At 58.4% G+C, this 57,671-nt stretch carries 43 protein-coding genes, 2 tRNA genes, 3 rRNA genes, 1 other RNA gene and 1 pseudogene (1 of these 50 running past the window's edge); 26 read left to right on the top strand and 24 right to left on the bottom strand.

Going from position 1 to position 57,671, the window contains the following annotated elements:
* The first annotated feature begins 370 nt into the window (after positions 1-370).
* From ACMXYJ_RS29775 to istB, 5 genes are all read left to right on the top strand, one after another.
* A complete protein-coding gene (locus tag ACMXYJ_RS29775; RefSeq protein ID WP_415758009.1) occupies positions 371-649 on the top strand; it encodes a hypothetical protein in 279 nt (92 codons plus the stop codon).
* A 95-nt stretch (positions 650-744) separates the two neighbouring features.
* Positions 745-1,138: a transfer-messenger RNA gene (ssrA, locus tag ACMXYJ_RS29780) on the top strand.
* A 184-nt stretch (positions 1,139-1,322) separates the two neighbouring features.
* Positions 1,323-2,579 (top strand): integrase domain-containing protein, encoded by a 1,257-nt coding sequence (locus ACMXYJ_RS29785; protein WP_415758010.1) that lies wholly within the window; start codon positions 1,323-1,325, stop codon positions 2,577-2,579.
* 166 nt (positions 2,580-2,745) lie between these two features.
* On the top strand, positions 2,746-4,245 hold the full coding sequence (gene istA, locus ACMXYJ_RS29790; RefSeq protein ID WP_415756686.1) for an IS21 family transposase: 1,500 nt from the start codon (positions 2,746-2,748) through the stop codon (positions 4,243-4,245).
* Positions 4,238-5,041: an IS21-like element helper ATPase IstB gene (istB, locus tag ACMXYJ_RS29795; protein WP_415756579.1), complete on the top strand. Its 804-nt coding sequence runs from the start codon at positions 4,238-4,240 to the stop codon at positions 5,039-5,041. Before istA ends, istB begins: the two co-directional genes overlap by 8 nt.
* A 157-nt stretch (positions 5,042-5,198) precedes the next feature.
* On the opposite strand, the gene ACMXYJ_RS29800 is transcribed toward istB, so the two are convergent.
* Positions 5,199-5,825 carry a hypothetical protein gene (locus ACMXYJ_RS29800; protein WP_415758011.1) on the bottom strand — a complete coding sequence of 209 codons (627 nt, stop codon included), beginning with the start codon at positions 5,823-5,825 and terminating at the stop codon, positions 5,199-5,201.
* Between the two features lie 151 nt (positions 5,826-5,976).
* On the opposite strand from ACMXYJ_RS29800, the gene ACMXYJ_RS29805 reads away from it, so the two are divergent.
* The 7 genes from ACMXYJ_RS29805 to rimJ all read left to right on the top strand — a co-directional run bounded on the left by ACMXYJ_RS29805 (position 5,977) and on the right by rimJ (position 13,353).
* The gene (locus ACMXYJ_RS29805) at positions 5,977-6,645 is read left to right on the top strand and encodes a hypothetical protein (RefSeq protein ID WP_415758012.1); all 669 of its coding nucleotides are present in this window, start codon (positions 5,977-5,979) and stop codon (positions 6,643-6,645) included.
* A 420-nt stretch (positions 6,646-7,065) separates the two neighbouring features.
* Entirely contained in the window at positions 7,066-7,986 is a 921-nt protein-coding gene (locus tag ACMXYJ_RS29810; RefSeq protein ID WP_415758013.1) for a hypothetical protein, read from the top strand.
* A 126-nt stretch (positions 7,987-8,112) separates the two neighbouring features.
* Entirely contained in the window at positions 8,113-9,519 is a 1,407-nt protein-coding gene (locus ACMXYJ_RS29815) for a DUF2252 domain-containing protein (protein ID WP_415758014.1), read from the top strand.
* A gap of 268 nt (positions 9,520-9,787) precedes the next feature.
* Positions 9,788-10,222, top strand: coding sequence for a hypothetical protein (locus tag ACMXYJ_RS29820; RefSeq protein ID WP_415758015.1), 435 nt, complete (start codon positions 9,788-9,790; stop codon positions 10,220-10,222).
* Positions 10,219-11,676, top strand: a complete 1,458-nt coding sequence (locus ACMXYJ_RS29825) for an RAD55 family ATPase (protein WP_415758016.1) — start codon at positions 10,219-10,221, stop codon at positions 11,674-11,676. Before ACMXYJ_RS29820 ends, ACMXYJ_RS29825 begins: the two co-directional genes overlap by 4 nt.
* 9 nt (positions 11,677-11,685) lie before the next feature.
* Positions 11,686-12,708 carry a sensor histidine kinase gene (locus tag ACMXYJ_RS29830; RefSeq protein ID WP_415758017.1) on the top strand — a complete coding sequence of 341 codons (1,023 nt, stop codon included), beginning with the start codon at positions 11,686-11,688 and terminating at the stop codon, positions 12,706-12,708.
* 57 nt (positions 12,709-12,765) lie between these two features.
* A complete protein-coding gene (rimJ, locus tag ACMXYJ_RS29835) occupies positions 12,766-13,353 on the top strand; it encodes a ribosomal protein S5-alanine N-acetyltransferase (protein ID WP_415758018.1) in 588 nt (195 codons plus the stop codon).
* 40 nt (positions 13,354-13,393) lie between these two features.
* Here the strand turns inward: rimJ and ACMXYJ_RS29840 are convergent, their stop codons facing one another.
* Both ACMXYJ_RS29840 and ACMXYJ_RS29845 read right to left on the bottom strand, forming a co-directional pair.
* Positions 13,394-14,251 (bottom strand): phosphatase PAP2 family protein, encoded by an 858-nt coding sequence (locus tag ACMXYJ_RS29840; RefSeq protein WP_415758019.1) that lies wholly within the window; start codon positions 14,249-14,251, stop codon positions 13,394-13,396.
* 26 nt (positions 14,252-14,277) lie between these two features.
* Positions 14,278-14,949, bottom strand: coding sequence for a histidine phosphatase family protein (locus ACMXYJ_RS29845; protein ID WP_415758020.1), 672 nt, complete (start codon positions 14,947-14,949; stop codon positions 14,278-14,280).
* A gap of 396 nt (positions 14,950-15,345) precedes the next feature.
* On the opposite strand from ACMXYJ_RS29845, the pseudogene ACMXYJ_RS29850 reads away from it, so the two are divergent.
* Together ACMXYJ_RS29850 and ACMXYJ_RS29855 are read left to right on the top strand one after the other, a co-directional pair.
* A pseudogene (locus ACMXYJ_RS29850) lies at positions 15,346-16,224 on the top strand (methyl-accepting chemotaxis protein); the annotation flags it as partial.
* Between the two features lie 201 nt (positions 16,225-16,425).
* On the top strand, positions 16,426-17,130 hold the full coding sequence (locus ACMXYJ_RS29855; protein WP_415760824.1) for a methyl-accepting chemotaxis protein: 705 nt from the start codon (positions 16,426-16,428) through the stop codon (positions 17,128-17,130).
* A 179-nt stretch (positions 17,131-17,309) separates the two neighbouring features.
* Here the strand turns inward: ACMXYJ_RS29855 and ACMXYJ_RS29860 are convergent, their stop codons facing one another.
* The 8 genes from ACMXYJ_RS29860 to ACMXYJ_RS29895 all read right to left on the bottom strand — a co-directional run bounded on the left by ACMXYJ_RS29860 (position 17,310) and on the right by ACMXYJ_RS29895 (position 25,912).
* On the bottom strand, positions 17,310-17,678 hold the full coding sequence (locus ACMXYJ_RS29860) for a glyoxalase superfamily protein (RefSeq protein WP_415758021.1): 369 nt from the start codon (positions 17,676-17,678) through the stop codon (positions 17,310-17,312).
* A gap of 120 nt (positions 17,679-17,798) precedes the next feature.
* Positions 17,799-19,256: an N-acyl-D-amino-acid deacylase family protein gene (locus ACMXYJ_RS29865; protein ID WP_415758022.1), complete on the bottom strand. Its 1,458-nt coding sequence runs from the start codon at positions 19,254-19,256 to the stop codon at positions 17,799-17,801.
* Position 19,257: 1 nt separating this feature from the next.
* A complete protein-coding gene (locus tag ACMXYJ_RS29870) occupies positions 19,258-20,118 on the bottom strand; it encodes a MurR/RpiR family transcriptional regulator (RefSeq protein WP_415758023.1) in 861 nt (286 codons plus the stop codon).
* A 15-nt stretch (positions 20,119-20,133) separates the two neighbouring features.
* Positions 20,134-21,483: a GntP family permease gene (locus ACMXYJ_RS29875; protein WP_111450494.1), complete on the bottom strand. Its 1,350-nt coding sequence runs from the start codon at positions 21,481-21,483 to the stop codon at positions 20,134-20,136.
* 206 nt (positions 21,484-21,689) lie between these two features.
* Positions 21,690-23,135 (bottom strand): SulP family inorganic anion transporter, encoded by a 1,446-nt coding sequence (locus ACMXYJ_RS29880; RefSeq protein ID WP_415758024.1) that lies wholly within the window; start codon positions 23,133-23,135, stop codon positions 21,690-21,692.
* Between the two features lie 220 nt (positions 23,136-23,355).
* Positions 23,356-24,249: an NAD-dependent epimerase/dehydratase family protein gene (locus ACMXYJ_RS29885; protein ID WP_415758025.1), complete on the bottom strand. Its 894-nt coding sequence runs from the start codon at positions 24,247-24,249 to the stop codon at positions 23,356-23,358.
* Positions 24,250-24,352: 103 nt separating this feature from the next.
* A complete protein-coding gene (locus tag ACMXYJ_RS29890) occupies positions 24,353-25,264 on the bottom strand; it encodes a LysR family transcriptional regulator (RefSeq protein WP_095129547.1) in 912 nt (303 codons plus the stop codon).
* Positions 25,265-25,321: 57 nt separating this feature from the next.
* Positions 25,322-25,912, bottom strand: coding sequence for an NAD(P)H-dependent oxidoreductase (locus tag ACMXYJ_RS29895; RefSeq protein WP_415758026.1), 591 nt, complete (start codon positions 25,910-25,912; stop codon positions 25,322-25,324).
* Between the two features lie 160 nt (positions 25,913-26,072).
* Here ACMXYJ_RS29895 and ACMXYJ_RS29900 point away from each other — a divergent pair, with 160 nt between their 5' ends.
* Positions 26,073-26,387, top strand: coding sequence for a putative quinol monooxygenase (locus ACMXYJ_RS29900; protein ID WP_415758027.1), 315 nt, complete (start codon positions 26,073-26,075; stop codon positions 26,385-26,387).
* Here ACMXYJ_RS29900 and ACMXYJ_RS29905 read toward each other — a convergent pair.
* Entirely contained in the window at positions 26,377-27,141 is a 765-nt protein-coding gene (locus ACMXYJ_RS29905; protein WP_415758028.1) for a sulfite exporter TauE/SafE family protein, read from the bottom strand. The genes ACMXYJ_RS29900 and ACMXYJ_RS29905 overlap by 11 nt on opposite strands.
* 94 nt (positions 27,142-27,235) lie before the next feature.
* On the opposite strand from ACMXYJ_RS29905, the gene ACMXYJ_RS29910 reads away from it, so the two are divergent.
* From ACMXYJ_RS29910 to ACMXYJ_RS29925, 4 genes are all read left to right on the top strand, one after another.
* Complete coding sequence (locus tag ACMXYJ_RS29910; protein WP_415758029.1) at positions 27,236-28,120, top strand: LysR substrate-binding domain-containing protein; 885 nt, start codon at positions 27,236-27,238, stop codon at positions 28,118-28,120.
* Positions 28,121-28,165: 45 nt separating this feature from the next.
* Entirely contained in the window at positions 28,166-28,741 is a 576-nt protein-coding gene (locus tag ACMXYJ_RS29915) for an NAD(P)H-dependent oxidoreductase (RefSeq protein ID WP_415758030.1), read from the top strand.
* Positions 28,742-28,787: 46 nt separating this feature from the next.
* A complete protein-coding gene (locus ACMXYJ_RS29920) occupies positions 28,788-29,159 on the top strand; it encodes a MerR family transcriptional regulator (protein WP_415758031.1) in 372 nt (123 codons plus the stop codon).
* Positions 29,160-29,268: 109 nt separating this feature from the next.
* Positions 29,269-29,613, top strand: a complete 345-nt coding sequence (locus tag ACMXYJ_RS29925; RefSeq protein WP_007946320.1) for a cupin domain-containing protein — start codon at positions 29,269-29,271, stop codon at positions 29,611-29,613.
* 94 nt (positions 29,614-29,707) lie between these two features.
* On the opposite strand, the gene mmsB is transcribed toward ACMXYJ_RS29925, so the two are convergent.
* Positions 29,708-30,595, bottom strand: a complete 888-nt coding sequence (mmsB, locus tag ACMXYJ_RS29930; RefSeq protein ID WP_415758032.1) for a 3-hydroxyisobutyrate dehydrogenase — start codon at positions 30,593-30,595, stop codon at positions 29,708-29,710.
* Positions 30,596-30,605: 10 nt separating this feature from the next.
* Positions 30,606-32,132: a CoA-acylating methylmalonate-semialdehyde dehydrogenase gene (locus tag ACMXYJ_RS29935; RefSeq protein ID WP_046055588.1), complete on the bottom strand. Its 1,527-nt coding sequence runs from the start codon at positions 32,130-32,132 to the stop codon at positions 30,606-30,608.
* A 163-nt stretch (positions 32,133-32,295) separates the two neighbouring features.
* Here ACMXYJ_RS29935 and ACMXYJ_RS29940 point away from each other — a divergent pair, with 163 nt between their 5' ends.
* Entirely contained in the window at positions 32,296-33,243 is a 948-nt protein-coding gene (locus ACMXYJ_RS29940; RefSeq protein WP_415758033.1) for a LysR family transcriptional regulator, read from the top strand.
* Here ACMXYJ_RS29940 and recD read toward each other — a convergent pair.
* From recD to ACMXYJ_RS29990, 10 genes are all read right to left on the bottom strand, one after another.
* Complete coding sequence (gene recD / locus ACMXYJ_RS29945; protein WP_415758034.1) at positions 33,240-35,333, bottom strand: exodeoxyribonuclease V subunit alpha; 2,094 nt, start codon at positions 35,331-35,333, stop codon at positions 33,240-33,242. The genes ACMXYJ_RS29940 and recD overlap by 4 nt on opposite strands.
* Complete coding sequence (gene recB, locus ACMXYJ_RS29950) at positions 35,330-39,016, bottom strand: exodeoxyribonuclease V subunit beta (protein WP_415758035.1); 3,687 nt, start codon at positions 39,014-39,016, stop codon at positions 35,330-35,332. Before recB ends, recD begins: the two co-directional genes overlap by 4 nt.
* On the bottom strand, positions 39,016-42,465 hold the full coding sequence (recC, locus tag ACMXYJ_RS29955) for an exodeoxyribonuclease V subunit gamma (RefSeq protein ID WP_415758036.1): 3,450 nt from the start codon (positions 42,463-42,465) through the stop codon (positions 39,016-39,018). The genes recB and recC overlap by 1 nt, the downstream gene beginning before the upstream one ends.
* Positions 42,466-42,621: 156 nt before the next feature.
* A 5S ribosomal RNA gene (gene rrf, locus ACMXYJ_RS29960) occupies positions 42,622-42,737 on the bottom strand.
* A gap of 152 nt (positions 42,738-42,889) precedes the next feature.
* A 23S ribosomal RNA gene (locus ACMXYJ_RS29965) occupies positions 42,890-45,781 on the bottom strand.
* A 250-nt stretch (positions 45,782-46,031) separates the two neighbouring features.
* Positions 46,032-46,107, bottom strand: a tRNA-Ala gene (locus tag ACMXYJ_RS29970).
* A 27-nt stretch (positions 46,108-46,134) separates the two neighbouring features.
* A tRNA-Ile gene (locus tag ACMXYJ_RS29975) sits at positions 46,135-46,211 on the bottom strand.
* An 83-nt stretch (positions 46,212-46,294) separates the two neighbouring features.
* Positions 46,295-47,833, bottom strand: a 16S ribosomal RNA gene (locus ACMXYJ_RS29980).
* The 16S, 23S and 5S rRNA genes sit together here with 2 tRNA genes alongside, the layout of an rRNA operon.
* Positions 47,834-48,400: 567 nt before the next feature.
* The gene (locus ACMXYJ_RS29985) at positions 48,401-49,894 is read right to left on the bottom strand and encodes a CoA-acylating methylmalonate-semialdehyde dehydrogenase (RefSeq protein WP_415758037.1); all 1,494 of its coding nucleotides are present in this window, start codon (positions 49,892-49,894) and stop codon (positions 48,401-48,403) included.
* 64 nt (positions 49,895-49,958) lie between these two features.
* Positions 49,959-51,308 carry an aspartate aminotransferase family protein gene (locus ACMXYJ_RS29990; RefSeq protein WP_415758038.1) on the bottom strand — a complete coding sequence of 450 codons (1,350 nt, stop codon included), beginning with the start codon at positions 51,306-51,308 and terminating at the stop codon, positions 49,959-49,961.
* 124 nt (positions 51,309-51,432) lie between these two features.
* On the opposite strand from ACMXYJ_RS29990, the gene ACMXYJ_RS29995 reads away from it, so the two are divergent.
* From ACMXYJ_RS29995 to ACMXYJ_RS30020, 6 genes are all read left to right on the top strand, one after another.
* Positions 51,433-52,353: a LysR family transcriptional regulator gene (locus ACMXYJ_RS29995; RefSeq protein ID WP_056746118.1), complete on the top strand. Its 921-nt coding sequence runs from the start codon at positions 51,433-51,435 to the stop codon at positions 52,351-52,353.
* An 85-nt stretch (positions 52,354-52,438) separates the two neighbouring features.
* Positions 52,439-53,089: a TetR/AcrR family transcriptional regulator gene (locus ACMXYJ_RS30000; RefSeq protein ID WP_046044703.1), complete on the top strand. Its 651-nt coding sequence runs from the start codon at positions 52,439-52,441 to the stop codon at positions 53,087-53,089.
* A gap of 7 nt (positions 53,090-53,096) precedes the next feature.
* Positions 53,097-53,678 (top strand): IMPACT family protein, encoded by a 582-nt coding sequence (locus tag ACMXYJ_RS30005; protein ID WP_415758039.1) that lies wholly within the window; start codon positions 53,097-53,099, stop codon positions 53,676-53,678.
* A gap of 531 nt (positions 53,679-54,209) precedes the next feature.
* Complete coding sequence (locus tag ACMXYJ_RS30010) at positions 54,210-55,769, top strand: ABC transporter ATP-binding protein (RefSeq protein WP_415758041.1); 1,560 nt, start codon at positions 54,210-54,212, stop codon at positions 55,767-55,769.
* Positions 55,770-55,780: 11 nt separating this feature from the next.
* Positions 55,781-56,887, top strand: a complete 1,107-nt coding sequence (locus tag ACMXYJ_RS30015) for an ABC transporter permease (RefSeq protein WP_415758042.1) — start codon at positions 55,781-55,783, stop codon at positions 56,885-56,887.
* Positions 56,887-57,671: the 5' portion of an ABC transporter permease gene (locus ACMXYJ_RS30020; protein WP_140683271.1), read on the top strand. Its footprint extends 142 nt past the window's final position; 785 of the gene's 927 nt are visible here — the first part of the coding sequence; its start codon is at positions 56,887-56,889; the stop codon falls past the right edge of the window. Before ACMXYJ_RS30015 ends, ACMXYJ_RS30020 begins: the two co-directional genes overlap by 1 nt.

A 57,671-nucleotide genomic window follows, 5' to 3' on the forward strand; every position in this document is an offset into this window, starting at 1 on the left:
TGGCGTACACAGCGCAGCAGGCTCGGGGCCGCTTAGGACTCGACACCGGTTTAAGCGGCTAAAACTTACACAACTCGCCCCAAAACAAAACCCGCGGAAGGCGCGAATCCCGTAGGAGCGAGCGGTGCAGCGATCCGACTTGCCCTTGAAGAGGCCCACCAGCGAAAAGAGGCAATTGGCCCCCCTTTTTAGTGCTACTGCTCCTATCGACTATCAAACAGTTTTTTCATAGCCTTCTGAAAAAACCGAATTTATGCGCGGCGTCGTAGTCTTTTAGATAGGCCCCATCAATCGTGGCTTATTTTTTCGGACTCGCCCGAGCCGCCCGCGCCTACGGCAGCACCGAGACCATCCGTTCAAGGAGATATCCATGAAACGTACCGCACTCGCTGGTCTGTTCATTTCTGCTGCAATGTTGGCCTCTCCTGTATTTGCTGCGGACAACGACCTTTGTACGAGCAAGCTGCAAGAGCTCAAAAACAAAGTAACTTCACTGCCGGCGAGCTCCACAAACACCACCATGGAGATCAAAAGACTGATGTCCAGCGCCGAAGCTTCACAAGCCTCCGGGGACGACAAAAAATGCGTCACCGAGGCCACCCAGGCATTGTCACTCGCTAACAACCAGAGCAACCAAGCCAACCCATAATCTGCGGTGGTCAACCTTCGGGTTGGCCTTCTGAGCCGCGTTGGCGTACACTGCGCGTGCTTGTTGCTCACTTTGATTCACAGAGCATCAGGCTCGGGGCCGTTTAGGATTCGACGCCGGTTGCGAAACTTTAGGTGCATGCCGAGTTGGTAACAGAACTCGTAAATCCACTGTTGCAACTTTCTATAGTTGCCAATGACGAAACCTACGGGGAATACGCTCTCGCTGCGTAAGCAGCCTTAGCCCTTCCCTCCTGGTACCTTCGGGTCCAGCAATCATCAGGGGATGTCTGTAAACCCAAAGTGATTGTCATATAGAACAGAATCGCCGTGCAGTACGTTGTGGACGAAGCGGCTAAAACTTACACAACTCGCCCAAAGCACCCTGCCCGTCGGGTCGCTGAGGGTTAACTTAATAGACACGGCTACGCATGTAGTACCGACAGCGGAGTACTGGCGGACGGGGGTTCAAATCCCCCCGGCTCCACCACTTCAACATCTAAAGACGTCCACGGACGTCTTTTTTTGTGCCTAAAATCCAGCAAATACAGGGATTTAGGGTCCACGAGCGTCCATCAACATCCGAGACCATCTACACGCCCGTGTATTCCAAGTGGTATTCCAAGCCTCCAGCTGCTATTTTTTGGAATACATAAACAGCACTGGAACACACCATGGGAGCCCAAGCCACGCGCCTTTCAGACATAAAAGTCAAAGCCGCGAAGCCAAAGGAAAAGGATTACATACTCACCGATGGCAACGGCCTTCAGATGCGAGTGAGAATCAATGGCTCAAAGCTATGGAATTTTAACTACATCCAACCCGTGACGAAAAAGCGGATAAACATGGGGTTGGGCACCTTTCCTGAGGTAAGCCTGGCTCAAGCACGCAAGAGAACCGTTGAAGCAAGAGAGCTCGTCGCCCAGGGGCTGGACCCTAAAGAGAAACGCGACGCAGAGCGGCACGCGAAGAAAGCAGCCATAGAACACACTTTCGAAAATGTCTCGACCGCGTGGTTTGAACTCAAAAAGGATTCAGTCACCCCAGCGTACGCCGAGGATATTTGGCGCTCTCTCACGCTGCATGTTTTCCCTGCTCTGGCCACGACCCCAATCTCAGCTATCACCGCCCCTAAAGCTATCAATTTGCTTCGACCTCTTGAGACGAAGGGCAGCCTCGAAACCGTCAAACGTCTAACTCAACGACTCAATGAGATCATGACTTATGGGGTCAACTCGGGATTGATTCACGCGAATCCGCTCAGCGGAATCCGCTCCGTCTTCAAAAAGCCCAAAAAGAAAAACATGGCGGCCCTTGCGCCCGATGAGCTGAAAGAGCTGATGGTGGCAATTGCTAACGCCAGCATAAAAAGAACTACGCGCTGCCTAATCGAGTGGCAACTTCATACCATGACCCGACCAGCCGAGGCTGCCACCTCCCGCTGGGCTGATATCGACTTCGAAAAGAAGATCTGGACGATACCAGCGGAGCGCATGAAGAAACGTCGGATACACATTATTCCGCTCACAGAGCAGGCTTTGGCGCTCCTAGAAGCGATCAAGCCCTATAGTGGACACCGAGAGTATGTTTTCCCTGCGGACCGAGACCCTCGCACCCACTGCAACAGCCAGACCGCCAACATGGCGCTGAAGCGTATGGGTTTCGAGGGGCGCTTAGTAAGTCATGGCATGCGCTCAATGGCGAGTACCATCCTCAACGAGCAGGGCTGGGATCCTGAGTTGATTGAGGTAGCGCTTGCCCACGTCGATAAAGATGAGGTGCGCAGTGCTTATAACCGAGCGGATTACATCGAACGCAGACGCCCGATGATGGCCTGGTGGAGCAACCATATCCAGGAAGCGGCTACCGGCAACCTGTCTATGTCAGCTATCAGAGAAAATCGAGATAAAAAAGTCGTTTCGATACGCTGATCGATGGGCTCCCCAAAAAAGCGAAAAGGAAAATTAAATCTGCCCCCCGACTGTTGCCGCTGACCGAAAACTGACCCAGTAAAGGCTGTTCTGCCGACTGAAAACTGACCCAGGTGTTCAATTGCTTCTGCTCACTTTTCGAGCAGGAGAACACAGGGTGATCAGCATGGAAATGTTGGGAAAAATCCGGCGGATGTACTTCCGCGACAAGCTCTCGCTGCATCAGATAGCCAAGCGTACCGGGCTGTCGAGAAACACCATTCGAAAATGGGTCAGAGCACCCGAAGCCACTCAGCCGGCGTACCAACGGTGCGCAACCTTCAACAAACTCAGTCCATTTCACGAGACGCTTGAGCAGGCGCTCAAGGCCGATTCGTTTCGGGCAAAGCACAACCGCAGAAGTGCCAAAGCACTCTTCGAACAGATCAAGGCCGAGGGGTACGACGGCGGCTACAGCCAGCTCACCGCCTTCATACGCACGTGGCGCGGCCAGCAAGGCAAGTCTTTACGGGCCTTTGTGCCGCTGACCTTTGCACTCGGCGAGGCCTTTCAATTCGACTGGAGCGAAGAAGGTCTGCTGATCGGCGGCCTGTTCCGACGCATCCAGGTCTCCCATATGAAGCTGTGCGCCAGTCGCGCATTTTGGTTGGTTGCGTATCCCAGCCAAGGCCACGAGATGTTGTTCGATGCCCATACCCGCTCTTTTGGCGCGTTAGGTGGGGTGCCGCGTCGTGGCATCTACGACAACATGAAAACGGCTGTCGACAAGGTCAACAAGGGTAAAGGCCGCACGGTCAATGCCCGGTTTGCGGTCATGTGTGCGCACTACCTATTCGATCCGGACTTCTGCAACGTGGCCTCCGGCTGGGAAAAAGGCATCGTTGAAAAGAACGTCCAAGACAGCCGACGGCGCATCTGGCTCGATGCTCAAAACTGCATGTTCCACACCTTCGAGGAATTGAATGCCTGGCTCGGCCAACGCTGCCGTGCGCTCTGGGACGAACTGGTGCACCCGCAGTACAACGGGCTGACAGTGGCGGACGTCCTGGCGCTGGAACGCGCCGAATTGATGCCGATGCCGACTGCCTTTGATGGCTACGTCGAGCGCACCGTACGGGTCTCCAGCACATGCCTGATCAGCGTGGCGCGAAATCGCTACTCGGTGCCGTGTGAGCGGGTCGGTCAGTGGGTCAGCAGCCGTTTGTATCCCACGCGGGTGGTGGTCATCGCCGATGAAACGATGATTGCCAGTCACGAGCGCCTGTTTGATCGAGATCAGGTCAGTTTTGACTGGCAGCATTACATCCCGCTCATCGAACGCAAGCCCGGTGCGCTGCGCAATGGCGCTCCGTTTACCGATCTGCCGAAGCCGTTGCAACTGCTAAAACGCGGTCTGAGGCGGCACACCAATGGTGATCGAGTCATGACGCAGGTACTGGCGGCTGTTCCCATCGCCGGGCTCGACGCCGTATTGGTGGCTGTGGAGTTGGTACTGGAATCAGGCAGCTTGAGTGCTGACCACATCCTGAATGTCCTGGCTCGACTGACATCGACAGCAGCCCCTCCGTCCGCCGAAACCAGCCTGCAACTCAAGATAGCGCCTGTCGCCAATACGGCACGCTACGACCGGCTCCGTACCACCGATGAGGAGACTCGCAATGCGTGATCTTAAGGCGGAACTCAAAGAACTGCGTCTGCATGGCATGGCCAGCGCCTGGGAAGAACTGGCCTCGCAAGGCGAAGCCTCAACGACCTCGTCGAAATGGCTGCTTGAGCATCTTCTCCAACAAGAACATGCGGATCGAGCGGTGCGCTCAGTGAACCACCAGATGAACATGGCCAAACTCCCCATGCATCGTGATTTGGCCGGTTTCGACTTCAGCGCTTCCAGCGCAGACGCCCGCCTGGTCAGGGATTTGTCCAGCCTGGAATTCACCGATACCGCGCAGAATGTCGTGTTCATCGGCGGGCCTGGTACAGGCAAAACACACCTCGCCACCGCCTTAGCCGTGTCCGGGATCACGACGCATCACAAACGCGTGCGCTTCTACTCCACGGTGGATCTGGTCAATCTGCTGGAGCGCGAAAAGTACGACGGCAAGACGGGCCGCATAGCTCAAGGGCTGTTACGAACAGACCTGGTGATACTCGATGAACTGGGGTATTTGCCCTTCAGTCAGAGCGGTGGTGCCCTGTTATTTCACTTGCTATCCAAGCTATACGAGCACACCAGCGTGGTGATCACCACCAACCTCAGCTTCTCGGAATGGTCGAGTGTATTTGGTGACGCCAAGATGACCACAGCGTTGCTGGATCGGCTGACACACCACTGCCACATCGTCGAAACGGGCAACGAGTCCTACCGCCTGCAACACAGCACTCTGGCCGCGCAGACAAAGATCAAATCACGTGAACGAAAGCGCAAGGACGAAGATGGTATCGAGGACGATGAGCTATTCTGATCAGCACCGAAAATACCCTGCCGCATGCCCACATGCGGTGGGGCTTAATGCCTCTTCCACCGGGACACGACTGCTAAGCTTATCCACAATTGCTGATGCAAAAATCAGCAATCCGCCCTGGGTCAATTTTCAATCGGCAGGGTGGGTCAGTTTTCAATCAGCGCCGACACCCCAGATCCATCAGCCTGCGCACCCTTTGCTTCAAACTGGCGGGCGCCAGCCCCGTCAACTGAACCAGCTCCACGTTTCCAAGCTGACTGACTATTCCAAAAGCATCTGCGCAACTCAAGAGGGTAGCCAGCAAGAGTCGGTTAGCCAGGCTGAGGTTGCCCCGGCGTCCCGGTGGAACCGGTTTACCGAACTCATCAACCGACTTCAGGGGCTGGACTACCTCCGCACCATCACCGCCCTCATCAGGCCCCACCGCACGAATGACCGGGCCAGCGATCAGGCGTTTGATGAGTCGCTCGTGGATGACAGTTGGCACCACAGCCTTCTCGAGCGCAGCCTTCAGGGCGGCTTGAACCTTATAAGAGTGATTGGGCCGTCCTGAAGACGCGGGCGTCGAAATCGTCTGTTTATCAAGCAACCCGGAATCGACGAGTTTCGCCAAGGCCGACGCGACAATACGAACCGGAAGACCGAGTAAAACCGCTCGAGCCTCAACGGTACGCGACTCCTCATCGGCCAGTCCGAAATGCAGCACAAACGCCACCAAGACAAACTTCACCTCCGGCTCGACATGCTTAAGCGGCATAGATAAAACGCCAAGGTAGTAGCTCAATGCACTCTCTCAGTAAAGTTATTTTGTATCGGTAATATACCCTATATACATGAACTGCAAACAACGACGCGTGTAACGCATAACGTAACGCATAACTGCTGACAAAAATCACCAAAGCAGGGTATAAATAGTCATTGAATGGAGCACCTGAATGGCTACGAAAATACCCGGACTAGACTGGCTTAACCCTCGCAACGAAGCCCAGTTAGTCTGGGCCACTGAATACCTACGACGCCGGGGCACCAGAAGCCTTTTCGGTCTTTCAGAAGTTACCCACAGCGATTTACTGGCAGCAGGAAGGGTGCTTGACAGTTCAGCTCACGGCCTTATCACGCTCAACGCCATGAAGAATGCTTGGCGCCAGAAGCAGTACCGTAGCCCGAAAAACGCAAGGCAGGCCCGGACCTTTTCGCTCCCGAGCACCTCGATAAAAGCCCTTTCACGGCTAGCGAAGAGCAATGATCAGAGCAATACAGCCCAACTCATTCTGCTGATCGAGAACGCCGATGAGAGCCGTAGCGCCGCGCAGAGCGATGTCCGACAACAAGCAGCCACAGAAAAAGCAGCACTCCGGAACGAGCGGCTCAAAGCCGCCCGCTATAAAATGCAATTGGACCTCACCACGAAGCACCTGGAGCGCTACTTAAATGGATTGGCTAAGTGGGAACTGTCTATGGCGGAAGCCCTGCCTCCATTCAATGGTGATGAAGCAGAAGCAGATAGGTTGACCAAGAAGAAGTTGGATCAGGTAAGGCGGGACATTCAGAAAGCAACCCTGAAACTTGACATTGCGACGCCCAGAGATGGAGTGTCACCATAATTTTTACCAACGCGCTTATGCTAAGCCAGTACCGTCATAGCTTCAGACTCCCTTAATAAGGACAGATCATGATTCGGTATTCCAAAAAGTATTCCAAAGAAAATTCACAACCGAAAATACCTATATAAATCATAACGTTATTAGTTCTGTTCAGATTACCCCGGCCCACCAAATACGAAGCAAAACAAAACCCGCCAAGTGCGGGTTTTGTTGCATCTGGGGTTTGGTCATTTCTGTAGGCAGCATCACCATCCCCGGCAAAAACAGACCTGCCCGCGATGAGGCTCGCAAGACCACCACAAAAAACCTCCTATCGAGTGAGCTGTAATCAACCTATTGGTCGGCAATTCAACGCAACCGGACCTATGCTGCGGGTTTACCTGCAACCGCTTGAGCAACCACTCACTCAGGAAGATCAACATGAACGTATGGATAGCAGCCGTCCTGGCCGCCATGGTTTCTATGCCTGTACACGCCGCGACCGAGATCGCCCCTCATGTCGAGCAGGTCACCTTCAAAAAGAGCGCAGACACCATCAGGTTCGCCCGTTCCATCAAAGGCCCGCTCACCGCACAGTACCGTCTACACGCGAAGGCCGGCCAAATGATGACCGTGGACTTCAAGTCCTCCAATGCCTCTGCCTACTTCAACATCACCGCGAAAGGTGCGGACTATGCGTTGTTTAACGGATCGATCATGGGCAATCACTTTCTGGGCCCATTGCCCGCCGATGGCGAATACACCGTTCAGGTATACCTGATGCGCAACGCCGCTCGGCGTAATGAAGTGGCCAACTACAGCCTTTCATTAAGCCTCTCGGGTGATGCGACGGACAGCAACCAGCCGTTCGACCAGACACTTGAATTGCAGGGCATTGGCTTTCACGTGACGAGCGTGTCGGTCGATGGAAATCGTGCGATACGCATTGCACCGCAAGGTCTGGAAATCGATAACTCAGAGATCGTACGCCCCCTCACCGGCACCATCGTACGAGCAGAGGTCGCCGACCTTGATCGCAATGGCTCTCCAGAGATTTACGTCTTCACCAGGTCACCGGGGCGCGGGATGCCGGGCGAGCTCATTGCTTACGCTGCCAACCGCAAAAAGTCGCTTAGCGAGATTTATCTGCCACCTGTCAGCGAGAACCCGAAAACAGCGGTGGGTTACCAGGGCGAGGATGAGTTTGCCGTGGTGGAAAATGCGTTGGTGCAGCGGTTCCCGGTTTATGACAGCACGGATGCCGATGCGGGCAGGACGGGGAAAATCCGGCAGGTTCAGTACACGTTGAAGCCTGGTGAGGCCGGGTGGGTTTTGAGGGCTTTTGGGGTGACTGAGTATTGAAGGATGCTCGTTGGCGAAGTGGCTCCCGTTCGCCCCACGGTCAAAACCCAAACACTTCCGATGAAGACGCGGGGCCCTTCTACACTCATCTCTCACACGTCTAGAACACTCACCAAACGAGCGCACATGACCACCCTCAAAGACCGCTTGAAGCAAGGCAAGGATGCTCGCAAGAACTGCTCCCGCAGTTCACAGGCGTCCATGGGGAAAATAAATCGCGACCCTCTGCCGCTGATCAAAACGTCCAGTGAAGGCCGCATCAAGTCACTGGTCGAGTTGCGCTACGGCCGCATGCTGGTCTCGCCGTTCACCTTCTATCGCGGCAACGCCCTGCTGCAAGCCCACGACTTGGCCGGAACATCCAGCATGGGCCTGGTATCGCCCATCTGCGGCGACAGTCACCTGATGAACTTCGGCGGTTTTGCAACGCCGGAACGCAATCTGCTGTTCAGCGTCAGCGATTTCGACGAAGCCCATCCCGGCCCTTGGGAGTGGGACTTGAAACGGCTGGTGGCAAGTTTCGTGGTGGCCGCGCGCGACCTGCGCCATAGCGACACGGTCGAAGAAACGGTCTGCCGCCAGGTGGTCGGCGCCTACCAGCAGACCATGCTCGAATGCGCCGAACAAAGCGCCATGGAGACCTGGTACGAGTCCATCAGTTACCGTGATCTGCGGCAGCAGGCGAGCAAAGCGACACTTGAGCATGTTGAGCGCGCCATCGAAAAAGCCGAACGGCGTACCCATGCTGAACTGCTGCCGAAAATCAGTGAACGTGATGCACATGGCCGACTGATCATTCGCGATGACCTGCCGGAAATTTTCCATTTACACGACAACACCACGCTGCTGGATGCCGACGACGACTGGCTGCGCCTGTCGAACTGGCGTGCGCTTTACGACGCGTTCATGCGCGACTATCCCGGCACGCTGCAAGCCGACCGTCGCGAGCTGTTGTCGCGTTTTCATGCCCACGACATGGCGTTCAAAGTGGTCGGTGTGGGCAGCGTCGGGACTCGTTGCCTGGTGGCCCTGCTGACCGATGATCAGGAGTTCCCGCTGTTCCTGCAGTTCAAGGAAGCACGTCGTTCGGTGCTTGCCGATTATGTGAAGACTAAATCGCGGGTGCGGCATAACGGTCAGCGCGTGGTCGATGGCCAACGGTTGATGCAATCGGCCAGTGACCTGTTCCTCGGCTGGACCACCGGCCCCAGCGGGCGACACTTCTATGTGCGCCAGTTGCGCGACATGAAAGTCTCGGCTGAACTCGAGACGTTCGACGCTGAAACCTTCGCCGCCTACGGACGCGTTTGTGGCCGCGCGTTAGCCCGGGCCCATGCCAAATCGTCCGGGAACGCCGCACACATCAGCGGCTACATCGGTAAAAGCGATGCGCTGGCCGACGCGTTGTTCAAGTATGCGCAAAGCTACACTGGGCAGAATGAGCGCGACTTCGAACAATTCCAGCAGGCCTGCCGCAAGGGCCGTTTGCGGGCGCGCTCGGAAGCGGACTTTGCGGCGGATCATTTGCCGTAGGCGAGTCTCGGGGTGTGAAGCGGCGGGCGCTCATCGACATGAATTTTTCTTCACCCTACGACCTTTCACCAACGGGTACATTGCGCTCGCTCTTCAAGAAACTACGGTTTGCCCGCCCTCCCGCGGGCTTTTTTTTGCCTGCTGTTTTGTTTCCCCATGCACTAAAGAGTCAGTTTTTCGCCCCCTGCTTCAATCCCCTGACGCAAACCACTCCCAACACCACCATTGGGTGTACCATCAAACACTGTCCATCAGATATCAGTTAGCCATGTCCACGCTAAGCGATGAGAGCCGCCAGATCGTAGCTTCTCTGGCGCACCGCGTTGGCCCCAACGCTGACATTGCAACAGTCGCGCAAGCGATCGCATCAATATTGCAGGATATGGACGCAGCCCTCACGCCCATCATCGGCCAGCAAGGGGTTGCCGCGCTTTATCGCCGCAGCCTTCATCTGTGCGCCTCCAACCATCCACGTCTGGCCGGCACCTTTGACAGTGTGCAGGCCTCCCTGGATCTGACTGCCCTCAAGTCCGTACTCGTCGAGCAAAGCGAAGCCGATGCGCTGTTTTTCGGTGAAGTGTTGCTGACCACGTTTTACGAGCTGCTGACCACGCTGATCGGGCCCTCGCTCACCGCACGTTTGCTTCGTGGCGTGTGGGAACCTTCTTTGAGCGACACCCCTTCGCAGGAAAATTCGCCATGAGCACCAAAGTGACTATCAACCGCCTGGCCACCGGCGTGCCAGGACTGGACGAGGTGCTGGGCGGAGGATTGCCGGAGTTTTCGTTCAACCTGATCGCAGGTCCCCCTGGCTGTGGCAAAACCACCCTGGCGCATCAGATGATGTTCGCCCTGGCGACGCCCGAGCGCCCGGCGCTGTTTTTTACGGTGCTCGGCGAGCCGCCGCTGAAGATGTTGCGTTATCAGCAGCAATTCGACTTTTTCGACAGCGAAGCGATCAACCAGTCGATCCGCTACATAAACCTGGCCGACGACACCCTGGCCGGGAATCTGGACGAAGTGCTGCGGCGCATCGTCAGCGAGGTGGAGGCTCACTCCCCGTCACTGGTGTTCGTCGACTCGTTCCGTTCGGTGGTACTGGCCAGCCAGACCCAGGACAACCCGAACAACAACCTGCCGCAGTTCGTTCAGCAACTGGGCATGTTGATGACCACCTGGCAGGCGACGACCTTCCTGATTGGCGAGTATTTCACCGAAACCGACACCAACCCGATTTTCACCGTGGCCGATGGCCTGATCTGGCTGCGTCAGAGCGTTCAGCGCAATTCCATGGTGCGCAAGATGGAAATCATGAAGATGCGCGGCCAGCCGACGCTGCCAGGGCTGCACACCTTCCGCATCGCGACGTCGGGGATCAAGGTCTTTGCGCCTGCGGCACTCAACCCGGTTGAAGCCCCGCTGGAGTTCCCCGTCAAGCGCCTGAAAATGGGCGTGCCACAGCTCGACGAGATGCTGGGTGGCGGCCTACCCCGTGGTTATTCCTTGCTGGTGGCCGGCCCGTCGGGCTCGGGCAAAAGTATTCTGGCCGCGACCTTCCTCGCTGAAGGCGCGCGCAATGGCGAAACCGGCGTCATCGCGGTGTTTGAACAACGGCCCAATCACTCCCAGAACGCCACCCTTGCAGGCCTGATCCAGAGCGGACAGGTCGGTCTGGTGGACAGCCGTGCGCCGGATCTGTCCATCGATGAAATCGTCCAGTTGCTGCTCAGTGAGATCAAGCGACTGAAAGCCACCCGCGTGGTGATCGATTCGTTGTCGGGCTTCGAACTGGCGCTGGCGCCGACCTTCCGGGAAGACTTCCGCGAGTCGTTGTCGCGCATGGTCACTGCGTTGACGAGCGCCGGGGTCAGCGTGTTGATGACCTCTGAGCTGGAAGACCGCTACACCGACCTGCGTTTCAGCCCTTACGGAACGGCATTTCTCACCGATGCCATCATCGTTCAGCGCTACATCGAAGTGCAGAGCCGCTTGCTGCGCATCATGGCCGTGGTCAAGGTGCGGGCCAGCGCCCACTCCGATGAGTTGCGCCTGTATCGCATCGACAATGACGGTCTGCAGATCGGCGAGATGTTGCCGGATCAGGAGGGTTTACTCGGGGGCCGGCCAACCCGGCAGCTCAGCAAAAACGAGGTGTAAACCAGGACCATGACTGAGGCTAATAGCGCGAACGCGAAAACGATGGCCACCGTCGCTCGTGAGTTGTTCCTGCTCGGCCAGAAAACCGTAGAAGCGCGCGCAGTACTGGCCGCGCTGCAAAAAGAATTGAGCGATACCAACAACCGGCTGGTGGACGCCCAGCAAATCGAACAACTGGTTGAAGCCAATCAGCAATTGGTGCTGGCCATTCTCCTGGCGCAAACGGATGCGGAAAAACCTCATCGCTCACAGGAAGAACAGCGGCTGTTCCTGGAGATGCGCGAGGCCAACGCGCAATTGGTGATCGCGGCCCTCAGCGCACAAAACCTGCAAGCCTCGGCAGAACACACGCTGGCGCAGCAACGCAACATCCTCACGCTGGTCGCCCATGAACTGCGCAACCCGCTGACGCCCATCAGCATGATCGCCGGCCGACTGGTGCGGGTGCCCAGTGAAGAGCTGCCGCGCATGCAGGCGCTGATCGAAGGCCAGGTGCAGCACATGTCGCGGCTGGTGGACGATTTGCTCGACGTGTCTCGCGCCAGCACTGGCAAGCTGCGCCTCGATTGCCGGATCGTCGACATGGTGCAAATCATCCACGAAGCCATCGATGTTTGCCGCCCGGTAATGAACACCCGACACCTGCATTTCACCACCGAACTTCCCACGTGCGCGCTGTCGGTGAACGGCGACCCGGTGCGGCTCACGCAGATTCTCGGCAACCTGCTGGGCAATGCGGCCAAGTACACACCGGAGGGGGGCAATATCACGCTTTCGGTCACGGCCAAGGACGACGTGCTGGAGATGAACATTTGCGATAACGGCATCGGTATTTCCGCCCAGGCCCTGCCGTTTATCTTCGAGCCGTTTGTGCAGGACGTTCATGCCATCGGCTTCAACGGTGCAGGCCTTGGCATTGGCTTGACGGTGGTGCGCGAGCTTGTCGAAGCCCATGGCGGCACGGTGATCGGCATGAGCGACGGCGACGGCAAGGGCAGCACCTTTATCGTGACATTGCCGCTGACGATTTGAGTTTTCCCGCTGGCCAAGCAATGCTTGCGCGACGATCCCCGTGAACCGGAGCGCCCTATGCCGCTGCTATCCCTACCCTGCAAGCGCTTGACGCTGGCGGTGCTCGACCCTGAACAGGCGGCGCTCGAAAGCGACTTCTACCGGCGCAACCTGAGGCATCTCGCCCGGTGGTCGCCGATTCGCCCCGTCGATTACCACAGCCCTGAACGCATCCGCCCGCGCCTTGAGGTGCAAGCCAGCGCTTTCCAGGCCGGTCTGGCGGTACATTTCGCGCTGCTGGATCCGGACAACGGCCAGATGATCGGCGCCTGCAACTTCAGCGGCATCACTCGCGGGGCGTTTCAGGCCTGCTATCTCGGTTACCACATCGACGAATCTCATCAGGGCCGGGGCTTGATGCAGGAAGCACTGGAAGTGGGAATCGGCTACATGTTCGATGAGCAGAAACTGCACCGGATCATGGCCAATTACATCCCAGGCAATGAACGCAGCGCACGGCTGCTGGAGCGTCTGGGATTTGAACGTGAGGGCTACGCCAAGGCCTACCTGAGTATCGCCGGGCGCTGGCAGGATCATGTGTTGACGGCGTTGATCAATGATCGCTTTGAAAGTCCGGAACAGCGCTGGTCCAGGCCTCTCTCGTAATACTTCGTCTGCTCGGGCCCGCCCTTGAAGGTACTGAAGGTTATGCGGGTCGGCCGTCAGGCTTACTATTTTGTAAATCAATGAGCGGCTCAGCGATGGGTCGCGCAGCCTGTTGGAGCACCGGTTGCTCCAGCCGCGCTCGCCCATAGAACGCCAATGCTGTCAGCAAACACGCCAGCCATACGAAGATCCCGGCCCAGAACGTGTGGGACATGTAGTGCCAGCCTTGCAGAACCCGCGTGGTGCCATAGATGAAACCGAGCAGCAGCGAGCCGTACATCACCGCTTTGGAATAGCGCCAGCGGTAACGACGCGCCACGAAGTACAACGCCAGCATGGTGAAACCGCCTGAGGCATGTCCGCCCGGCCAGCAGCGACCGGGCCCAGCGACTTTCAACAGATCAAAATTCTGGTACCACTCCTTGTGCTCGATTTTCCCCGCGTACTGGGTGGTTTCGACCGGGCAGTACACGCTGGTGTGGCCCTTGAGGTAGTGGATCACACCGGTGCAGATGGAGAACGCGAACACCACATAGAGAAAGTCCCGGCGGTGCTTGGTGGCGAACCGAAGCACTGGCGCGACTTTGATTTTTTCCAGGAATGCGATGATTTTCGAATGCTTTTCGGCCTTCAGACGCGGCCACAGAAACGACAGCAAGGCGCCGACGATCGCTATCTCTCCGGTCCAGTTAGGAATGATCCGCGCCCATTTATGGGTGATCTTTTCGAACAGGTGAACATGATCCAGCGGAAACGTCTGCGTGACCGGGTCATAAAAAAGATCATTGAACGCGATGTCGATTTTGGTCAGGTCGAACAGCAGGAAAACCACGACCGCACAGGCCAGTGGAATACCAAAGTTCACCCAGTAAAAGCGGTAGCGGGAAGACGTCAGCATTGTGTGTCCTGATCCAGAAAGTGAATTCATTCGGTGGTCACCGAGCGCCAGTCCGAGGCTTCGATGAAACCGAGCATCCGTGGTGCCTGAGGCGTTTCGGCCGAGATAAACAAAGAAGCACCATAGCCCAGCGTAGAGGTTGGCAACTTGAGGTCTTTCTCCAGTTGCGACATGCATTCGCTGTGGGTCACCAGAAGCAGGTTTCGCCCGGCCACCTTGTGCGCCAGAGCGTCACGCAGCATGGTGCCCTTGCAATTGATCAACCATTCTTCACCGACCCCGACCTTGTTGAACATGTAGCCGGCGGTCTGCGCTGTACGGATCATGGGGCTGTTGTAGATATCGGCCTTGTTCAGCCCCAGTTGTTCGAACTGCGCACCAACACTCACCGCGACGCTGCGAGAGCGATCGGTAATGCCATCGTTACCGTTCAGGCAGGCGGCACTGGAGTGATCGCAGCGTTCGACGTGACGCACCAGCACGATCACATTGCCTTTGGCCCAATCGGCCGCCAACGCCCGGGCGCCGACTACATTGCCATGGGCCAGGTCCGGTACAGCGGCCGGCTGCAACAGCCACACCGTCAGTGGAATCACCAACAACGCCGAGGCGAGCACGACAGCCGCATTGCGATAGCGGGCAAAACGGCCCAGGTCAATCGAGCGTTTTATCCCGAACAGCCTCAGTCTCAATTCCACATCAAACCGCCTCGCCGGCACGCATTACTTTCATTCGGTGCGGCGAGAGTAAAGAGGCAGGCGTCGGCAGTCGGTGAAACGTTTGTGAAAAAAAGCTTAAGACCTGCACAAAAGCCTTGTTACACATCGGTCCTACAAAAACCATTCAGCTCTCGCAATTGCTGCCGATACAGTCCTGCTACACACCTTGCTGGCGACCAAAAACAACAATCTTCCAGCCAACTGACGATCTAGAAGCACAACGTTCCTGGAGGACTTTTGATGAATAGCTGGTTCGGCAATATCAGCGTGAACATGAAGCTGGGTCTGGGGTTCGGCCTGGTCCTGGCCCTGACCTGCGTCCTCGCCCTGACCGGCTGGACGAGCCTGGGCGGATTGATTGACCGCAGCAATTGGATGAGCGACATCACCCAGCTCAATGCCGGCCTGACCAAGCTGCGTGTGGTTCGCCTGCAATACATGCTGACCAACGGCGACGAAACCGCTGCACAGAACGTCCAGACCACGCTCGAGGCGTTCTCCGCTCAGCAACAAGCGCTGCTGGCGAAATTCAAGAGCCCGGATAACCTCAAGCTGCTCAAAGAGCAAGGCGCCGTCATCGACGCCTACAAGACGTCCCTGAACAAAATGCGCAGCGCGTACCGCACCGGTAACAGCGCGCGCGACACCATGGGCGCTAATGCCGAGACCGCGAACACGCTGATCAACGCCATCAACACCAACGTGCAGCAAATGCCTCTGAGCGACCAACGCTTCGAACAATTCCAGGCCATTACGGCGGCCAAGGAAGCGTTCTTGCTGGCCCGCTACGAAGTACGCGGCTACACCGCCACCACCAACGCCGAGACCGAGCAAAAAGCCGTCGGCCAACTGGACGTGGCGATCTCCAGCCTGAAACCCCTCAATGTGCATTTCGCCGACACTCAGCAAGACGCCCTGCGTCAGCTGGAAACCGCACTGACCAACTACCGCAGCGCTTTGCAGGCTTATAAAGCGGCGAACAGCGATGCGGTGCAGGCGCGCAAGGAAATGACCGAGCAGGGCGCCGCCATCGTGACCCTGAGCGACCAGCTGTATCAGATCCAGCTTGATCGTCGTGACGCCGAAAGCGCCCAGGCTCGCACGCTACAGCTGATCAGCACCTTGCTGGCGTTGCTGGTGGGCATCATTGCTGCAGTGATCATCACCCGCCAGATTACCGGCCCGCTGCGCGACACTTTGGCCGTGGTTGAACGCATCGCCAGCGGCGACCTGTCCCAGGACGTCAAAGTGACTCGCCGCGACGAACTCGGCGTGTTGCAACAAGGCATCGCTCGCATGGGCGTGACCTTGCGCGACTTGATCAGCGGCATCCGCGACGGCGTCACCCAGATCGCCAGCGCTGCCGAAGAGCTGTCCGCCGTGACCGAGCAAACCAGCGCCGGCGTGAACAGCCAGAAGATCGAAACCGATCAAGTGGCCACCGCCATGCACGAGATGACCGCCACCGTGCAGGAAGTCGCGCGCAATGCCGAAGAAGCCTCCCAGGCAGCGGCCGCTGCTGATGGCGAAGCCCGCGAAGGCGACAAGGTTGTGAACGAAGCCATCGCCCAGATCGAACGACTGGCCACCGAAGTGGCGCGTTCCACCGAAGCCATGAGCGTGCTGCAACAGGAAAGCGACAAGATCGGCAGCGTCATGGACGTGATCAAGGCCGTGGCCGAACAGACCAACCTGCTCGCACTCAACGCCGCCATCGAAGCGGCCCGTGCCGGTGAAGCCGGTCGTGGTTTTGCCGTGGTTGCCGACGAAGTCCGTGGCCTGGCTCAGCGCACGCAGAAATCCACCGAAGAAATCGAAGGCCTGGTGGCCGGTCTGCAGAACGGCACGCAACAAGTGTCGGCGGTGATGAACAACAGCCGCGCCCTGACCGACAGCAGCGTCGCGCTGACTCGCAAGGCTGGTGTGTCACTGGAAAACATCACCCGCACGGTGTCCAACATCCAGTCGATGAACCAGCAGATCGCCGCCGCCGCCGAGCAGCAAAGCGCCGTGGCTGAAGAGATCAGCCGCAGCATCATCAACGTGCGCGACGTGTCCGAACAGACCGCCGCCGCCAGCGACGAAACCGCTGCGTCCAGTGTTGAGCTGGCGCGGCTGGGCAATCAGTTGCAGATGATGGTCAGCCACTTCCGGGTTTGACGTTTACCTTGCGGTGAATGAAAGAACCAATCGCGAGCACGCTCGCTCCCACATTTAATCGGCGTCGAACACTTAACCGTGGAACGACGCAAACCATTGTGGGAGCGGCGGTGCGGCGATCCGACTTGCTCGCGATGGCGATCTAACAAACAACCGAGAGATTCGGTGTTACCCCAGTCTCAAACACTAATCGCATTGGTAAACACCAACCGATTCCCGAACGGATCACTGATCGTCATGTCCTGGCTACCCCATGGCATCGCCTGGATCTGTGGGTGCGCGAACTGATACTCCTTGGCCAGCAACTGCTGCTGGAACACTTCCAACTCATCAGTCTCGATCCGCAACGCCGAGCCCGGTGTGCTGTCGCCGTGATGTTCGGACAGATGCAGCACGCACTCACCACGGGAGACTTGCAGGTACAACGGAAAGTTAGGCTCGAAACGATGCTGCCAGTCGATCTTGAATCCCAGGAAGTCGACGTAGAACTCCACGGCCTTGATTTCATCGAAAATCCGCAGGATCGGGGTGGTTTTGCCGAAGCTCATGGAGTTGCTCCCAGACTGATAAGGCCCAGAGTGTAGCTGGGCGAGATGTCAGCGCTTCGGCTTGGCGATGGCTTTCTTTAGTCTCAATGTGCCATCACTGTGACGCAGCACTCGGAATGTTTACTGGAATCCATCACGCAAGTCCCCTTGCCGTGCCAGAAACCGCCCTTCCCTTCTTCCATTTGCCTGACCTTCGCTGTAACTCAAGACACCGTTGACCCAAACCCCATCGATACCTTCCGCCGCCCGTTGCGGATCATTGAAATCCGCCACATCGCGAATGGTCACAGGATCGAACAACACCAGATCCGCCCAATGCCCTTCACGAATTTCGCCACGTTCCTTCAAGCCAAATCGCGCCGCCGACAATCCGGTCATCTTGTGCACGGCGGTGTGCAGCGGAAACAGCCCCACGTCGCGACTGAAATGTCCGAGCACGCGTGGGAATGCGCCCCACAAGCGTGGATGCGGAAACGGGTCCTCCGGCAATCCGTCAGAACCCACCATCGACAGCGGGTGCGCGAGGATTCTTCTTACATCGGCTTCATCCATTCCGTAGTACACCGCGCCGGCCGGTTGCAGTCGTCGGGCAGCATCAAGTAGCGACACGCCCCACTCGGCAGCGATGTCCATCAGGTCACGGCCACCCACTTCAGGATGCGGCGTTGACCAGGTGATGGTGATGCGATGAGCGTCGGTGACTTGCTTGAGGTCCAGCGTCGATGAACTCGCCGCGTAGGGATAACAGTCGCAGCCTACCGGGTGGGTTTTCGCCGCCTGTTCAAGCGACGCCAACAGTTGCGGACTGCGCCCCCAGTTACCGGCGCCGGCACATTTGAGGTGGGAAATGATCACGGGCGATTTTGCATGACGGCCGATCAGGAACGCCTCATCCATGGCCTCCAACACCGGCTCGAATTCGCTGCGTAAATGGGTGGTGTAGACGGCGCCGAAGGCGGTCAGCTCTTCGGTCAGTTGCATGACTTCGTCGGTGGAAGCCGAGAACGCGTTGGCATAGGCAAGCCCCGTGGACAGGCCCAAGGCACCGGCCTCAAGACTGGCGCGCAGTTGCTCGCGCATCGCGCTGATTTCGTCCGGCGTGGCGGTGCGAAACAGATCGTCGAGGTGATTGCTACGCAGCGCCGTGTGGCCGACCAGTGCGGCCACGTTCAGCGTGGTGTTTGCCGCTTCAACGGCTGCGCGGTAGTCGCTGAACCTCGGATAGACGAACGCTGCTGCAGTGCCGAGCAGGTTCATCGGGTCGGGCGGATCGCCGCGCAAACTCACCGGCGAAGCGCTGATCCCGCAGTTGCCGACAATCACTGTGGTCACGCCCTGGCTGAGCTTGGGCAGCATTTGCGGCTGGCGGATCACCACGGTGTCGTCGTGGGTGTGCACGTCGATGAAACCTGGCGCCAACACGCGGCCGGCGGCGTCAATTTCTTCGGTGGCGCTGGCATCGTGCAAGTCGCCGATGCGCTCGATGCGGCCATTCAGAATCGCCACGTCAGCGGGATAACCGGGCACGTTGCTGCCGTCGATGATCAGGGCGTTGCGAATCAGCGTGTCGTACATCATGTCAGTCTCCCAGCGGCAAGTGATCGTCGCCGCCGCGGTAATCGTCGAGGGCGAGTTTGATCCGCCGCAGACGCTCTTGATTGTCTTCAGGATTGGCCAGCGCCAGCTCGGTGGCGAGCACGTCGATGGCCAGCAACATGCCGTAGCGCGCCGCCGTGGGTTTGTAGATGAACGAGGTCTCGACGCCTTGCAGCGGCAGCAGCACATCAGCCAATTGCGCCAGCGGCGAGTCGGCGCGGGTGATGGCGAGAATTCGTGCGCCGTAGCTGCGCGCCAGCTCGACGGCCTCGAGCAGTTCGGGGGTGATGCCGGTCAGCGAGCAGGCAATGACTGCGCGTTCGGCATCGAGACTGGCGGCGGTGACGCGCATCATCACCGGGTCGTGGCACACCGAAATCGGGTAGCCGAACCGCACCAGCCGCACTTGCAGTTCATCACTGCATAAGGTCGAGCAACCGCCCATGCCGAACGCATGAATCATCCGCGCCTTGCCCAGCAGTTTCACTGCATCGGCGAAACGCGATTCGTCGAAGGCCGACAGATGCTGGCGCAAGGTCGATTCGATATCGCCAACAATTTGCCCATAGAACGCCGACTGCTCGGGCGTGCCCGCCGGGTCCAAAAAACGGCTGCCGACGCCGCTGGCCTGGGCCAGTTGCAGGCGCAGATCACGCAAGTCGCGGCAGCCGACGGTGCGAGCAAAACGCGAGAGTGTGGCGGTGCTGACTTCCGCTCTCAGCGCCAGTTCATCGAGGCTGGCGGCGGAGGCAAATCCTACGTCGTCGAGCATCAGCCGAGCGATGCGTCCTTCGCCCGCGCTGAAGGAATCCTGACGGGCGCGGATCTGGTAGAGGATGTCCATGGCAGGCGGCTCCGGCTAAAGCAGATAAGAAAGACCCACGGTCAGACCGAAGGCGACCACCGAGATAATGGTCTCGAGCACCGTCCAGGTCTTGAAGGTCTGGGCGACGGTCATGTTGAAGTATTCCTTGATCAACCAGAAACCGCCGTCATTGACGTGGGAAAAGATAACCGACCCCGCGCCCGTCGCCAGCACCAACAGCTCCGGATGGGGATAACCCAGACCAATGGCAACCGGCGCGACGATCCCCGATGCGGTGGTCATGGCCACCGTGGCAGAACCGGTGGCGATGCGCATCAATGCAGCAAACAGCCAGCCCATCAACAGCGGCGACAGGTGGAATACCTGGGCCAGGCTGACGATCTGATCGGTGACGCCAGCGTCCACCAGAATCCGGTTCAAGCCACCGCCTGCGCCCACCAGCAAGGTGATGCTGGCGGTCGGTGCCAGGCATTCGTTGGTGAACTTAAGGATCGATTCGCGGTTGAAACCTTGGGCCAGACCGAGGGTCCAGAAACTCAGCAAAGTCGCCAGCAGCAAGGCGATCACCGAATTGCCGATGAACAACAAAAACTGATTGAAACCGCTGCCCGGCGTGGAAATCAGATTGGCCCAGCCGCCGATCAGCATCAGCACCACCGGCAGCAGAATGGTCGCCATGGTGATGCCAAAACCCGGCAGGCTGTCGCGCGGTTCACGCTCCAGAAACTGACGCTCCAGCGGGTTATCTTCCGGCAGTTGAATGCGCGGCACGATGAACTTGGCGTAGAGGGGGCCGGCGATGATCGCGGTCGGAATCCCGATCAGGATCGCGTAGAGCAAGGTCTGCCCCACCGAGGCCTGATAAGCCTGCACTGCCAGCATCGCCGCCGGGTGTGGCGGCACCAGCGCGTGGACCACCGAGAGCCCGGCGACCATCGGCAAACCGACCATCAGAATCGAAACGCCCACGCGCCGCGCCACGGTGAAAGCGATCGGTACCAGCAGTACAAAACCGACCTCGAAGAACAGCGGCAGTCCTACAAGAAAAGCGATGCAGACCATCGCCCAGTGGGCATTTTTCTCACCGAAGCGATCGATCAACGTTCGCGCCATCTGCTCGGCACCGCCAGACTCGGCCATCATCTTGCCGAGCATCGTGCCTAGCGCGACCACCAGCGCGATATGGCCCAGCGTCTTGCCGACGCCCGCTTCATACGCCCCCACCACGCCCGACGGCGGCATTCCGGCCAGCAGCGCCAGGCCGATGGACACCAGGGTGATGACAATGAACGGATTGAGCCGGTAACGGGCGATCAGAACGATCAGCGCGATGATGGCGATGGCGGCATAAACCAGCAGCCAATAGCCGAAGGACGGTGTCATGCGGTACTCCTCGAAAGGGTCACGTCGAATGGGTTGTGAAACTCATAAAACATTTCTAGGTGTAATTTTCAAACGAGGTGAAAGTAATTTTCGTGGAGGGATAAGGGTTGTCGCGCAGAGGTATGAGCGGTCGCAGGTTATGAAAATCGAGGGGCGTTTTTTACATGATCGCTCCCACTCTGCGTGGGAACGCTCACTCATCAACTTCAGTCGTGATTCACGCGGGCGCGCTTGAGCAGTTTCTTGCAGCGTTCGGACAAGTGCAGCACCCGCAGGTGCTTGCCGGCCTTGGTGTAGCGCTCGCGTAAGGTCTTGAGCGCGGCGATAGCCGAGTAGTCGACGAAGCTCATGTGGCGACAGTCGATCGTCACCACGGACGGGTCATTGGCAGGATCGAATTGGTTGAGAAAAGGCGTAGTCGAGGCGAAGAACAGCGTGCCATGCAGAAGGTAAAGCTTACTGCCATCGGCTTCGAGGTGACTGTCGGCATAAAGCTCGCGGGCCTGCTGCCAGGCGAAGTTGAGCGCCGCAATGATGATCCCGCAGAGCACGGCGGTGGCCAGATCGGTGAACACTGTAATCACCGTTACCGCGATGATCACCAACACGTCGTTCAGCGGCACCTTGTTCACTACCCGCAACGAGGCCCAGGCGAAGGTCTGCTGCGACACCACGAACATCACCCCGACCAATGCCGCCAGCGGGATGCGCTCGATCAGCGGCGAAAGGAAGAGGATGAACAGCAAGATCAGCACTCCGGCCACCACACCGGACAGCCGACCGCGACCGCCGGAACTGAGGTTGATCACCGTCTGGCCGATCATGGCGCAGCCGCCCATACCGCCGAATACACCAGAAACCATGTTGGCCGCGCCCAGCGCCACACACTCGCGATCAGGATAGCCACGGCTCTCGGTGATCTCATCGGTGAGGTTCAGGGTCAGCAGGGTTTCCAGCAGGCCGACCAACGCCATCAATATCGCGTAGGGCGCGATGATGTGCAGGGTTTCCAGGCTCCAGGGGATGTCTGGCAGCGCAAACGTCGGCAAGCCGCCGGCAATGTGCGCCATGTCGCCCAAGGTGCGGGTCGGCAAGCCGAGCAGATAAACCGCCAGCCCAACACCCAGAATCGCCACCAGCGCCGGCGGCACGGCGCGCGTCAGGCGCGGCAGCAAGTAAACGATGGCCATCGTCACGGCAACCAGCCCTGCCATCAGGTACAGCGGTGTGCCGCTGAGCCAGACGTCACCGCTCTTGAAGTGTTCCAGTTGCGCGAGGGCAATGATGATTGCCAGACCGTTGACGAAGCCGAGCATCACCGGGTGCGGCACCATGCGCACCAGCTTGCCCAGTTTCAGCAACCCGAACGCCAGCATGATCAGCCCACCCAGCAATACGGTGGCCAGCAAGTACTGCACGCCGTGCTGCACCACCAACGCGACGATCACCACGGCCATCGACCCAGCGGCGCCAGACACCATGCCCGGCCGCCCACCGAAGAGCGCGGTCAGGGTGCAAATGATGAAAGCGCCGTAAAGCCCCATCAATGGATTGAGGTGAGCAACCAGCGCGAAGGCGATGCATTCGGGTAGAAGAGCGAAAGACGTGGTGAGCCCGGCCAGGACATCGGCGCGCAGACGTGTTGATTTCATGGATTACCCAAAGATACAGGTCGCAGGAAGTGACCAAAAAAGAGGGTGCGGATGTTACGGAATTGAGGGCAACACGGCCAGTTGTTGGGCTGCTGAAAACGCCTTCGCGAGCAAGCCCGCTCCCACATTTGATCGCCACTCGACACAGATTTTGTGTACGACGGAGATCCACTGTGGGAGCGGGCTTGCTCGCGAAGGCAGCGACTCGGTTAAAGCGAACTCAAACCATCTCGTCACGAATCCATTCAACCACCGATGTCCGCTTCGGCGCCCAGCCCAGCAACTCCCGCGCATGTTTACCGCGAACCCGGCTGTTGGAGCCCAGGCCATAGTTGGCCATTTCATAACCCCACTCGGCTTCGGCATCCTTCAGCGGCCAGTCTTGTGGCTCACCCAGATTCAGCGCTTGGGCAATCGCAGTGGTCATGTCGATGAACGATGCTTCACCGCTTTCGACGAAGTAGAAGGTGCCCGGTACGTTTTTGGTCAGCGCCAGCAAGTACAGGGAAACCACGTCTTCGATGTGCACGTTGGACCAGATGTTCTGGCCGGTGCCGACATGCCGGACCACACCACTTTTACGCGCCTGTTTCAGCAAACGCGGGAGCTGCACGCTGTCGCGATTGACGCCCAGGCTGTGGCCGTAGATCAGGGTGTTGCAGATGACTGCCGAGTTCACCCCGTCCTTTGCGGCGGCGAGGATCAGGTTGTCGATGGCCACGCGAGCAGCCTTGTCGACAGTCGGTGCCGGCAGGTTGTCTTCGTAATAGATAACGTCGCTGGATTTGCCGCCCGACGCATCGCCGACGATGCTCGAGCCGCTGGTGTGCAGGAACACTTTGTTGGAACCGCGAAGTGCATCGAGCAACGCTTCTACCGCGCCGCGATGGTCGCTGCTGGCGGCGTTGATCACGGCGTCGGCAGCGCGGGCCTGTTCGGCCAGCAGTGCGCTGTCGTCAAGCGTGCCGAGCACCGGGGTGATGCCCAGTTCGCGCAATTCATTAGCTTGTTCGGTGCTGCGCACCAGACCGGTGACCTTGTGACCCGCCTGGACCAGACCGGTTGCGATGGACCCACCAATGAAACCCGCGGCGCCGGTAATGAATACGTTCATGGAGAAACTCCCTGCGTTAATAAGTGATGCATCCAGTATCGAGGACCGATGCTTGTGGAAACAGACAGCGCTGCCCAAATCACTCTTGCGCAGGGGTCACGAATCAGCCCTTGAAGTCCGCGTTCGCGTAAGCCGCCAACTTGCCCTGGATGAAATCCAGGAAGCACTGAATCCGCAGGGCAAGTTGCGAGTTGCGGTAGTAAACGGCATTGATCGGCTGGCGATAACCGCTGTTGAAATCCGCCAGCAGCACCTGCAAACGTCCGGCGCGGATGTCATCAATCGTCATGAAGTGCGACAGACAGGCAATGCCCTGACCTTCCAGCGCCAAGTGCCTGATCGTCTCGCCGCTGGAGGCGCTGATTGACGCCTGAATCGGCCAGCGATCACCGTGAACGTAACGCAGCGGCCATTGGTTGAGGCCCTCGTTCTGGGTAAAGCCCAGCAGCGTGTGCCCGGACAAATCCGCCACTTCAGCCGGCACGCCGTGTTTTTCAAGATAGGCCGGGCTGGCGACGATGTGCAGCGGACTGCAACCCAGAGATCGAGCGTGCAAGGTCGAGTCGGCGAGCGTGCCGATACGGATGGCGATGTCGGTGCTTTGTTCCAGCAAATCGATGATCAAATCATTGCTGTTGAGTTCCAGTTGGATGTCCGGATAGAGCCGGCGGAACTCGTCGATGTACGGCACGATGGCATGCAGCATGAACGGCGATGCGGCATTGATCCGCAGACGCCCGGACGGGGTTTGCTGGCGTGAGGTCAGGCGCTCTTCGAGCTCGTCCATCTGATCGAGAATCAGCTTGGCGTGCTCGAAGAAGTACTTGCCCTCTTCGGTCAGGTCCATGCGCCGCGTGGTGCGATTGATCAGCGTGGTATCGAGTTTCGCCTCCAGCCGCGACAGTGTGCGGCTGACCGCTGAAGGCGTTTGCCCGACCTGTTCGGCCGCAGCGGAAATCGACCCGCATTCAATCACGCAGACGAAAATCTGCAACTCATCGGATCTGGCTTTCACGGGTGCCCCTCATTCAAAACTGGCTTGATAGTAGCTGGATGCGGGGCAAAAGGAACCTTACGCCGGCAGACCGAACACCTCGGTCAAATGCTGCTCATAGCGCGCCACATCAGCCTCGATGTTCGGGCGCTTCATCACATCGACAGCCAGGAACGTCGGCAAACCGGTCATGCCGAGGAACTCGTTGGCCTTGTGGAACGGGAAGTACACCGCGTCCACGCCCTTGGCTTCGAAGAAGTCGGTCGGGTCGTCGAAGGCTTGCTGCGGCGCGTTCCAGGTCAGGGACAACATGTATTGCTTGCCCTGCAACAGGCCACCGCTGCCGTACTTTTGCGACGCGTCGGAACGCGTGCGGCCGTCGCTGGCGTAAAGGCTGCCATGGCCTTCGGTGAAGACTTCGTCAATGTACTTCTTGACGGTCCAGGGCGCGCCCATCCACCAGCCGGGCATCTGATAAATGATCACGTCGGCCCAGAGGAATTTGGCGACTTCTTCGGCGACGTCGTAACCCTCATCGATGAAGGTGGCTTTCACGTCGACACCGCCGCGATCCAGCACGCTCAGCGCGGCTTCATGCAGGGTGGCGTTGTAGCGGCCATCGGAGTGGGCAAACTTTTTGCCGCCATTGAGCAACAGGACTTTTTTCATGGGAAGTCTCGGAAGGTTGGAATTCGATGGCGGCAGAGTAGCGATCTGCCTCGCGCGGAATAAGCGCCGAATTCACAAAATTCATTTGACCAATACGCACGAATCGACAGGCGATTGTTGCCATACACTTGCGCCGATTCTGAACTTGAGGAGATTTCTGATGAGTGAAATGCAAGGCTTCATCCTGCACGCCAAGACCCGCCCGGAAAAATCTGACGCCTTTGAGGCGTTTTTCAGCGGCTATGTGGGAGCGAGCCGCGCCGAGCCAGGTTGCATCGAGTACCACATGCTGCGCGACAAACAGGACCCGACGCTGTTTATCTTCTACGAGATCTGGCAGTCCCAGGCTCACCTCGACGTGCACTCGAACCTGCCGCACATGAAGCAGTTCCTCGAGCAGCGCGATGAATACCTGGAACGGGATTTCGATATCCACGCCATCGACATGCTCAGCCCGTCGTCCGCTACCCGCTGATCAGCAAATGGCCGCCGAGCACGCCCAGGCCGATGAAAAACACACGCTTGAACAGCACGCCGCTGATCCGCTGGCGCAGCCATTGCCCCAGCAACATGCCGAGCACCGCCGGGATCAGCGCCAGCAACGACGCAATTAACTCGCCACCGCCCAGTGCGTCGCGCCATAACAGGCCGGCGGCCAAGGCCAGGGTCGAGACGGTGAACGACAGACCCAGCGCCTGCACCAGTTCATCCTTGCTCAAGCCCAAGGCTTGCAGATAAGGCACGGCGGGAATCACGAAAACACCGGTGGCCGAGGTGATGACGCCCGTCAACAGGCCGCAACAAGGACCGAGCCAACGCTCGGTGTGACGGCCGACACGCAAGGTCGGCAAAAACAATCCGCTCAACGCATAGAGCAACAACGCAGCACCCAATCCCCGCACCACCCAATGACCACCGGCCATGCCGACCCACAACGTGCCGGCCCCGGTACCGATGAAGATCGCCAGCAACATCGGCCACAACCGTTTGATCAACCCTCGCAGATGCCCCCCGAATGCCAGTTGCCAGACATTGGTGAGGGTTGCGGGGATGATCAGCAGCGCGGCAGCCTGCGACGGCGCCATAGCCAGACCGAGCAAACCCATCGCGATGGTTGGCAGACCGAGGCCGATCACGCCCTTGATCATGCCGGCCAGCAGAAAGGTAGCAATGACCATCAAGGAAAGGGCCAGACCGAGGTTTTGATAGAACGCGGCGAGAGTATTCATGGCGCTATCGTGAGCCCGGATTGGCGGCTTGAAAATCTGCCATATACTGAGGCAGCCTCTTGCTTGGCAAGAGGCTCGATCTTCGGGACACAACATGCACTTCGACCTGACCGACCTGCGCCTCTACCTGAACATCCTCGACAGCGGCAACATCACCGCCGGCGCCGCTCGCAGTCATCTGTCCCTGGCGGCGGCGAGTGCGCGCATCCGCGCCATGGAGGCTTCGTTGGGGATCGAGTTTCTGCAACGCGGTCGCCGCGGTGTCAGCCCGACGCCGGCCGGCAAGGCCCTGGCGCAACACGCCCGCGTCCTGCTGCAACAGGCAGAACGCATGCAGCAGGATCTGGCCGAATACGCCAAGGGCGTCAAAGGTCAGGTGCGGTTGTTGTGCAACACCACGGCGATCACCGAATACCTGCCGGAGTTGCTCGCGGACTTTCTTCGCGACCACCCCAACCTCGACATCGATCTGCAAGAGTTGCCCAGTGCCCGCATCACCCATGCCTTGCGCCAAGGTGCGGCAGACCTGGGCATCGTCTCGGACGCCGTGGACACCGATGACCTGCAAACCCGCCCGTTTCGCGACGATCCGCTGGTGCTGATCCTGCCCCGCGATCATCCCTTGGCACACGCAGGTGTCGTGAGCTTCAGCGACACCTTGCACCACGACTACGTTGGTCTGAACGCCAACAGCGCGTTGGCGGTGTACCTGGAAGAACAGGCGCTGCACACCGGGTCACGTATGCAAATCCGCATCCGTGCCGACGGTTTTGAGGGTGTGATGCGCATGGTCGCACGGGGAGCCGGGCTGGCGATCGTGCCCCTCGCGGCGGTTGAGCGCAGGCGTGGTGAACAATCCTTCAAGAGTCTCGCCCTGCAAGAACCTTGGGCCACGCGCAAACTGTTGCTCTGCGCTCGGGATTTCACCGCCTTGCCCGGTTACGCCAAGGCCTTGCTGCACGCCTTGACTCTCCCCTGAGGGGCAGACTTTACCCTTGAGTTTTCATCTTCAAGGACAGAGACGATGGGCAAACGAATTCTGGTGATTCTGGGTCATCCGGCGAGCAACAGTTTCTGCGGCGCACTCGCCGAACGTTACGCCCAGTCGGCGGTGCGCGCCGGGCATGAGGTGCGCCAGTTGTTTCTGGGCGCAATGGACTTTGACCCGGTGCTGCGTGAAGGTTATCAACAGGTACAGCCGCTGGAAGCCGATTTGCGTCAGGCGCAGACCGACATTCTATGGGCCGAGCACCTGACACTGGTTTATCCGATCTGGTGGGGCGGAATTCCGGCGTTGCTCAAGGGCTTTTTCGATCGAGTGTTCCTGCCGGGTTTCGCGTTCAAATACCGCGAAGGCAAAGCCTTTCCCGAGAAACTCCTGCAAGGTCGCAGCGCCCATTTGCTGGTGACCATGGACACGCCACCTTGGTATTACCGCTGGATCTATCGCATGCCTGGACTGCACCAGGTACGCAAAACCACGCTCGCGTTCTGCGGCATCGAGCCACAACGCACGCTCACGTTCGGCCCGATTCTCGGTTCCAGCGCTGACCAGCGTGAAACCTGGTTGCTGCAGGCCCAGGCTATCGCCAGCCGCTGAGTCTGCCGATAATGCACCGGGCTACCACGGCGAATAGGGACTTTCCATGTACATCGGCCAAGCCGCGCAGCGCTCCGGAACCACGATCAAGAGCATCCGCCATTACGAGTCGATCGGCCTGCTGCCTGCCGCTCAGCGGTTGGGGAAATACCGCGTCTACGACCAGCAAAGCGTTGACCTGCTGATCTTCATCAAGTGCGCGCAGCAGCTGGGTTTCAGGCTCAAGGAATTGCAGTCGATCTTCGCCGGACATCAAGGGCCGCAAATGCCGTGGGAATTGGCCCATCAGGTCATCGCCGCCAAGAAGCAGGAAATCAGCGAGCGGATCGCTGCACTGTCGCAACAGCATTCGCAATTGGTCGAGTTCGAAGCCAGCCTCGAACAGAGCCAGGGCGATTGCCCGCTGAACAGTGTTTGAGGGCAATGCGCGTTTCTGGACAGCTCAATGTCGAGCACAGACAACTGACCGGTGGACGGGCGCTATAGGGTGCGACTTCAGTTCTCTAGTCCACTGCCCCGGAGTCCACATGACCGCACCTATTACCGTTCTTCGCGATACCCACCCACTGCCGGTGCTCGACGCCTGCAAATGGGAAAAACTCGAAGGCGACCCGCACACCGTCAATCTCAACGCCTACACCAGCGAAGACGGCAGCAAAATCATGGGCACCTGGATCTGCACGCCGGGCAAGTGGTATGTGGAATACGTGAAGTGGGAATACTGCGATTTCCGCGAGGGGTACTGCATCATCACCCCAGAAGGAAAGGAGCCGATCCATCTGCGCGCCGGTGATATTTTTGTCATCGAGCCGGGCATGAAAGGTACGTGGGAAGTGGTTGAAACCGTGCGCAAGTATTTCGTGTTTGCCTGATGCAAAAAAACCGGGAGATCATCCGACGTGATTTCCCGGTAAATGTCGATAGGAACATGCAGCCATTGTGGGAGCGAGCTTGCTCCCACAGGTTTTATTGCGGTTTGCGATAGCTGTTGATGATCGCCGAGAAGTCCTTGCCACCTTCCCCACGCTGGCTCATCGCCTGATACAACTGCTGGGCCACCGCGCCGAGCACCACCGGTTGGTGCGCCTGACGTGCCGCCTCAGTAGCCAGCCCCAGATCCTTGAGCATCAGTTCGGCACCGAAACCGCCGGTATAACCGCGCGAGGCCGGCGCCGTTTCGACGATGCCCGGCCACGGGTTGTACATCTCCGAACTCCAGCAACGGCCGGTGGAACTGTTGATGATCCCGGCCAACACCGTTGTGTCGATCCCGAGAGCATCACCCAGCGCCATGGCTTCGCTGACACCGACCATGGAGATCGCCAGCAGCAGGTTGTTGCAGATCTTGGCGATTTGCCCGGTGCCGACTTCGCCGCAATGGACGATGTTGCGGCCCATCTGCGCCAATACCGGTTGCAGGGTGGCGAACAGCTCAGGGGTAGCGCCGACCATAAACGTCAGGGTCCCGGCTGCCGCACCGCCAGTACCGCCCGACACAGGCGCATCCGCCATGACCACGCCTTGCTTGGCCGCCGCCGCGGCAACATCACGCGCCGTCTGCGGATCGATGGTGCTGCAATCGACTGCCGGCACACCCTTGCCGATCCCCGCCAGCACGCCGTCTTCACCCAGCCACACGCTGCGCACATGCACAGCGGCTGGCAGCATGGTGATCACCAGCTCTGCGCCTTGAGCGGCTTCACGTGCCGAAGCACTGATGCTGCCGCCCAGTTGCTCCAGCTCTGCCAGAACGGTTTTGTTCAGGTCGACCAGGTTCAGCGAATGGCCAGCCTTGATCAGGTTGCGCGCCATCGGCGCGCCCATGTTGCCGAGACCGATAAAAGCGATTTTCATGTCCGGCTCCTTAACGCAAGTTAATGGTGGTGTTCACACCGTCGTTGACGCTGTTGTCATCGAACCAGCGACTGGTGACCGTCTTGGTCTGAGTGTAGAACTGCACCACTTGCTTACCATACGGACCGAGGTCGCCGAGTTTGGACCCGCGCGAACCGGTGAAGCTGAAGAACGGGACCGGCACCGGAATCGGGATGTTGATGCCGACCTGGCCGACGTCGATTTCAGTCTGGAATTTACGCGCCGCCGCACCGCTTTGGGTGAACAGGCCCGTGCCGTTGCCGAACGGGTTGGCGTTGACCAGTGCGATGGCCTCATCGAGGGTATCGACTTCCAGCACCACCAGCACTGGGCCGAAGATTTCCTGGGTGTAGATCTGCATCTCGGGGGTTACGCCGGAGAACAGGGTCGGGCCGACAAAGTTGCCCTTCTCGAAGCCTGGAACGGTGATCTCGCGGCCATCCAGCTCAAGCTTGGCGCCTTCTTTGATGCCGCTCTCGATCAGATCCAGAATTCGCGCCTTGGCTTTCTTGGAAATCACTGGGCCGACATCAGTGCCCGGCTCACTGCCGGCATTCACTTTGAGTTTCTGCGCCAGCGCCTTCAGGTCTGGCAGCCATTGCTTGGCCGCGCCCACCAGCACCACCACGGAGGTGGCCATGCAGCGTTGCCCGGCCGCACCGAAACCGGCACCGACCAGCGCGTTGAGCGCTTGTTCGCGGTTGGCATCCGGCAGCACAACGGCGTGGTTCTTGGCGCCCATCATCGATTGCACGCGTTTGCCGTGTTTACCGGCCAGGTCGTAGACGTGGGTGCCGACGGCGGTCGAACCGACGAAGGAAACAGCCTTGATGTCCTTGTGGGTGCAGAGCGCATCCACCACGTCTTTACCGCCATGAACGACGTTGAGCACGCCTGCCGGAACACCGGCCTCGATCGCCAGTTCCACCAGCAGCATGGTCGACATCGGGTCCTGTTCGGACGGCTTGAGCACGAAGGTGTTGCCGCAAGCGATGGCCATCGGGAACATCCACAGCGGAATCATCGCCGGGAAGTTGAATGGCGTGATGCCGGCGCAAACGCCGATTGGCTGACGCAGGGTGTAGGTATCGACGCCGCCAGCAACGTTCTCGGCGAACTCGCCCATTTGCAGGCTGCCGATGGAGCAAGCGTGCTCGACCACTTCCAGGCCGCGGAAGATATCGCCTTCAGCGTCGGCGATGGTTTTGCCTTGTTCGTTGCTGAGCACCACGGCGATGCGCTTGGAGTGTTCGCGAATCAACGCCTGGAGCTTGAGCATGATGCGCATCCGCGCGCCGATCGGTGTCAGCTTCCAGGTCTGGAAGGCGCGATGGGCGGCGCTGATCGCGGCGTCCACTTCCTGCGCGGTCGCGAACGGTACTTTCGCCAGCACTTGCTGGGTCGCCGGGTTGACGATGTCGTGCCACTCGGTGGTCTGGGACTCGACCCACTCGCCGTCGATCAACAGCTTTACCGTTTGGACAGTGGTTTCGTTTGGCGTGAGCGATGCGTTCATGTTGGGTCTCCGGGACGTTGTTCTTATTTAGAGAGCTATCTGTGGAGCCAAGGCGAGAAAGCCACCTTGAGATGAGACGTGTGTCGCGAATTGGTTGTCGGACTGTTTTTGGAGTATAGATGTGCAAACTTCTAATAAGAACGCACATAAAAGCCGGTCCATCATGCAAAAAAACATCACGTCTCTAGGCTCGTTGAACTGGGATGACCTCAAGTTTTTCCTTGAAGTCGCCCGCACCCGCAAGGCCAGCACCGCGGCGAAGCGCCTGGCGGTCGACTACACCACCGTGTCGCGGCGCATTAGTTCGCTTGAAGCGGCGTTGGGCACTTTGCTGTTCGAGAAATCCCGGACCAGCGGTTTTGTCCTGACCGCCGAAGGCCAGCGGTTGCTGGGCTACGCTGAGTCGATTGAAAGCACGCTGCACATGGCCTGCGAGCAGGTTTCGGGCTCTGGCGTTGCCTTGTCCGGGCATGTGCGCATGGGCTGCACCGAAGGCTTCGGCAGCTTTTTCATCACCCCGCAGCTGAGCCATTTCGTCGATGCCTACCCGGCGATCTCGGTGGACATCCTGCCGCTGCCGCACTTCATCAGCTTGTCCAAGCGTGAGGCGGACATCGTCATCGCCCTGGAGCGCCCGGAGCATGGCCCGTACGTCTGCTGCAAACTCTGCGACTACAAATTACAGCTCTACGCGACGCAGGATTATCTCGACAAGCACCCACCGATCCGCCGCCCGGCTGATTTGGGTAAGCATTCATTCATTAGTTATGTCGACGATCTGGCGTTTAGTTCGGAGCTGTTGTACCTGGCAAATGTGTTGCCCGGCGCCAGCGCCAACCTGCGCAGCACCAGTGTGATTGCGCAATTCGTGGCTGCGCAGCAAGGGCGGTCGCTGGCGATTCTGCCGTGCTTCCTGGCGGCCCAGGATCCGCGATTGCTGCCGGTGTTGCCGGAAGAGATCAACATCACTCGACAGTTCTGGATGTACTGCCGCGAGGACCTGCGCAAACTCAAGCGGATCACCCTGTTGTGGGATTACATCCGCGCGGTCACTGAGCAGAATCAGGGTTTGTTGATGGGTGAAAGTCGGGACATGCTGTTCGCCGATTAGTCGGCGCCCAATTCCAGCATCAACCCGCTCAAGCGCTTGACCTTGCGCCGCACTGCCTCTTCGAATACGCCGGAACGAGGCTCGATCAGGGTGAACCAGTTTTTGGCCCGGGTAATTCCGGTATAGATCAGTTCCTTGGTGAGTACTGGGTTCAGGGCATCCGGCAGAATCAACGCCGTATGGGCAAATTCCGAGCCCTGGGATTTGTGCACCGTCATCGCATACACGGTTTCGACATCGTTGAGCCGGCTCGGCAGAACAAATCGTACGCCGCCCTGACCATCGTTGCGCGGGAACGCTACACGCAGCACCTGCTTCCCAACCTCTGGCCCCTCGCGTTCCGGCAACTTGAGGGCAATGCCGATGTCGCCGTTCATCAACCCCAGACCGTAATCGTTGCGAGTCATCAGCACTGGCCGACCTTCGTACCACTGCTGGTCGCTGTCGATCAGCCGAGCCTTGAGCAGCGCGGCGGTCACGCGTTGATTCAAACCTTCCACGCCCCACGGCCCTTTACGTACAGCGCACAACAACTGGAAGGCGTCGAAGGCTTGCAACACCTGCCGAGCCCAATCGGTCCAGCAGGGATCATCAAGCGTGCTGTCGAGCGGTGGTCGCAAGCTGCGCAAGAGACTCAGGTAATGCCGATAACCCTGCGGTCCATCGCCATGCCCCTCAAGCAGCAAGCGCTCCAGCGTCCGGTCCTGCTCCCCCTTGAGGGACAGGGAAAACACGTCGTCATGGCTTCGAGCCGCCAACAACTTGCGGGCTTCCTCGGGTTGCTGCTGGTTGACCCAACGAGCCAGTTGACCGATACCGCTGCCCTCGCCGAACCGGCGTGAATGACGCAGCATCACAACCTGCTGGGCCAGGGGATGAGTCCCTTGGGTGTCTTCCTGCAAACCGCTGGCATCCAGACTTTCACCACTGACCGCTTCCAGCCACCGGCGCGTCTGTGGGCTGTACCAACCGGCCTCGGCGTCGCGGCACAGGTCGCCCAGCACGGCACCGGCCTCCACCGATGCCAGTTGATCCTTGTCACCGAGCAGCACCAGACGGGCATGGGCCGGCAACGCATCGAGCAGGTTGGCCATCATCTCCAGATCGATCATCGAGGCTTCGTCCACCACCAAGACATCCAGCGGCAAGCGATTACCGGCGTGGTGACGGAAGTGTCGAGTACCGGGGCGACTGCCGAGCAGACGGTGCACGGTGGTGACGTCTGACGGGATCTTCACTCGGACGGCCTCATCGACTTCCAGAGTCCTGACCTGCTGACTGATGGACTCCGTCAGTCGGGCTGCAGCCTTGCCGGTGGGTGCCGCGAGACGAATACGCAACGGCTTCCCCGCCTCCACGGCCGGCGCCTGGAGCAACGCCAGCAAACGCACGACCGTCGTCGTCTTGCCGGTCCCCGGGCCACCGGTAACGATGCTGAATGCGCTGCGGGTGGCGAGGGCACAGGCGAGTTTCTGCCAGTCAATCACTTCGCCGGGCCTGGCTGGACCGAACAAGCTGGTGAGGCGCTGGGACAAATCATCCGGCGTGGTTTCGTGTTCCACCAGGCGTTGGCGCAGCGAGGTGTCGATACGCCGTTCGTAAGCCCAGTAGCGGCGCAAGTACAGGCGTTTGCCCGATAACACCAATGGCCGATGCTGCGCCGCCTCGCGGCCGTCGACCGCCAAAGCGACCAGGTTGCTGGAGGCCAGGACCTTGCACCAATGGGCACCGTCCAGCGCCTCAAGCAATTGCGACGGCAGCAACATCGCACCACTTTGCACATCACCTTCCGGTGGCAGCGACAGGGCGAAGTCCGGTTCCTTGAGCGTCTCGAACACATCCAGGCACACATGACCGTGGCCCAGTTGATGGCTGGCCAACGCGGCGGCGAGCAGCACCAGTGGATCATCGCCGGGAGCGAGTTCATGAAGAAAAGCGACGAAGGCTTTGTCCAGCGCTCGCAGCCAGCCGCGCTCAACCCAGCGCGTCAACAACAGCAGCAAGTCATCGGCGCGACTCAACGGCGCCAGATCCGCCAGGCTTTCGGCTGTCAACGAAGTGGGCAGCAAATCAGCGAAGGTGCGACTCATAACAAAACTCCCTGTTCCCAGGCGGGCTCGGCCTTGGGTTCTGGCTTGCCCTGGAACAACCGGTCCAGACGTTCGATCAGCTCTCTTGGAGGACGGGCGAAATACACGCCCTGGCTGGACGCGCGCGTACCGCGCAGGAACAGGTACAGCGCACCACCGACATGCCGGTCGTAATCGTAATCGGCAAGTCGCGCCTTGAGCTGGCGATGCAGGGCCAACAGGTACAGCACGTATTGCAGGTCGTAACGGTTGTCGAGAATCGACTGCTCCATGGCCTGCTCGGTGTAGGCCGCGTCATCGACGCCCAGCCAGTTGGATTTGTAGTCGGCGACGTAGTAGCGGCCGTCGTGCTCGAATGTCAGGTCGATGAAACCTTTGAACATGCCATTGAGCAACACCGGCTCGGCAGCCACTCGGGCCACGCCGTTGTGGGTGTATTGACGCACCAGTTCATCGAGCTTGAGCACATCGACCTTATGACTGGCGAACCAGAACTCCATCTCGACCCGGTATTGGGTGAGCTGCTCGAACACCACGGGGGCCTGCCCGCCGCCGAAATGCAGCGGGGACGTCAGCAGATGCTGCAGCCAGTCGCTCAGGGCGGTGATCCAGCCCTCCCAACCACGACGGTTGCAGCGACGGGCAATGGCATCTTCCACAGCTTGCGGGTTGGCGGCAAAACCTTCGTCACCGGCCCATTCGAGCAAACCATGGAGAAAGGTGCCGGGGTTCGGGCCACGAGGGAATCGATGGATATCCGCGCCGCCGGCCACCACTTCTCGTGGTGCTTGCGGATCGAGGCGCTCGTCGTCGAAGAGCTTTTGCGCTTGCGGGCTCTCCGGCGCTTCATCAGTGCCCACGCTCATGCTGTCGCCAATGCGCAGGGCACTGTAGGACGCAATCCACCAGTTTTCGCTGGCCTTGCGTTTGGGTATCAGCGGAGCAAGCAACGTCGCATCGTTGTGCGGCGGATGGTAGTGCTCGACGGTCGCTTCAGGCATTTCACCGTAGCTCAGCGCAGGACAGTCCTGCTGCAGGTCTTCCAGCCACCGCTTCAAACCTGCCGACTCGGCCAATGATGCTCCGCCGCCCAGCAGATAACCCAATGCTGAAAGATGCAGCACCGAGCTGTTGTTATTGCCGCGTTTGAGATCCGTCACTCCAAGCCAGCAGGCGTGTTGCGCCCGGGTCAGGGCTACGTAAAGCAAGCGCAGATCCTCGGCAAGACGCTCATCATCCGCCTGAACAATCAACTCGGCTGTCGGCCTCAAGGTCACTTGGGCCTTGCCCGTGGCGTCGTGGTAATGCAACGGCAGACGGCTGCCATCCACCGGCTTCGCCGAGCAAATGAACGGCAGGAACACCAAGGGATACTCAAGCCCCTTGGACTTGTGAATGGTCACGACTTTGACCAGTTGTTCGTCGCTCTCCAGACGCAGGATCTGCTCTTCGCCGGCCTGCCCGGACAACGCCAGATGCTCGGACAAATGACGGATCAGCGCTTGCTCACCATCGAGTTCGGCGGCCGCCTGTTGCAGCAATTCGGACAGGTGCAGCAAATTGGTCAGCACCCGCTCGCCGTCACTGCGCGTGAACAATGTCTGAGGCAGCTGGAAGTCATGCAGCAATCGCCGCAGCATGGGCAACACGCCCTGTTTGCGCCAGAGCTCGCGATAGCTGCGGAACTGCATGACCCGCGCTTCCCAGGCCAGTTCGTCCTGATTGAGCCGTTCCAGTTCAGCCAGCGACAGGTTCAGCGTGATGCAGGCCAACGCGGCTCGCAGCGGGCGCTCGACATCCGGCTCGGCGCAGGCCTTGAGCCAGGTCAGCAGATCGTGGGCCTCCTGGGCGGCGAACACCGAGTCCTTGTCCGACAGATAGACGCTGCGCACGCCACGGGCGGAGAGTTCGCCACGCACAGCCTGGGCTTCTTTACCGTCGCGGACCAGGATCGCGATATCCGCTGGCAGCAGCCCTCTGAAGTCCTTGCCGTCCTGTTTGAAACCCGCGCGACCTTGTTGCCCGCCATTGAGCAAAGCGGTGATTTCACTGGCGCAGGCGGCGGCGAGTTGTTGTCGGTACACCGCGCCGGACAGCGGCTGATCGGCGGACAGCTGCCAGATGTTCAGGGCGGGCACGACTTGGCCATCAATGTGCAGAACTTCTTTGCGCCCTTGGGATTCGACGGGCAGGAACGGCACCGGGTTCTCGCCATTCTTTTCACGAAACAGGAACGCGCCTCGCCCGGTCTCGCGAGACTCGGCACGTTCGAACACATGGTTGACCGCACTGACCATGCCATGGCTGGAACGGAAATTCGTACCCAGGGTATGCAATCGGCCAGCGGTGGCCTGACGGGCGCGCAAGTAGGTGTAGATGTCGGCACCGCGGAACGCGTAGATCGCTTGCTTGGGGTCGCCGATCAGGAACAGACCGCATTCGGGATTGTTGTCTTCGATGCGATAGATGCTCTCGAAGATCCGGTACTGCACCGGGTCGGTGTCCTGGAACTCATCGATCAACGCCACCGGAAACTGCTCGCGGATCAAGGTTGCCAGCCGCTCACCGCCATCGGACTGCAACGCTGCATCGAGACGCAGCAGCATGTCATCGAAGCCCATCTCCGCACGGCGACGCTTTTCTTCCTCAAACCGTGTACCGACCCACTGGGCGGCGTGTTGCAGCACGGCGGCATCAGGTGTCGGCAATCCATCGAGACGGGCCTTGAGGCCGGGCATGGCGTCCAGCCCGGGATGACTGGGTGCTTCGCCCTTCCAGGCTTCGGCCATACCCTCCGGAGTCAGGCGTGTGAAGCCGGTGCCGATATCCAGTTGCTCAAGGGATTCGTCTTCAGCCCAGGTCCTGATCTTTTCAAACCAGGGTTCGAAATAGCGCGCCTGCATCTTGCGACCGTCGACGCTCTTGCTCGCAACACCCTGGTGACAGATGGCAAGCAATTCGTCCGCCCACTGGCGCCAGGGCATCTTGAGTTCGAGCAAGGCTGCCCGTCGCTCTTGCAGACACTCCGTGATCAGCTCGGCAGGCTCTTTACCTTCGATACTGTCTCGCTCACTGGCGAACAAACCACGCACTCGCGGCAGCAATGCTGCTGGCCCGCCCCAATTTCCGCGCACCCAGTTCAGCGCATCGCCTTGCATCGGGTAGCAAAACAGGCGCCAGTAATCGCGCAGGACTTCGCCCAGCAAATCGCTGTGATCAGTTTCCAGGGTTTGTGTAAACAGGCTGCCACTGTCGAACGCGTGTTCGCGCAACATGCGCTGGCACCAACTGTGGATAGTCGAAACTGCCGCCTCGTCCATCCACTGCGCGGCGATGTCCAAGCGGTTCGCGCACCCGGACCACTGCTCGGGAAGGTACTCCTCACGAAGCTCCGCGATAAGGCTATCGGGCGCCGGTGTTTCTTCGCGAAAAAACCGCGCAGCTTCAGCAAGACGCGTGCGGATGCGTTCGCGTAATTCTTTGGTCGCGGCATCGGTGAACGTCACAACGAGGATTTGCGGCGGCAACAGTTCACGTCCGAAGCCGCTCGACTCTGCGCCGTGCCCAAGGACCAGGCGCAGATACAGCGCGGAAATGGTGAAGGTCTTGCCGGTCCCGGCGCTCGCTTCGATCAGTTGGCTGCCGCGCAGGGGAAATGCCAAGGCCAGAGGTTTGGTGGTCATCAGCGCGCCTCCTCACTGTTCAATGAACGCCAAGGCGCTTCCAGCAGCGGCCGGTACAACGCGTTGCACCAATCCGGGAACGTTTCGTCTGCGACAAGCGTGTCGAAGTCGGCGAACTGCCGGGCGAGTGCCGGACTTTCGCGACGCTCGCCGTCGGTGGTCAGGCCATCGCCTTCATACGCCTTGCGGGCGGCGGCTTGCGCTTTGACCGGATCAGTTTGACCAAGCCATGCGAAGCCAGTCTTCACTGCAATCGGCAGCGGTTGACGCATGCCGATTTGCCAAGCCATTAACAGGTCGCCCAGAATCCGCAAGGCTGCACCCTCCTCCATAGGACCGAGTAGCAGACTGTCGTCGCTGGCCACCAACGCTGTGGTCATCGCCATACCACTGGCGCAGGCAACCAGATGATTGACCCATGGCCGTGTCAGCCGATGCCATTTGCGAGACTTGATCGCGCCGATGCTGTTGGGGATTGTAGTGACTGATAGCAAACCACCATCCGCACGTTGATGCAGGCCGCTGAGCCACCCTTCCAGGCGCAGCCCCTGCAACTCCAGATTCACTGGCAGAGCGTGGGTGAGCGGCGTTGGCCATAACGCCAAAAGCTGTTGGTAACGCTGCAACAGATCCGGTAACGGTTCGATCAACTCTCTCTGAAGGCATTCGCCGAACCCGGCCATGGGCAGAAGCCCACTGTTTTGCAGACGTTTTGCCTGTGCTTCCAGTATCTGGTCGGTGCTATCCAGATGTCCCAGCGCCGCTTCGAGCAAGCTGTCACTGAGGCTGTAACGTTGCAACGCGTCGAGTACAAATGGCTCTTCATCAGCCAAGGGCACTTCAGCCGCTTCGAAGTACACCTTCAGTCGTTGACTGAAGAAATGTCGCACAGGATTACGCAGGAAGTCCTGCAGTTGACCGAGACTCAGCGGCTCCTCCTGAACGTAGGGATCAAGGACCTCGATATCAGTCGACGGCTCACTGGTTTGATGCAGCACCTGCCATTCATTCGCGTAGCTGAACAAATCATCGCCTTCATGGAAGTAGCGGGCACTGAACGGTTGCAGTGGATGCTCCTGAGTGATGGCCTCAAGCAGATCTTTGTCGACATCATGCAGTCGCCAACCGCTGGCCAGATGATCTCGCAATTGGCCAATCAGTACCGACGCAGGGCGTTCACTGTTATCGCGAATGCTGCGACCGACCCAGCTGATATAGAGTTGGTCACGTGCCGACAACAGGGCTTCCAAAAGCAAATAGCGGTCATCTTCGCGGCGGGAGCGATCGCCAGGGCGGTAATCACTGCCCATGAGGTCGAAGTCCAGTGGCGGCTGCGCGCGCGGGTAGTCCCCGTCATTCATGCCCAGCAGGCAGACCAGTTTGAACGGGATCGCTCGCATGGGCATCAAGGTGCAGAAGTTAACCGCACCGGCCAGAAAACGCTGGGACAGGCGGCCTTGGTCAAGGCCGGCGAGCCAGGCTTCACGGACCACGGTCAACGGCAGTTCATCGTGCAAGCCGACTGACTCGCAGGTCTCAAGCCAGGTTTCACGCAGCTCTTCGAGTTGGGCCAACACGTAGTCGTCATGCTCGTTACTGGCCAGGAAAAACAACTGAACCAGCGCATGCAATCGAAAACCCCATTGTTTGGGAGCTGCGGGTTGAGAGAGTTCCTGGTGAGCAATTTCCAATGCGTCCAGCAGCGCGACCAAAGGCCCGATGAGCGCGGCATCCAGACCACCGATCTCGTCGTAGGGTTCGATACCCTCGCAAGCACTGGCACTGCCCACGGCATAACCGAGCAGCATCCGTCGCAGGCCGAAACGCCAACTGTTTTGTTCCAGCTCCTGCGGCAGACCGAGACCCGCGCGCTGCTCGGCATTCATGCCCCAGCGGATGCCTGCGCCTTCGATCCAACGGTGCAGAGTTGGCAGATCACGTTCCTCTACACCGAAGCGAGCGCGCAGTGCAGGAACGTCCAGCAGATCGAGGATCTCGCTCACGGGGAAACGGCTGTCGGGCAGTTTGAGCAGATGCTCGATAGCAATCAGCAGCGGGTCACGGCCACGTTGGCCTTGATCTGCGAGCGTGAAGGGAATGAAACGCGGATCGTGGCGTTCAAGCTGAGCAAATACCGCACGAATATGCGGTGCGTAGCTGTCGATGTCCGGGACCATCACGATCACATCGCGAGGCCTCAAATCCGGATCAGCACTGAAGCGTGCGAGCAACTGGTCGTGGAGGATCTCCACTTCGCGCTGGGCGCTATGGGCAATGTGGAAACGGATCGACTCGTCGTTTGCCGGATCGACAGCAGGCCAACGCTCGCGAGTCTCGTTCAAGGGACGCAACTCAAGAATGTCGTCCTGCAATTGATTGAGCATGTTCTGTGGCAGGCTATCGCTGAACAGGTCGATTCGGCCATCGCGGAATGCCGAGCGATAGCTGTTGGGATCGTCGTAACTGTCGAGCAGATTGATGTAGTCCCGCCCCTGCTTGCCCCACGCCGCCAGCAGTGGATGGGCGTGCTGGTGAAGGGTTTGCGGGTCGAGCACAACCGGCATTCCGCTCTTGCGAGCCTGACGCTTGTATTGATGCCGCAACAGGTCTTTATCGGCGACGATGTCTGCCCAATGGTGACGACACGGATTGTGCACGCAGAGCAGAACCTGGCTGAACCGGGCCAGCCCCGCCAGTGCTTCCAGGGCTTGAGCGGGCAGTGAGGAAATCCCGAAAACGATCACCCTTGAAGGCAATCCGCTGGGGGCGACGTCGAGGCTGTTGATGCGCTCGATAAACCGTTGATGGACGCCGGCTCGACTTTGCGCCATGCCTTGTTCACCCACATCCAGCAATAGCGCACGCCACAACTCTGCCTGCCAGCAGTTAGCCGGGGTCAGAGGTTTGGTTTCGCCTCTGCCATTCCGTAATTGATGACGACCTTCTGCCCAGTCTTCGAGCCAATCGGCCCTGTACACCTGATATTGGTCGAACAGGTCCGCCAGTCGCTCCGCCAATTGATAGCGTTTACGTAAGTCTGTGTCATTCGTAAGGAAGCGCTGCAGGGGTTCGAAGTGCGGTTGGTTGATCAACTGCGGAAGCAGACGCATCAGACGCCAGGTCAAGGGAGCTTTATCGAGCAAGGATTTGACCGGGATTTCGTCACGACCAAGCACCATGCGATAGAGCTGCCACATGAAGCTACCCGGTAACTGCACGTCGATGGCTGCTGCGATTCCGCAGCCGCCCATGTCGTCATCTTCCGGGTCTTTCGCCAGTGCCAGCTTCAACCATTGGGCGATGCCGTTGCTCTGCACCAAGGCAATTTCATTTTCCAAGGGAGCCAGCGGGTAACGCCGCATCCAGCTGACAACCAGGCCGCGCAACTCGTCCAGGCGGTTGCCGTGAACCACCATAAAACCAGCACTGAGGGACGTCGCGTCCGGCATAAAGGCTTCCTTGGGAAAATACAAAAGCTAGGGCCGAACCTTAGCATTGTCGGGAGACTGTGACAGCCGGGAGCCGTCCGGTATTGCTGTGAGAACTTTCCTGCGGGCAAAACAAAACCCCTACCTGCATACGCAGATAGGGGTTTCGGAATTTAATCTTGACGATGACCTACTCTCACATGGGGAAACCCCACACTACCATCGGCGATGCATCGTTTCACTGCTGAGTTCGGGATGGGATCAGGTGGTTCCAATGCTCTATGGTCGTCAAGAAATTCGGTAGCCAGGTCGTTTACCTTTCGGTTCACGCTCCAGCGAATGGGTATGCGATAGTTGGGTGTTTTGTGAGTATCTCGAACTTTCGGTTCGTTTCGTCTTCACACACCGCAATCTGGCCTTTCGACGCAAATTGCTTGGGTGTTATATGGTCAAGCCTCACGGGCAATTAGTATTGGTTAGCTCAACGCCTCACAGCGCTTACACACCCAACCTATCAACGTCGTAGTCTTCGACGGCCCTTCAGGGGACTCAAGGTCCCAGTGAGATCTCATCTTGAGGCTAGTTTCCCGCTTAGATGCTTTCAGCGGTTATCTATTCCGAACATAGCTACCCGGCAATGCCACTGGCGTGACAACCGGAACACCAGAGGTTCGTCCACTCCGGTCCTCTCGTACTAGGAGCAGCCCCTCTCAAATCTCAAACGTCCACGGCAGATAGGGACCGAACTGTCTCACGACGTTCTAAACCCAGCTCGCGTACCACTTTAAATGGCGAACAGCCATACCCTTGGGACCGGCTTCAGCCCCAGGATGTGATGAGCCGACATCGAGGTGCCAAACACCGCCGTCGATATGAACTCTTGGGCGGTATCAGCCTGTTATCCCCGGAGTACCTTTTATCCGTTGAGCGATGGCCCTTCCATACAGAACCACCGGATCACTAAGACCTACTTTCGTACCTGCTCGACGTGTCTGTCTCGCAGTCAAGCGCGCTTTTGCCTTTATACTCTACGACCGATTTCCGACCGGTCTGAGCGCACCTTCGTACTCCTCCGTTACTCTTTAGGAGGAGACCGCCCCAGTCAAACTACCCACCATACACTGTCCTCGATCCGGATAACGGACCTGAGTTAGAACCTCAAAGTTGCCAGGGTGGTATTTCAAGGTTGGCTCCACGCGAACTGGCGTCCACGCTTCAAAGCCTCCCACCTATCCTACACAAGCAAATTCAAAGTCCAGTGCAAAGCTATAGTAAAGGTTCACGGGGTCTTTCCGTCTAGCCGCGGATACACTGCATCTTCACAGCGATTTCAATTTCACTGAGTCTCGGGTGGAGACAGCGCCGCCATCGTTACGCCATTCGTGCAGGTCGGAACTTACCCGACAAGGAATTTCGCTACCTTAGGACCGTTATAGTTACGGCCGCCGTTTACCGGGGCTTCGATCAAGAGCTTCGCGTTAGCTAACCCCATCAATTAACCTTCCGGCACCGGGCAGGCGTCACACCCTATACGTCCACTTTCGTGTTTGCAGAGTGCTGTGTTTTTAATAAACAGTCGCAGCGGCCTGGTATCTTCGACCGGCATGGGCTTACGCAGTAAATGCTTCACCCTCACCGGCGCACCTTCTCCCGAAGTTACGGTGCCATTTTGCCTAGTTCCTTCACCCGAGTTCTCTCAAGCGCCTTGGTATTCTCTACCCAACCACCTGTGTCGGTTTGGGGTACGGTTCCTGGTTACCTGAAGCTTAGAAGCTTTTCTTGGAAGCATGGCATCAACCACTTCGTCACCCAAAGGGTAACTCGTCATCAGCTCTCGGCCTTAGAATCCCGGATTTACCTAAGATTCCAGCCTACCACCTTAAACTTGGACAACCAACGCCAAGCTGGCCTAGCCTTCTCCGTCCCTCCATCGCAATAACCAGAAGTACAGGAATATTAACCTGTTTTCCATCGACTACGCTTTTCAGCCTCGCCTTAGGGACCGACTAACCCTGCGTCGATTAACGTTGCGCAGGAAACCTTGGTCTTTCGGCGTGGGTGTTTTTCACACCCATTGTCGTTACTCATGTCAGCATTCGCACTTCTGATACCTCCAGCAAGCTTCTCAACTCACCTTCACAGGCTTACAGAACGCTCCTCTACCGCATCACCTAAGTGATACCCGTAGCTTCGGTGTATGGTTTGAGCCCCGTTACATCTTCCGCGCAGGCCGACTCGACTAGTGAGCTATTACGCTTTCTTTAAAGGGTGGCTGCTTCTAAGCCAACCTCCTAGCTGTCTAAGCCTTCCCACATCGTTTCCCACTTAACCATAACTTTGGGACCTTAGCTGACGGTCTGGGTTGTTTCCCTTTTCACGACGGACGTTAGCACCCGCCGTGTGTCTCCCATGCTCGGCACTTGTAGGTATTCGGAGTTTGCATCGGTTTGGTAAGTCGGGATGACCCCCTAGCCGAAACAGTGCTCTACCCCCTACAGTGATACATGAGGCGCTACCTAAATAGCTTTCGAGGAGAACCAGCTATCTCCGAGCTTGATTAGCCTTTCACTCCGATCCACAGGTCATCCGCTAACTTTTCAACGGTAGTCGGTTCGGTCCTCCAGTTAGTGTTACCCAACCTTCAACCTGCCCATGGATAGATCGCCCGGTTTCGGGTCTATTCCCAGCGACTAGACGCCCTATTAAGACTCGCTTTCGCTACGCCTCCCCTATTCGGTTAAGCTCGCCACTGAAAATAAGTCGCTGACCCATTATACAAAAGGTACGCAGTCACCCAACAAAGTGGGCTCCCACTGCTTGTACGCATACGGTTTCAGGATCTATTTCACTCCCCTCTCCGGGGTTCTTTTCGCCTTTCCCTCACGGTACTAGTTCACTATCGGTCAGTCAGTAGTATTTAGCCTTGGAGGATGGTCCCCCCATATTCAGACAAAGTTTCTCGTGCTCCGTCCTACTCGATTTCATGACTAAGAGATTTTCGCGTACAGGGCTATCACCCACTATGGCCGCACTTTCCAGAGCGTTCCGCTAATCTCAAAGCCACTTAAGGGCTAGTCCCCGTTCGCTCGCCACTACTAAGGGAATCTCGGTTGATTTCTTTTCCTCAGGGTACTTAGATGTTTCAGTTCCCCTGGTTCGCCTCTTAAGCCTATGTATTCAGCTTAAGATAACCATCTTATGATGGCTGGGTTCCCCCATTCAGACATCTCCGGATCAAAGTCTGTTTGCCGACTCCCCGAAGCTTTTCGCAGGCTACCACGTCTTTCATCGCCTCTGACTGCCAAGGCATCCACCGTATGCGCTTCTTCACTTGACCATATAACCCCAAGCAATCTGGTTATACTGTGAAGACGACATTCGCCGAAAATTCGATAATACTCAATTAAGAGCAACTCACAAATTTTACCTTAGCCTGATCCAACACCAGTGAAAGTGTTGTCCAGTCTATCTTTCTATCACATACCCAAATTTTTAAAGAACGATCTAATCCAAAGACTAGAAATCAACATTCACCATCATCACGATGGAATGCTCATTTCTAAGCTTTCAACAAACAGAAGCAGTAGTGGTGGAGCCAAACGGGATCGAACCGTTGACCTCCTGCGTGCAAGGCAGGCGCTCTCCCAGCTGAGCTATGGCCCCGTATTTCTACAGGTTCCCACACAAAATTGGTGGGTCTGGGCAGATTCGAACTGCCGACCTCACCCTTATCAGGGGTGCGCTCTAACCAACTGAGCTACAGACCCAATTTCGGGCTGCTTCTTTATCGTCTTCTTCAATGAATCAAGCAATTCGTGTGGGAGCTTATGGAGCAGCTGATGTCGTCGATTAAGGAGGTGATCCAGCCGCAGGTTCCCCTACGGCTACCTTGTTACGACTTCACCCCAGTCATGAATCACACCGTGGTAACCGTCCTCCCGAAGGTTAGACTAGCTACTTCTGGTGCAACCCACTCCCATGGTGTGACGGGCGGTGTGTACAAGGCCCGGGAACGTATTCACCGCGACATTCTGATTCGCGATTACTAGCGATTCCGACTTCACGCAGTCGAGTTGCAGACTGCGATCCGGACTACGATCGGTTTTCTGGGATTAGCTCCACCTCGCGGCTTGGCAACCCTCTGTACCGACCATTGTAGCACGTGTGTAGCCCAGGCCGTAAGGGCCATGATGACTTGACGTCATCCCCACCTTCCTCCGGTTTGTCACCGGCAGTCTCCTTAGAGTGCCCACCATCACGTGCTGGTAACTAAGGACAAGGGTTGCGCTCGTTACGGGACTTAACCCAACATCTCACGACACGAGCTGACGACAGCCATGCAGCACCTGTCTCAATGTTCCCGAAGGCACCAATCCATCTCTGGAAAGTTCATTGGATGTCAAGGCCTGGTAAGGTTCTTCGCGTTGCTTCGAATTAAACCACATGCTCCACCGCTTGTGCGGGCCCCCGTCAATTCATTTGAGTTTTAACCTTGCGGCCGTACTCCCCAGGCGGTCAACTTAATGCGTTAGCTGCGCCACTAAGAGCTCAAGGCTCCCAACGGCTAGTTGACATCGTTTACGGCGTGGACTACCAGGGTATCTAATCCTGTTTGCTCCCCACGCTTTCGCACCTCAGTGTCAGTATCAGTCCAGGTGGTCGCCTTCGCCACTGGTGTTCCTTCCTATATCTACGCATTTCACCGCTACACAGGAAATTCCACCACCCTCTACCATACTCTAGCTTGTCAGTTTTGAATGCAGTTCCCAGGTTGAGCCCGGGGATTTCACATCCAACTTAACAAACCACCTACGCGCGCTTTACGCCCAGTAATTCCGATTAACGCTTGCACCCTCTGTATTACCGCGGCTGCTGGCACAGAGTTAGCCGGTGCTTATTCTGTCGGTAACGTCAAGACACCAACGTATTAGGTTAATGCCCTTCCTCCCAACTTAAAGTGCTTTACAATCCGAAGACCTTCTTCACACACGCGGCATGGCTGGATCAGGCTTTCGCCCATTGTCCAATATTCCCCACTGCTGCCTCCCGTAGGAGTCTGGACCGTGTCTCAGTTCCAGTGTGACTGATCATCCTCTCAGACCAGTTACGGATCGTCGCCTTGGTGAGCCATTACCTCACCAACTAGCTAATCCGACCTAGGCTCATCTGATAGCGCAAGGCCCGAAGGTCCCCTGCTTTCTCCCGTAGGACGTATGCGGTATTAGCGTCCGTTTCCGAGCGTTATCCCCCACTACCAGGCAGATTCCTAGGCATTACTCACCCGTCCGCCGCTCGCCACCAGGTACAAGTACCCGTGCTGCCGCTCGACTTGCATGTGTTAGGCCTGCCGCCAGCGTTCAATCTGAGCCATGATCAAACTCTTCAGTTCAAACATCTTTGGGTTTTTAAGAAACCCTAAACTTGGCTCAGCAATCGTTGGTTACATCTTTGATTTCTCGCGGAGTAACTTGTGATGCTGATAATCTTGTTGACTATCAGTCTGACTCCACAAGCACCCACACGAATTGCTTGATTCAGTTGTTAAAGAGCGGTTGGTTAAGATCTTTCGTCTCAACCGAGGCGCGCATTCTACAGCAGCCTCTGTTACTGTCAAGCGGTTATTTTTCGAAGTTTTCAAAGTTTCCTTTGCAACTTCAACCACTTGCGCTTTCGATCTCTCGTTAGCGGGAGGCGAATTCTACAGCGTTAGTCGCTGCTGTCAACACCTCTTTTTCAACCCCTTTCGCGCTTCGATGACCTGAAGCAACTCGCTGCCGAAAACTGCGTAACTCATTGTTTACCAAGGAGTTTTCCGTTTCGACTGCGCCGGAAGTGGGGCGAATTATAGACTTCCAGAATCTTCCGTCAACACCTATTTTCACAATTCTGTCATATAGGTGAAAAAAGCCCCTGAAACGCAAAGGCCGGCCCCAAGGGCCGGCCTTCTCCCTTCTACTTACAAGCTAGGGAATGCGAACTGCGAAGCTTCATGGCTCGCCCGTTGTGGCCAGCGCTGGGTAATGGCCTTGCGACGGGTATAGAAACGCACGCCATCCGGACCATACGCATGCAAGTCGCCGAACAGCGAGCGCTTCCAGCCGCCGAAGCTGTGATAAGCCACCGGTACCGGCAGCGGTACGTTGACGCCGACCATACCGACTTCGATCTCGTCGCAGAACAACCGTGCCGCTTCCCCATCACGGGTAAAGATGCAGGTGCCGTTGCCATACTCGTGATCGTTGATCAGCTGCATCGCCTCTTCCAGGCTGTTAACCCGGACAACACACAGCACCGGCCCGAAGATCTCTTCTTTATAGATGCGCATCTCTGGCGTGACGTTGTCGAACAGGCAGCCGCCCAGGAAGAAACCTTCCTCATGACCAGCCACGCTCAGACCACGACCATCCACCACCAAGGTCGCACCAGAAGAAACACCGTCTTCTATATAGCCACTGACTTTGTCGCGAGCCTGACCGGAAACCAGCGGCCCCATGTCAAGACCGCATGAAGTACCGGCACCGATTTTCAGCGCCTTGACTTGCGGTACCAACTTGGCCACCAGCGCATCCGCCACCTGGTCACCGACGCACACAGCCACCGAGATCGCCATGCAACGTTCACCGCAAGAACCATAGGCCGCGCCCATCAATGCGCTGACCGCGTTATCCAGATCCGCATCCGGCATCAGCACCGCATGGTTCTTCGCCCCGCCCAGTGCCTGGACGCGTTTGCCGCGCTTGGTGCCTTCAGCGTAGATGTACTCGGCAATCGGGGTCGAACCAACGAAGCTCAACGCTTTGACTTCCGGCGCTTCGATCAGCGCGTCCACTGCAGCCTTGTCGCCGTGCACCACACTCAGCACACCCTTAGGCAGGCCAGCTTCGATCAACAACTGAGCGATCAGCAGCGTGGAACTCGGATCGCGCTCGGACGGCTTGAGGATAAAGCAGTTGCCGCAGACGATCGCCAGCGGATACATCCACAGCGGCACCATGGCCGGGAAGTTGAACGGCGTAATACCGGCCACCACGCCCAGCGGCTGGAAGTCCGACCAGGCATCGATATTCGGGCCGACGTTACGGCTGTACTCGCCCTTGAGGATTTCCGGTGCCGCGCAAGCGAACTCAACGTTCTCGATCCCGCGCTTCAATTCACCGGCAGCATCTTCCAGCGTCTTACCGTGTTCTTCGCTGATCAGCTGAGCAATACGCGCTTCGTTCTGTTCCAGCAATTGCTTGAAGCGGAACATCACCTGCGCACGTTTGGCTGGCGGCGTGTTGCGCCAAGCCGGAAACGCAGCTTTAGCCGAGTCGATGGCTTTTTGAATGGTTTCGCGGCTGGCCAACGGCAGCTTGTGGATCACCTGGCCGGTAGACGGGTTGAACACGTCGGCCGTGCGACCTTCTTCGGTCACCAATTCGCCATTGATCAAATGCGGGATAAGGCTCATGCAGCACTCCTGAAAAGTTGTCCACAGGCGCCCTTCAAAGGGCGCCTCTATATAGAGGGGAGAATCAGTCGATCTTGTTCAGCACTTCGCCGACCGCGTCGAACAGACGATCAAGGTCTTGCGGCTTGCTGTTGAAGGTTGGGCCGAACTGCAGGGTGTCGCCACCGAAGCGCACATAGAACCCGGCTTTCCACAGGGCCATGCCGGCTTCGAACGGACGCACGATGGCATCGCCGTCACGCGGCGCGATCTGGATCGCGCCGGCCAGGCCGTAGTTACGAATATCGATGATGTTTTTCGAGCCCTTCAGACCGTGCAGCGCATTTTCGAAATGCGGTGCGACTTCGGCCACGCTCTGTACCAGGTTTTCCTTTTGCAGCAGGTCGAGTGCTGCCAGGCCAGCGGCACACGCCACCGGGTGCGCGGAATAGGTGTAGCCGTGCGGGAATTCCACCGCGTACTCCGGCGTCGCCTGGTTCATGAAAGTCTGGTAGATCTCGGAGCTGGCAATCACCGCGCCCATCGGGATCGCGCCGTTAGTGACTTGCTTGGCGATGCACATCAGGTCCGGGGTCACGCCGAAGCTGTCGGCACCGAACATCGAGCCGGTACGGCCGAAACCGGTTATCACTTCGTCGAACACCAGCAGGATGTTGTGCTGATCGCAGATCTCACGCAGACGCTTCAGGTAACCCTGTGGCGGAACCAGCACGCCAGCGGAACCGGCCATTGGCTCGACGAATACGGCGGCGATGTTCGACGCATCGTGCAGCTCGATCAACTTCAGCAGCTCGTCGGCCAAAGCAATACCACCCAACTCCGGCATGCCACGAGAGTAGGCATTGCTCGCCAGCAAGGTGTGCGGCAGGTGATCGACGTCCATCATCGCCTGACCGAACATTTTGCGGTTGCCGTTCACGCCACCGAGGCTGGTGCCGGCGATGTTCACGCCGTGATAACCACGGGCACGGCCGATCATTTTGGTCTTGGTGGCCTGGCCTTTCAGGCGCCAGTAAGCACGAACCATCTTCACTGCGGTATCAGCGCACTCGGAACCCGAGTCAGTGAAGAACACGTGATTCAGATTGCCCGGGGTCAGGTCAGTGATTTTCTCCGCCAGCTGGAACGACAGCGGATGGCCGTACTGGAAGCCCGGCGAGTAGTCGAGGGTGCCCAATTGCTTGGCGACCGCTTCCTGAATTTCCTTGCGGGTATGCCCGGCGCCGCAGGTCCACAAACCGGAGAGCGAGTCATAAACCTTGCGGCCCTTGTCATCTATCAGCCAACTGCCTTCAGCCGCCACGATCAGTCGCGGATCGCGCTGGAAATTACGGTTGGCGGTGTAAGGCATCCAGTGAGCATCGAGCTTGAGCTGGCTGGCCAGGGAAGTCGGGTTGTTTTCAGGCAAGTTCATGGGCAAAACCTCGCAGGGCAATAAGCGGCATAGAGATCAAAAGCGTTCTTGCAGCTAAATTGCCACGGGGATAAAGTCTGTGAAATCCAACTCTTCTAACGTTCAGTCAGGTCACCACTAAACTATGAGCAGTCGTCGCCCCGATCCGCTGGCGCAAGTCAGTGACTTTGATATCCGCCTGCTTCGAATCTTTCGCAGTGTGGTGGAGTGCGGCGGCTTCTCGGCAGCGGAGTCGGTGCTGGGGATCGGGCGCTCGGCCATCAGCCAGCAAATGAGCGATCTGGAACAGCGCCTCGGTCTACGTTTATGCCAACGAGGTCGCGCCGGTTTTTCCCTGACTGAAGAAGGTCGCGAGGTCTATCAATCGGCCTTGCAGCTACTAAGTGCGCTGGAAAGTTTTCGCACCGAGGTCAACGGTCTGCACCAACATTTGCGCGGCGAATTGACCATCGGCCTGACCGACAACCTGGTCACCCTGCCCCACATGCGCATCACCCACGCCTTGGCGCAATTGAAAGAGCGCGGGCCGGACGTGCAGATTCAGATCCGCATGATCGCGCCCAATGAAGTCGAACAAGGCGTGCTCGACGGTCGATTGCATGTCGGCGTGGTGCCGCAAGCCAGCGCGCTGTCGGGGCTGGAATATCAGCCGCTCTATAGCGAACGCTCGCTGCTGTATTGCGCGGTCGGTCATCCGTTGTTTTATGTCGACGATAAACAACTGGATGACGAGCGCCTCAACAGCCAGGACGCCATCGCGCCGACCTTCCGTTTGCCCGCGGAAATCCAGGCCCATTACCAGGCGCTCAATTGCACCGCCAGTGCCTCGGACCGTGAAGGCATGGCGTTCCTGATCCTGACCGGACGTTTCATCGGCTATCTGCCGGACCACTACGCCAGCCTCTGGGTGCAGCAAGGCCGATTGCGTGCGCTGAAACCAAAGGTGCGTTTTTATGACCTGAGCCTCGCATCGGTCACGCGCAAGGGCCGTCGCCCGCATTTAGTGCTGGAGAGTTTTCTGGAGAGCCTGGCTGCGACACGCTAGGTTTTATTGCGTCAGGACTTGTCTGATGCCTGTGGGTGCGCTATCAACGCAGTGGCTGCACCCACCCACTTGTTCGGAAGTGCCTATGACCTTTGAAGTCCCCGCTCACGGCGGCAAACCTGCCAGCCGCATTCGTCAGAAGAACGAAGAGACCATCATCAAAGCCGCCGAAGACGAGTTCGCCCGTCACGGGTTCAAAGGCACCAGCATGAACACCATCGCCCTGAATGCCGGGTTGCCCAAGGCGAACCTGCATTACTACTTCACCAACAAACTCGGTTTGTACGTGGCGGTGTTGAGCAACATCCTCCAGTTGTGGGACAGCACCTTCAACACCCTGACCGCTGAAGATGATCCGGCCGAAGCGCTGACGCGTTACATCCGCGCCAAGATGGAATTCTCCCGTCGCCAGCCGCAAGCCTCGCGAATCTTCGCAATGGAAGTGATCAGCGGTGGCGAGTGCCTGACCGAGTATTTCAACCAGGACTATCGCGCCTGGTTCCAGGGCCGGGCGGGCGTGTTCCAAGCGTGGATCGACGCCGGCAAAATGGACCCGGTCGACCCGGTGAACCTGATTTTCCTGTTGTGGGGCAGCACTCAGCATTACGCCGATTTCGCTACGCAGATCTGCCGTGTCAGCGGGCGCACCAAGCTCACCAAGCAGGACATGGAAGACGCCGGCAACAACCTGATCCGCATCATTCTCAAGGGCTGCGGCCTGACGCCAACGATCTAAGACACTTATGCCTTTTACCCTCAGCGGTTTTTGCGAATACCGCGAAGAGATTCGCAAAAGCCGCTTCATCACCTTCGCCGCGCCGATCAGCAGCCCTGCGCAAGCCCAGGCATTCATCGAACAGCACAGCGATTTGAATGCCTCGCACAATTGCTGGGCCTGGAAACTTGGCGACCAATATCGCAGCACTGACGATGGCGAGCCCGGTGGCACCGCCGGCCGGCCGATTCTGGCGGCGATCGACGCGCAGGATTGCGATCAGGTCGCGGTGCTGGTGATTCGTTGGTATGGCGGCATTCAACTCGGCACCGGTGGCCTCGCCCGCGCGTATGGCGGCGGCGCCAACAAGTGCCTGCAAGCGGCGGCGAAGGTTGAGTTGATCAGTCGGCTGCCGGTGAGTTGTGCCTGTGCTTTTGCAGAGTTGCCGCTGGTGAAGCTTCGGGTGGCGGAACTGGGAGGATTGGTTGTGGAAGAAACCTTCACGGCCAACGGCGTAGAACTGCAATTGGCGATCGGCGAAAGCCAGATCGATACCCTGCAAACGCAGCTGGCGGACTTGAGCCGCGGACGCATTTTGTTGCAGCACTAATCGCACCAACAACGTTCACAGCCCTTTCGTCGAACCGGTCCATTTGCCCACATCTACTGTGCACCCGGCTGTGGATAACCTGAGCACACCCGGCTGTAACCCTTCTGTCATGCGGCTTTGCGGGCTTTGCTCACTTTTCGTCCAATCCGCCACCAAAAAAGCTAAATCCACGTAAAAACAATCAGTTAGCTCGCTTTATCACCTTTAGAAGAAAGCCACACAGTGCTTATGCCCGACCTTCGGGCTTGCGCACAAATACTGTGGAGCAATCTGTGGATAACCCGTTCATGGCTGTCGCCGCCCCATGCCCGGCATGGCTTGCCGTCGGTTGCTCGTTTTTTGACCAAACACCTTGGGCAAAACCGGAGCCTGATCAACGGCTTTGCCCTCAAGTGGTGCCTGGTTCGGGATCGACATAGGGCGAGGCGCTGCCCTCAAAGCCTTTATCTGTAACGCATTTGATTTTTCCTGACTCAATGGCCAGGAAATTGCTTTGTCCACAGGCATCACTTCAATCGACCCGAGCCTGTCATGCCCAACCCCGTGCCGATCCCCGATCCAACACCTCGCCTGCAACTGCGCAGAATCAGCAAGCGCTACCCCGGTTGCCTGGCCAACGATGCCATCGACTTGAGCATAGCCCCTGGCGAAATCCATGCCCTGCTCGGCGAAAACGGCGCGGGTAAAAGTACGCTGATGAAGATCATCTACGGCGTCACCCACGCGGACTCGGGAGAGATGATCTGGCAAGGGCAACGCGTGTCCCTGCGCAACCCGGCTCAGGCTCGTAGCCTCGGGATCGGCATGGTGTTCCAGCATTTCTCGCTGTTTGAGACTTTGAGCGTGGCGCAGAACATTGCCTTGGCGATGGGCGCGGCGGCGGGTACACCGAAGCAGCTTGAGCCAAAGATTCGTGAAGTCTCCCGGCGCTACGGCATGGCGCTGGAGCCGGAGCGACTTGTCCACAGCCTGTCGATCGGTGAGCGCCAGCGGGTGGAAATCATTCGTTGCCTGATGCAGGACATCCACCTGCTGATTCTCGATGAACCGACCTCGGTGCTGACTCCGCAAGAGGCCGACGAATTGTTCATCACACTGCGTCGACTGGCCGCCGAGGGCTGCAGCATTCTGTTTATCAGCCACAAACTCGGTGAAGTTCGCGCGTTGTGTCACAGCGCCACGGTGTTGCGCGGCGGTCGGGTGGCCGGGCATTGCGTGCCGGCCGAGTGTTCGGATCGGCAACTGGCGCAGTTGATGGTGGGTGAAGCGGCTGCGCTGATTACGGATTATCCGAAGGTGATCGGCAGTGATGTCTTCTTGAGTGTGAGCGGATTGTCCTGGCACAACCCGGACCCGTTCGGCTGCTCGCTGAATGACATTTACCTGCAAGTGCGCAGCGGTGAAATCGTTGGCATCGCCGGTGTCGCGGGTAATGGTCAGGATGAGTTGCTGGCGCTGCTCAGCGGCGAAGAACCGCTCAGCCGCAACGACGGCGCAACGATCAGTTTCGCCGGGCAACCGGTGGCGCATTCGCGGCCGGATGTACGGCGCAAACTGGGCCTGGCCTTCGTCCCCGCTGAACGTCTTGGCCATGGTGCGGTGCCGGACCTGAGCCTGGCGGACAACGCCCTGCTCACTGCCTTTCAACAAGGGCTGGTCAGCAACGGCCTGATTCAGCGCGGCAAGGTCGAAGCGCTGGCCGAAGAAATCATCCGTCGCTTCGGGGTGAAGACGCCCGACACCCAGACACCGGCCCGCAGCCTGTCCGGCGGCAACTTGCAGAAATTCATCCTCGGCCGGGAAATCCTCCAGCAACCAAAACTGCTGGTGGCCGCGCACCCGACCTGGGGCGTGGACGTCGGTGCCGCCGCGACCATTCACCGGGCGCTGATTGCCTTGCGCGACGCCGGCGCGGCGATCCTGGTGATCTCCGAAGACCTCGACGAACTGTTCCAGATCAGCGACCGCCTCGGCGCCTTGTGCGGCGGTCGACTGTCACCGCTCAAGTCCACGGTCGACACGCGCCTGATCGAGGTCGGCGGCTGGATGGCCGGCCAGTTCGACGCGCCTCAATCACGTGCAACGGTTTAACGGAGTTTCACATGCTGCTTTCTCTCGAACCCCGTGGCCAGCAATCGCGACTGATGTTGTGGTGCTCGCCGTTGCTGGCGGCCGTCCTGACGTTGGGCTGTAGCTCGCTGCTGTTTATCGCGCTGGGCCACGATCCGCTGCTCACGCTGCACACCTTGCTGATCGCCCCGGTCAGCGACCTGTATGGCGTCTCCGAACTGCTGGTCAAAGCGCTGCCGATTCTGCTCTGCGCGCTCGGTCTGGCAGTGGCGTACCAAGCACGAATCTGGAACATCGGCGCCGAAGGTCAGTTGCTGCTCGGCGCCCTGGCCGGCAGTGCGCTGGCGGTGAACATCATCGGCATGCAAAGCCGCTGGGCGCTGGTGCTGATCCTGCTCGTCGGCACCCTGGCCGGCGCGGCGTGGGCCGGGCTGACGGCGTGGTTGCGTACGCGTTTCAATGCCAACGAAATCCTCACCAGCATCATGCTCAATTACATCGCCCTGAACCTGTTGCTGTTCTGTGTGCATGGGCCTCTGAAGGACCCGGCGGGGTTCAACTTTCCGGAGTCGGCGATGTTCGGTGATGCCAGCCGCTTGCCGTTGTTGATCGAGGACGGTCGGGTCCACGTGGGCGTGTATTTCGCCTTGCTCGCGTTGGTGGCGGTGTGGGTGTTGCTGCAGAAAAGCTTTGTCGGGTTCCAGATCAAAGTGCTCGGGCTGGACAAGCGTGCTGCGGGGTTCGTCGGCTTTCGCGAGAAGCGACTGATCTGGCTGGCGCTGTTGATCAGCGGAGGGTTGGCGGGACTGGCCGGCGTGTGTGAAGTCACCGGGCCGATCGGCCAACTGGTGCCGCAAGTCTCGCCCGGTTATGGCTATGCCGCGATCACCGTGGCGTTTCTCGGGCGACTCAATCCCATCGGCATTCTGTTTTCCAGCTTGTTGATGGCGCTGCTGTACATCGGCGGCGAGAGCGCGCAGATGAGCATGAATCTGCCGCAAGCAATCACCCAATTGTTCCAGGGAATGATGTTGTTTTTCCTGCTGGCCAGTGACGTGCTGATTCTCTACCGACCGCGCTTGAACCTGCGCTGGTCCCGTCGTGCACAAGCCACCGCCGTACAAGCAGGAGCGCTGTGATGGATATCGATCTGCTGAGCAATATTTTCTACGCCATGGTCCGTTGCGGTACGCCGTTGCTGTTGGTGGCTCTCGGTGAACTGATCTGCGAGAAGAGCGGCGTCCTCAATCTCGGTCAGGAAGGCATGATGCTATTTGGCGCGGTGATCGGTTTTATCGTCGCGTTGAACAGCGGCAACCTGTGGCTCGGCGTGTTGCTGGCGATGCTCGCCGGGATGCTGTTGTCGTCGTTGTTTGCGCTGGTGGCGCTGGTGTTCAACGCCAATCAGGTGGCCACCGGGTTGGCGCTGACGATCTTCGGCGTGGGCCTGTCGACCTTTGTCGGCGCGGCGTGGGTCGGTAAACCGCTGGCGGGTTTCGAGCCGGTGGCGATTCCGTACTTGAGTGAAATCCCGCTGATCGGGCGGATGCTGTTTGCGCAGGATCTGCTGGTGTATGTGTCGTTCGCGCTGTTTGCGCTGGTGGCCTGGGTGATTGTGAAAAGTCGCGTCGGGCTGATCATTCAGGCGGTCGGGGAAAATCCGGATGCGGCCAGTGCCATGGGCTTGCCGGTGTTGGGCGTGCGCACGTTGGCGGTGCTGTTTGGTGGAGCGATGGCTGGATTGGCCGGGGCTTATTTGTCGCTGGCTTATACGCCGATGTGGGCGGAGAACATGAGCGCCGGCCGGGGCTGGATTGCCCTGGCGTTGGTGGTGTTTGCCAGTTGGCGGGTGTGGCGGTTGCTGCTGGGGGCGTATCTGTTCGGACTCGCCAGCATCCTGCATTTAGTGGCGCAGGGGTTGGG

The sequence above is a fragment of the Pseudomonas arabinosi genome, assembly GCF_047758675.1.
Taxonomy (GTDB): Bacteria; Pseudomonadota; Gammaproteobacteria; order Pseudomonadales; family Pseudomonadaceae; genus Aquipseudomonas; species Aquipseudomonas arabinosi.

Coding starts and splice junctions, on each gene's coding strand:
- ACMXYJ_RS30005 (WP_415758039.1), top strand. CDS start 53,097: ATGCCTTTTACCCTCAGCGGTTTTTGCGAATACCGCGAAGAGATTCGC.
- istA (WP_415756686.1), top strand. CDS start 2,746: ATGGAAATGTTGGGAAAAATCCGGCGGATGTACTTCCGCGACAAGCTC.
- ACMXYJ_RS29900 (WP_415758027.1), top strand. CDS start 26,073: ATGAGTGAAATGCAAGGCTTCATCCTGCACGCCAAGACCCGCCCGGAA.
- ACMXYJ_RS29810 (WP_415758013.1), top strand. CDS start 7,066: ATGAACGTATGGATAGCAGCCGTCCTGGCCGCCATGGTTTCTATGCCT.
- ACMXYJ_RS29785 (WP_415758010.1), top strand. CDS start 1,323: ATGGGAGCCCAAGCCACGCGCCTTTCAGACATAAAAGTCAAAGCCGCG.
- ACMXYJ_RS29895 (WP_415758026.1), bottom strand. CDS start 25,912: ATGAAAAAAGTCCTGTTGCTCAATGGCGGCAAAAAGTTTGCCCACTCC.
- mmsB (WP_415758032.1), bottom strand. CDS start 30,595: ATGAAAATCGCTTTTATCGGTCTCGGCAACATGGGCGCGCCGATGGCG.
- ACMXYJ_RS29875 (WP_111450494.1), bottom strand. CDS start 21,483: ATGACACCGTCCTTCGGCTATTGGCTGCTGGTTTATGCCGCCATCGCC.
- ACMXYJ_RS29830 (WP_415758017.1), top strand. CDS start 11,686: ATGACTGAGGCTAATAGCGCGAACGCGAAAACGATGGCCACCGTCGCT.
- ACMXYJ_RS29995 (WP_056746118.1), top strand. CDS start 51,433: ATGAGCAGTCGTCGCCCCGATCCGCTGGCGCAAGTCAGTGACTTTGAT.
- ACMXYJ_RS29940 (WP_415758033.1), top strand. CDS start 32,296: ATGCAAAAAAACATCACGTCTCTAGGCTCGTTGAACTGGGATGACCTC.
- ACMXYJ_RS29775 (WP_415758009.1), top strand. CDS start 371: ATGAAACGTACCGCACTCGCTGGTCTGTTCATTTCTGCTGCAATGTTG.
- ACMXYJ_RS29990 (WP_415758038.1), bottom strand. CDS start 51,308: ATGAACTTGCCTGAAAACAACCCGACTTCCCTGGCCAGCCAGCTCAAG.
- ACMXYJ_RS30000 (WP_046044703.1), top strand. CDS start 52,439: ATGACCTTTGAAGTCCCCGCTCACGGCGGCAAACCTGCCAGCCGCATT.
- istB (WP_415756579.1), top strand. CDS start 4,238: ATGCGTGATCTTAAGGCGGAACTCAAAGAACTGCGTCTGCATGGCATG.
- ACMXYJ_RS30010 (WP_415758041.1), top strand. CDS start 54,210: ATGCCCAACCCCGTGCCGATCCCCGATCCAACACCTCGCCTGCAACTG.
- ACMXYJ_RS29820 (WP_415758015.1), top strand. CDS start 9,788: ATGTCCACGCTAAGCGATGAGAGCCGCCAGATCGTAGCTTCTCTGGCG.
- ACMXYJ_RS29925 (WP_007946320.1), top strand. CDS start 29,269: ATGACCGCACCTATTACCGTTCTTCGCGATACCCACCCACTGCCGGTG.
- ACMXYJ_RS29865 (WP_415758022.1), bottom strand. CDS start 19,256: ATGATGTACGACACGCTGATTCGCAACGCCCTGATCATCGACGGCAGC.
- ACMXYJ_RS29825 (WP_415758016.1), top strand. CDS start 10,219: ATGAGCACCAAAGTGACTATCAACCGCCTGGCCACCGGCGTGCCAGGA.
- ACMXYJ_RS29920 (WP_415758031.1), top strand. CDS start 28,788: ATGTACATCGGCCAAGCCGCGCAGCGCTCCGGAACCACGATCAAGAGC.
- ACMXYJ_RS29855 (WP_415760824.1), top strand. CDS start 16,426: ATGACCGCCACCGTGCAGGAAGTCGCGCGCAATGCCGAAGAAGCCTCC.
- ACMXYJ_RS29915 (WP_415758030.1), top strand. CDS start 28,166: ATGGGCAAACGAATTCTGGTGATTCTGGGTCATCCGGCGAGCAACAGT.
- ACMXYJ_RS29860 (WP_415758021.1), bottom strand. CDS start 17,678: ATGAGCTTCGGCAAAACCACCCCGATCCTGCGGATTTTCGATGAAATC.
- ACMXYJ_RS30015 (WP_415758042.1), top strand. CDS start 55,781: ATGCTGCTTTCTCTCGAACCCCGTGGCCAGCAATCGCGACTGATGTTG.
- ACMXYJ_RS29870 (WP_415758023.1), bottom strand. CDS start 20,118: ATGGACATCCTCTACCAGATCCGCGCCCGTCAGGATTCCTTCAGCGCG.
- ACMXYJ_RS29805 (WP_415758012.1), top strand. CDS start 5,977: ATGGCTACGAAAATACCCGGACTAGACTGGCTTAACCCTCGCAACGAA.
- recC (WP_415758036.1), bottom strand. CDS start 42,465: ATGCCGGACGCGACGTCCCTCAGTGCTGGTTTTATGGTGGTTCACGGC.
- recD (WP_415758034.1), bottom strand. CDS start 35,333: ATGAGTCGCACCTTCGCTGATTTGCTGCCCACTTCGTTGACAGCCGAA.
- ACMXYJ_RS29815 (WP_415758014.1), top strand. CDS start 8,113: ATGACCACCCTCAAAGACCGCTTGAAGCAAGGCAAGGATGCTCGCAAG.
- rimJ (WP_415758018.1), top strand. CDS start 12,766: ATGCCGCTGCTATCCCTACCCTGCAAGCGCTTGACGCTGGCGGTGCTC.
- recB (WP_415758035.1), bottom strand. CDS start 39,016: ATGACCACCAAACCTCTGGCCTTGGCATTTCCCCTGCGCGGCAGCCAA.
- ACMXYJ_RS29840 (WP_415758019.1), bottom strand. CDS start 14,251: ATGCTGACGTCTTCCCGCTACCGCTTTTACTGGGTGAACTTTGGTATT.
- ACMXYJ_RS29905 (WP_415758028.1), bottom strand. CDS start 27,141: ATGAATACTCTCGCCGCGTTCTATCAAAACCTCGGTCTGGCCCTTTCC.
- ACMXYJ_RS29910 (WP_415758029.1), top strand. CDS start 27,236: ATGCACTTCGACCTGACCGACCTGCGCCTCTACCTGAACATCCTCGAC.
- ACMXYJ_RS29880 (WP_415758024.1), bottom strand. CDS start 23,135: ATGAAATCAACACGTCTGCGCGCCGATGTCCTGGCCGGGCTCACCACG.
- ACMXYJ_RS29935 (WP_046055588.1), bottom strand. CDS start 32,132: ATGAACGCATCGCTCACGCCAAACGAAACCACTGTCCAAACGGTAAAG.
- ACMXYJ_RS29985 (WP_415758037.1), bottom strand. CDS start 49,894: ATGAGCCTTATCCCGCATTTGATCAATGGCGAATTGGTGACCGAAGAA.
- ACMXYJ_RS29885 (WP_415758025.1), bottom strand. CDS start 24,249: ATGAACGTATTCATTACCGGCGCCGCGGGTTTCATTGGTGGGTCCATC.